58 protein-coding genes, 3 tRNA genes and 1 pseudogene (2 of these 62 cut by a window edge) are annotated in these 56,297 nt (G+C 40.4%); 35 read left to right on the forward strand and 27 right to left on the reverse strand.

Translation table 11 applies throughout. The annotated features are described in order from the left end of the window. The 5 genes and pseudogenes from ACK4HU_RS03590 to ACK4HU_RS03610 form a co-directional block, all read right to left on the reverse strand. A pseudogene (locus ACK4HU_RS03590) lies at positions 1–3 on the reverse strand (DUF6340 family protein); its annotated part reaches 282 nt to the left of the window's first position; the annotation flags it as partial. 303 nt (positions 4–306) lie between these two features. Continuing rightward, positions 307–1,011 carry a gluconate 2-dehydrogenase subunit 3 family protein gene (locus ACK4HU_RS03595; RefSeq protein ID WP_409803481.1) on the reverse strand — a complete coding sequence of 235 codons (705 nt, stop codon included), beginning with the start codon at positions 1,009–1,011 and terminating at the stop codon, positions 307–309. A 3-nt stretch (positions 1,012–1,014) separates the two neighbouring features. Further along, entirely contained in the window at positions 1,015–2,757 is a 1,743-nt protein-coding gene (locus tag ACK4HU_RS03600; protein WP_409803482.1) for a GMC family oxidoreductase, read from the reverse strand. A gap of 370 nt (positions 2,758–3,127) precedes the next feature. Then, on the reverse strand, positions 3,128–3,307 hold the full coding sequence (locus ACK4HU_RS03605; protein ID WP_409803483.1) for a hypothetical protein: 180 nt from the start codon (positions 3,305–3,307) through the stop codon (positions 3,128–3,130). A gap of 7 nt (positions 3,308–3,314) precedes the next feature. Next, positions 3,315–4,001, reverse strand: a complete 687-nt coding sequence (locus ACK4HU_RS03610) for an arylesterase (RefSeq protein WP_409803484.1) — start codon at positions 3,999–4,001, stop codon at positions 3,315–3,317. A 245-nt stretch (positions 4,002–4,246) separates the two neighbouring features. Between ACK4HU_RS03610 and ACK4HU_RS03615 the strand changes: the two genes are divergently transcribed. The 5 genes from ACK4HU_RS03615 to ACK4HU_RS03635 all read left to right on the forward strand — a co-directional run bounded on the left by ACK4HU_RS03615 (position 4,247) and on the right by ACK4HU_RS03635 (position 10,778). Beyond that, positions 4,247–4,924 (forward strand): ABC transporter ATP-binding protein, encoded by a 678-nt coding sequence (locus tag ACK4HU_RS03615; protein ID WP_409803485.1) that lies wholly within the window; start codon positions 4,247–4,249, stop codon positions 4,922–4,924. Then, positions 4,917–7,439 (forward strand): ABC transporter permease, encoded by a 2,523-nt coding sequence (locus tag ACK4HU_RS03620; protein ID WP_409803486.1) that lies wholly within the window; start codon positions 4,917–4,919, stop codon positions 7,437–7,439. Before ACK4HU_RS03615 ends, ACK4HU_RS03620 begins: the two co-directional genes overlap by 8 nt. Before the next feature lie 339 nt (positions 7,440–7,778). Beyond that, positions 7,779–8,660: an inositol oxygenase family protein gene (locus tag ACK4HU_RS03625; RefSeq protein WP_409803487.1), complete on the forward strand. Its 882-nt coding sequence runs from the start codon at positions 7,779–7,781 to the stop codon at positions 8,658–8,660. A gap of 69 nt (positions 8,661–8,729) precedes the next feature. Continuing rightward, positions 8,730–10,298 carry a solute:sodium symporter family transporter gene (locus ACK4HU_RS03630; RefSeq protein WP_409803488.1) on the forward strand — a complete coding sequence of 523 codons (1,569 nt, stop codon included), beginning with the start codon at positions 8,730–8,732 and terminating at the stop codon, positions 10,296–10,298. A 24-nt stretch (positions 10,299–10,322) separates the two neighbouring features. Further along, on the forward strand, positions 10,323–10,778 hold the full coding sequence (locus tag ACK4HU_RS03635; RefSeq protein ID WP_409803489.1) for a hypothetical protein: 456 nt from the start codon (positions 10,323–10,325) through the stop codon (positions 10,776–10,778). A gap of 28 nt (positions 10,779–10,806) precedes the next feature. Here the strand turns inward: ACK4HU_RS03635 and ACK4HU_RS03640 are convergent, their stop codons facing one another. Further along, entirely contained in the window at positions 10,807–11,325 is a 519-nt protein-coding gene (locus ACK4HU_RS03640) for a DUF4143 domain-containing protein (RefSeq protein ID WP_409803490.1), read from the reverse strand. Between the two features lie 26 nt (positions 11,326–11,351). Here ACK4HU_RS03640 and ACK4HU_RS03645 point away from each other — a divergent pair, with 26 nt between their 5' ends. Together ACK4HU_RS03645 and ACK4HU_RS03650 are read left to right on the forward strand one after the other, a co-directional pair. Next, positions 11,352–11,552: a hypothetical protein gene (locus ACK4HU_RS03645; RefSeq protein WP_409803491.1), complete on the forward strand. Its 201-nt coding sequence runs from the start codon at positions 11,352–11,354 to the stop codon at positions 11,550–11,552. A gap of 4 nt (positions 11,553–11,556) precedes the next feature. Then, positions 11,557–11,943, forward strand: a complete 387-nt coding sequence (locus ACK4HU_RS03650) for a transcriptional regulator (protein WP_409803492.1) — start codon at positions 11,557–11,559, stop codon at positions 11,941–11,943. An 89-nt stretch (positions 11,944–12,032) separates the two neighbouring features. On the opposite strand, the gene ACK4HU_RS03655 is transcribed toward ACK4HU_RS03650, so the two are convergent. The 7 genes from ACK4HU_RS03655 to ACK4HU_RS03685 all read right to left on the reverse strand — a co-directional run bounded on the left by ACK4HU_RS03655 (position 12,033) and on the right by ACK4HU_RS03685 (position 14,465). Beyond that, a tRNA-Leu gene (locus ACK4HU_RS03655) sits at positions 12,033–12,138 on the reverse strand. Between the two features lie 105 nt (positions 12,139–12,243). After that, positions 12,244–12,486: a GIY-YIG nuclease family protein gene (locus ACK4HU_RS03660; RefSeq protein WP_409803493.1), complete on the reverse strand. Its 243-nt coding sequence runs from the start codon at positions 12,484–12,486 to the stop codon at positions 12,244–12,246. A 154-nt stretch (positions 12,487–12,640) separates the two neighbouring features. Further along, positions 12,641–12,746: transfer RNA gene (locus tag ACK4HU_RS03665), tRNA-Leu, on the reverse strand. A gap of 105 nt (positions 12,747–12,851) precedes the next feature. After that, positions 12,852–13,094 carry a GIY-YIG nuclease family protein gene (locus tag ACK4HU_RS03670; protein WP_409803493.1) on the reverse strand — a complete coding sequence of 81 codons (243 nt, stop codon included), beginning with the start codon at positions 13,092–13,094 and terminating at the stop codon, positions 12,852–12,854. A 44-nt stretch (positions 13,095–13,138) separates the two neighbouring features. Beyond that, positions 13,139–13,222: transfer RNA gene (locus ACK4HU_RS03675), tRNA-Leu, on the reverse strand. 173 nt (positions 13,223–13,395) lie between these two features. Then, entirely contained in the window at positions 13,396–13,695 is a 300-nt protein-coding gene (locus tag ACK4HU_RS03680) for a putative quinol monooxygenase (RefSeq protein ID WP_409803494.1), read from the reverse strand. Beyond that, positions 13,695–14,465 (reverse strand): S-adenosyl-l-methionine hydroxide adenosyltransferase family protein, encoded by a 771-nt coding sequence (locus ACK4HU_RS03685; protein ID WP_409803495.1) that lies wholly within the window; start codon positions 14,463–14,465, stop codon positions 13,695–13,697. The genes ACK4HU_RS03680 and ACK4HU_RS03685 overlap by 1 nt, the downstream gene beginning before the upstream one ends. A gap of 105 nt (positions 14,466–14,570) precedes the next feature. On the opposite strand from ACK4HU_RS03685, the gene ACK4HU_RS03690 reads away from it, so the two are divergent. From ACK4HU_RS03690 to ACK4HU_RS03765, 16 genes are all read left to right on the forward strand, one after another. Beyond that, positions 14,571–15,560 (forward strand): PhoH family protein, encoded by a 990-nt coding sequence (locus ACK4HU_RS03690; protein WP_409803496.1) that lies wholly within the window; start codon positions 14,571–14,573, stop codon positions 15,558–15,560. Beyond that, complete coding sequence (locus tag ACK4HU_RS03695) at positions 15,532–15,963, forward strand: GNAT family N-acetyltransferase (protein ID WP_409803620.1); 432 nt, start codon at positions 15,532–15,534, stop codon at positions 15,961–15,963. Before ACK4HU_RS03690 ends, ACK4HU_RS03695 begins: the two co-directional genes overlap by 29 nt. Before the next feature lie 37 nt (positions 15,964–16,000). Then, complete coding sequence (locus tag ACK4HU_RS03700) at positions 16,001–16,573, forward strand: DUF3575 domain-containing protein (protein WP_409803497.1); 573 nt, start codon at positions 16,001–16,003, stop codon at positions 16,571–16,573. Between the two features lie 291 nt (positions 16,574–16,864). Beyond that, on the forward strand, positions 16,865–18,796 hold the full coding sequence (locus ACK4HU_RS03705; RefSeq protein WP_409803498.1) for a ComEC/Rec2 family competence protein: 1,932 nt from the start codon (positions 16,865–16,867) through the stop codon (positions 18,794–18,796). Positions 18,797–18,857: 61 nt separating this feature from the next. Continuing rightward, complete coding sequence (locus ACK4HU_RS03710; RefSeq protein ID WP_409803499.1) at positions 18,858–19,634, forward strand: enoyl-CoA hydratase/isomerase family protein; 777 nt, start codon at positions 18,858–18,860, stop codon at positions 19,632–19,634. Then, the gene (locus ACK4HU_RS03715) at positions 19,635–21,557 is read left to right on the forward strand and encodes an ATP-dependent DNA helicase RecQ (protein WP_409803500.1); all 1,923 of its coding nucleotides are present in this window, start codon (positions 19,635–19,637) and stop codon (positions 21,555–21,557) included. Then, entirely contained in the window at positions 21,550–22,143 is a 594-nt protein-coding gene (locus tag ACK4HU_RS03720) for a hypothetical protein (protein ID WP_409803501.1), read from the forward strand. Before ACK4HU_RS03715 ends, ACK4HU_RS03720 begins: the two co-directional genes overlap by 8 nt. Before the next feature lies 1 nt (position 22,144). Beyond that, positions 22,145–22,696: an NUDIX hydrolase gene (locus ACK4HU_RS03725; RefSeq protein WP_409803502.1), complete on the forward strand. Its 552-nt coding sequence runs from the start codon at positions 22,145–22,147 to the stop codon at positions 22,694–22,696. After that, complete coding sequence (locus tag ACK4HU_RS03730) at positions 22,696–23,130, forward strand: acyl-CoA thioesterase (protein ID WP_409803503.1); 435 nt, start codon at positions 22,696–22,698, stop codon at positions 23,128–23,130. The genes ACK4HU_RS03725 and ACK4HU_RS03730 overlap by 1 nt, the downstream gene beginning before the upstream one ends. Before the next feature lie 38 nt (positions 23,131–23,168). Further along, a complete protein-coding gene (locus ACK4HU_RS03735; protein WP_409803504.1) occupies positions 23,169–23,873 on the forward strand; it encodes a tetratricopeptide repeat protein in 705 nt (234 codons plus the stop codon). Continuing rightward, the gene (locus ACK4HU_RS03740; RefSeq protein WP_409803505.1) at positions 23,874–24,836 is read left to right on the forward strand and encodes an L-threonylcarbamoyladenylate synthase; all 963 of its coding nucleotides are present in this window, start codon (positions 23,874–23,876) and stop codon (positions 24,834–24,836) included. It begins immediately after the preceding gene. A gap of 400 nt (positions 24,837–25,236) precedes the next feature. Next, a complete protein-coding gene (locus ACK4HU_RS03745; protein ID WP_409803506.1) occupies positions 25,237–26,259 on the forward strand; it encodes a hypothetical protein in 1,023 nt (340 codons plus the stop codon). A gap of 150 nt (positions 26,260–26,409) precedes the next feature. Beyond that, the gene (locus ACK4HU_RS03750) at positions 26,410–26,577 is read left to right on the forward strand and encodes a Sua5 family C-terminal domain-containing protein (RefSeq protein WP_409803621.1); all 168 of its coding nucleotides are present in this window, start codon (positions 26,410–26,412) and stop codon (positions 26,575–26,577) included. A gap of 280 nt (positions 26,578–26,857) precedes the next feature. Beyond that, on the forward strand, positions 26,858–27,136 hold the full coding sequence (locus ACK4HU_RS03755; RefSeq protein ID WP_409803507.1) for a hypothetical protein: 279 nt from the start codon (positions 26,858–26,860) through the stop codon (positions 27,134–27,136). Between the two features lie 541 nt (positions 27,137–27,677). Continuing rightward, positions 27,678–28,793, forward strand: coding sequence for a 6-bladed beta-propeller (locus ACK4HU_RS03760; RefSeq protein ID WP_409803508.1), 1,116 nt, complete (start codon positions 27,678–27,680; stop codon positions 28,791–28,793). Then, a complete protein-coding gene (locus ACK4HU_RS03765) occupies positions 28,790–29,293 on the forward strand; it encodes a hypothetical protein (RefSeq protein ID WP_409803509.1) in 504 nt (167 codons plus the stop codon). Before ACK4HU_RS03760 ends, ACK4HU_RS03765 begins: the two co-directional genes overlap by 4 nt. 78 nt (positions 29,294–29,371) lie before the next feature. Here ACK4HU_RS03765 and ACK4HU_RS03770 read toward each other — a convergent pair whose 3' ends face one another. The 3 genes from ACK4HU_RS03770 to ACK4HU_RS03780 are packed head-to-tail and all read right to left on the reverse strand — an operon-like array spanning position 29,372 to position 31,852. Further along, the gene (locus ACK4HU_RS03770) at positions 29,372–29,695 is read right to left on the reverse strand and encodes a hypothetical protein (RefSeq protein ID WP_409803510.1); all 324 of its coding nucleotides are present in this window, start codon (positions 29,693–29,695) and stop codon (positions 29,372–29,374) included. Positions 29,696–29,745: 50 nt separating this feature from the next. Further along, positions 29,746–30,954: a hypothetical protein gene (locus ACK4HU_RS03775; protein WP_409803511.1), complete on the reverse strand. Its 1,209-nt coding sequence runs from the start codon at positions 30,952–30,954 to the stop codon at positions 29,746–29,748. Next, positions 30,935–31,852 (reverse strand): lysylphosphatidylglycerol synthase transmembrane domain-containing protein, encoded by a 918-nt coding sequence (locus ACK4HU_RS03780; protein WP_409803512.1) that lies wholly within the window; start codon positions 31,850–31,852, stop codon positions 30,935–30,937. Before ACK4HU_RS03780 ends, ACK4HU_RS03775 begins: the two co-directional genes overlap by 20 nt. 20 nt (positions 31,853–31,872) lie before the next feature. Between ACK4HU_RS03780 and ACK4HU_RS03785 the strand changes: the two genes are divergently transcribed. Both ACK4HU_RS03785 and ACK4HU_RS03790 read left to right on the forward strand, forming a co-directional pair. Beyond that, positions 31,873–32,724, forward strand: a complete 852-nt coding sequence (locus tag ACK4HU_RS03785; RefSeq protein WP_409803513.1) for a hypothetical protein — start codon at positions 31,873–31,875, stop codon at positions 32,722–32,724. 206 nt (positions 32,725–32,930) lie between these two features. Beyond that, complete coding sequence (locus tag ACK4HU_RS03790; protein WP_409803514.1) at positions 32,931–34,130, forward strand: phosphoglycerate kinase; 1,200 nt, start codon at positions 32,931–32,933, stop codon at positions 34,128–34,130. A 143-nt stretch (positions 34,131–34,273) separates the two neighbouring features. Here the strand turns inward: ACK4HU_RS03790 and ACK4HU_RS03795 are convergent, their stop codons facing one another. Continuing rightward, positions 34,274–34,600 carry a hypothetical protein gene (locus ACK4HU_RS03795; RefSeq protein WP_409803515.1) on the reverse strand — a complete coding sequence of 109 codons (327 nt, stop codon included), beginning with the start codon at positions 34,598–34,600 and terminating at the stop codon, positions 34,274–34,276. 141 nt (positions 34,601–34,741) lie between these two features. Continuing rightward, positions 34,742–35,590, reverse strand: a complete 849-nt coding sequence (locus tag ACK4HU_RS03800) for an endonuclease/exonuclease/phosphatase family protein (RefSeq protein WP_409803516.1) — start codon at positions 35,588–35,590, stop codon at positions 34,742–34,744. Positions 35,591–35,744: 154 nt separating this feature from the next. Here ACK4HU_RS03800 and ACK4HU_RS03805 point away from each other — a divergent pair, with 154 nt between their 5' ends. After that, a complete protein-coding gene (locus ACK4HU_RS03805) occupies positions 35,745–36,638 on the forward strand; it encodes a flavin reductase family protein (protein WP_409803517.1) in 894 nt (297 codons plus the stop codon). A 287-nt stretch (positions 36,639–36,925) separates the two neighbouring features. Here ACK4HU_RS03805 and sppA read toward each other — a convergent pair whose 3' ends face one another. After that, a complete protein-coding gene (gene sppA / locus ACK4HU_RS03810) occupies positions 36,926–38,692 on the reverse strand; it encodes a signal peptide peptidase SppA (protein WP_409803518.1) in 1,767 nt (588 codons plus the stop codon). A gap of 67 nt (positions 38,693–38,759) precedes the next feature. On the opposite strand from sppA, the gene folK reads away from it, so the two are divergent. Continuing rightward, positions 38,760–39,245: a 2-amino-4-hydroxy-6-hydroxymethyldihydropteridine diphosphokinase gene (folK, locus tag ACK4HU_RS03815; RefSeq protein WP_409803519.1), complete on the forward strand. Its 486-nt coding sequence runs from the start codon at positions 38,760–38,762 to the stop codon at positions 39,243–39,245. Between the two features lie 214 nt (positions 39,246–39,459). On the opposite strand, the gene fabD is transcribed toward folK, so the two are convergent. The 4 genes from fabD to ACK4HU_RS03835 are packed head-to-tail and all read right to left on the reverse strand — an operon-like array spanning position 39,460 to position 44,451. After that, complete coding sequence (gene fabD / locus ACK4HU_RS03820) at positions 39,460–40,335, reverse strand: ACP S-malonyltransferase (protein ID WP_409803520.1); 876 nt, start codon at positions 40,333–40,335, stop codon at positions 39,460–39,462. A gap of 54 nt (positions 40,336–40,389) precedes the next feature. After that, entirely contained in the window at positions 40,390–41,334 is a 945-nt protein-coding gene (locus ACK4HU_RS03825) for a LysR family transcriptional regulator (protein WP_409803521.1), read from the reverse strand. After that, complete coding sequence (locus ACK4HU_RS03830; protein WP_409803522.1) at positions 41,276–41,668, reverse strand: thiol-disulfide oxidoreductase DCC family protein; 393 nt, start codon at positions 41,666–41,668, stop codon at positions 41,276–41,278. The genes ACK4HU_RS03825 and ACK4HU_RS03830 overlap by 59 nt, the downstream gene beginning before the upstream one ends. 5 nt (positions 41,669–41,673) lie before the next feature. Beyond that, complete coding sequence (locus ACK4HU_RS03835) at positions 41,674–44,451, reverse strand: gliding motility-associated C-terminal domain-containing protein (RefSeq protein WP_409803523.1); 2,778 nt, start codon at positions 44,449–44,451, stop codon at positions 41,674–41,676. A 316-nt stretch (positions 44,452–44,767) separates the two neighbouring features. Between ACK4HU_RS03835 and ACK4HU_RS03840 the strand changes: the two genes are divergently transcribed. The 7 genes from ACK4HU_RS03840 to ACK4HU_RS03870 all read left to right on the forward strand — a co-directional run bounded on the left by ACK4HU_RS03840 (position 44,768) and on the right by ACK4HU_RS03870 (position 51,995). Continuing rightward, entirely contained in the window at positions 44,768–45,451 is a 684-nt protein-coding gene (locus ACK4HU_RS03840; protein ID WP_409803524.1) for a succinate dehydrogenase cytochrome b subunit, read from the forward strand. Positions 45,452–45,495: 44 nt separating this feature from the next. After that, positions 45,496–47,430: a fumarate reductase/succinate dehydrogenase flavoprotein subunit gene (locus ACK4HU_RS03845; RefSeq protein ID WP_409803525.1), complete on the forward strand. Its 1,935-nt coding sequence runs from the start codon at positions 45,496–45,498 to the stop codon at positions 47,428–47,430. 25 nt (positions 47,431–47,455) lie between these two features. After that, on the forward strand, positions 47,456–48,205 hold the full coding sequence (locus tag ACK4HU_RS03850) for a succinate dehydrogenase/fumarate reductase iron-sulfur subunit (protein WP_409803526.1): 750 nt from the start codon (positions 47,456–47,458) through the stop codon (positions 48,203–48,205). Positions 48,206–48,392: 187 nt separating this feature from the next. Next, positions 48,393–49,823, forward strand: coding sequence for a sodium:solute symporter (locus ACK4HU_RS03855; protein WP_409803527.1), 1,431 nt, complete (start codon positions 48,393–48,395; stop codon positions 49,821–49,823). After that, entirely contained in the window at positions 49,820–50,263 is a 444-nt protein-coding gene (locus ACK4HU_RS03860) for a GNAT family N-acetyltransferase (protein ID WP_409803528.1), read from the forward strand. The genes ACK4HU_RS03855 and ACK4HU_RS03860 overlap by 4 nt, the downstream gene beginning before the upstream one ends. Position 50,264: 1 nt before the next feature. Next, positions 50,265–51,335, forward strand: a complete 1,071-nt coding sequence (locus tag ACK4HU_RS03865; protein ID WP_409803529.1) for an alanine racemase — start codon at positions 50,265–50,267, stop codon at positions 51,333–51,335. Between the two features lie 81 nt (positions 51,336–51,416). Next, positions 51,417–51,995, forward strand: coding sequence for a porin family protein (locus ACK4HU_RS03870; protein ID WP_409803530.1), 579 nt, complete (start codon positions 51,417–51,419; stop codon positions 51,993–51,995). A 46-nt stretch (positions 51,996–52,041) separates the two neighbouring features. Here ACK4HU_RS03870 and ACK4HU_RS03875 read toward each other — a convergent pair whose 3' ends face one another. The 3 genes from ACK4HU_RS03875 to ACK4HU_RS03885 all read right to left on the reverse strand — a co-directional run bounded on the left by ACK4HU_RS03875 (position 52,042) and on the right by ACK4HU_RS03885 (position 55,112). After that, positions 52,042–53,160: an SO2930 family diheme c-type cytochrome gene (locus tag ACK4HU_RS03875; RefSeq protein ID WP_409803531.1), complete on the reverse strand. Its 1,119-nt coding sequence runs from the start codon at positions 53,158–53,160 to the stop codon at positions 52,042–52,044. 10 nt (positions 53,161–53,170) lie between these two features. Then, a complete protein-coding gene (locus tag ACK4HU_RS03880) occupies positions 53,171–54,469 on the reverse strand; it encodes a parallel beta-helix domain-containing protein (protein WP_409803532.1) in 1,299 nt (432 codons plus the stop codon). A gap of 79 nt (positions 54,470–54,548) precedes the next feature. Then, positions 54,549–55,112: a Crp/Fnr family transcriptional regulator gene (locus ACK4HU_RS03885; protein WP_409803533.1), complete on the reverse strand. Its 564-nt coding sequence runs from the start codon at positions 55,110–55,112 to the stop codon at positions 54,549–54,551. Between the two features lie 80 nt (positions 55,113–55,192). On the opposite strand from ACK4HU_RS03885, the gene ACK4HU_RS03890 reads away from it, so the two are divergent. Further along, a complete protein-coding gene (locus tag ACK4HU_RS03890) occupies positions 55,193–55,750 on the forward strand; it encodes a porin family protein (RefSeq protein ID WP_409803534.1) in 558 nt (185 codons plus the stop codon). 220 nt (positions 55,751–55,970) lie between these two features. On the opposite strand, the gene ruvC is transcribed toward ACK4HU_RS03890, so the two are convergent. Beyond that, on the reverse strand, positions 55,971–56,297 hold the 3' portion of the coding sequence (gene ruvC / locus ACK4HU_RS03895; protein ID WP_409803535.1) for a crossover junction endodeoxyribonuclease RuvC. Its footprint extends 249 nt past the window's final position; the window shows 327 of its 576 coding nt (coding positions 250–576); the start codon falls outside the window, past its right edge — the gene reads right to left on this strand; the stop codon is at positions 55,971–55,973.

Consider the following 56,297-nt stretch of genomic DNA (forward strand, 5'->3'; position numbering starts at 1 on the left):
TTGAGCTACAGCAGGGTCTGTTTTTTATTTTGGGAAAAATCCACGGTTTCAAAGCCGTGGATTTTCAAATTCAAATTTTGGGAATATTTATTTGCGCCTTCTTATCACTGTCGTTTTTTAATAAAATGACCTCGACTTCGCTCGGCCACCGAATATTAGATTGTGATATGGAATGGAGGGCAATGCGGCGCAGCCGCATTGCCCTCCATTCCCCTATTAACGAGACCAACGGGCACCGAGCGAAGTCGAGGTGTATCCAAAATGAAAACCTACTACTGGTATAATTGCGGGCATCCACATTTAGAATTACCCGATTAAGTTGCCTTCGTCATCCCAAACAGCTACGGTTCCTCGATCCTCAGGTTTGAGGTAGAGGTTTTGGTATTGCGCTGGATTAGATAGTCCGTGTTTGTCCAAAACATTCTGTGGGACACCGTCCCATACATTTGCTTGGTTGCCTTTGTAACCCATGTATTTCCAGCCGGCTTCGGTAGAGAAATATCCAGAGCAGGTGAGGTTTCTGAGCATGTTAAACCAGCGAACTCCGCCAAGATATTCGGGTTTGGCCTTTTCTGGCCAAGCCACTTCATCCACGATAGCCATTACCTGATCTTTGGAAAGTTCATTGAATACTTTTCCGAATTTTTCATCCGCTTCGAAGTCCAGCCACATCAAGCCACCTCGCATTGGAGTTTGAGAGTTAGGCTGATCACGCATCATAAAGTCAATGAAGTCAGGTACTTTCAGTTCTGTTGCCGAGGGAGATTCGGAATCTGCCGGCATGATGATGTCGACCAAAGTGTCCAACTTTTTCCGTTCCTCGTCCGTGAAAAAAGTCCCTTCCATCAATTTGGCATCGCGAAGGTTTTCTTCCTCGGTTCTTCCACCTGGAGTTCCTCCGGCAAAAACCTTTCCTTGAACGCTTTTATCCACCGGATCACAGCCGGTCATCATTAGTCCAGCTCCTAGTGAGCCTGTAAAGAGGAGTTTGAGATTTTCCCGTCTGTTCATGGCTTAGATGTTTTTTTGTTTCAACTGCTCAACGATGTAATCAGAAGTTCTCCAAGAGAGTGCAAGTATCGTCCAAGTTGGATTTTTATCTGCTTGAGATACAAAAGGCGCAGCATCCACCAAAAAGAGGTTTTTGCAATCATGCACTTGGCAATTGGAATTCACGACGGAAGATTTTGGGTCATTACCCATCCTTGCTGTCCCTACTTCATGGATAATTCTTCCAGGAGCCGCAAGCCCATACAGAGTGTCAGCTCCTGGTTTTTCTCCCAAAAGTGTCGCACCTGCTCCGGTCAAAATTTCCTCAAAGGTGTCCTGCATGTGTTTGGCCTGCTTGATTTCCTGATCGGTCCAATTGTAATGGAATCGGAGTACAGGAATCCCGAATTTGTCAACCACATTAGGATCGATTTCGCAGTAGTTGTCATACATCGGCACACTTTCTCCTCTGCCTGACATCCCAAATGTGGATCCGTAGATCTTTCTTATGTCTTTTTTTAGCCCTTCGCCATAGCCTCCGTTGGGACTTGGATTTCCGAATTCATCTTTGATGTATTTTCTCATGGCGTCCATTCCCCCACCTGCACCGTAGGAAGGCTGACCCATTCCACCCCAATATTCAAGGTGATATCCTCGGGCAAAATCCAGTTTCTTATTATCCAGCCACCATGGCGTGTACATGTGCATTCCGCCAACTCCATCCTCATTGTATCGTTCCCGATCGATCATATCGGGCATGATACCGGATCGGCTGGCACCGGTAGAATCATGGAGGTATCTACCCAAGACACCTGAATCTGCCCCGATCCCGTTCGGATGAGATTTGGATTTGGAGTTCATCATGATACGGGTAGTCTCACAAGAGGATGCTCCCAGTACCACTACTCTGGACTTCAACTTGTATTCTTTCATGTCCACTTTGCTGACGAAAGAAACGCCTGTGGCCTTTCCTGTGTCATCGGTAGTCACTTTTCGTACCATGGAGTGGGTGTAGAGGTCTACTTTTCCTTTTTTCATGGCTGGATGAACAAGGCAAGTGCCTGCTGAAAAGTCTGCATAAACTTGACAGGCCCGATTACACTGCGCACAGAAGAAGCAAACCCCTCGCTCATTATTGATTGGGCGGGTCAGCATCGACAATCGTGATGGAATCATCGGAATTGCAGCTTTATCTGCTCCTTTTTTGATGAAAAGCTCGTGAAGTCTAGGTTTCGGAGGAGGTAGGAAAAATCCATCCGGTTCATTGTAGATGCCTTCTTTGGAGCCAAATACCCCGATGAGTTTATCCACCTTATCATAGTAAGGCTTCACGTCATCATAGCCGATTGGCCAATCGTGACCGAGGCCGTCGATACTGGCACGTTTGAAATCATTTGGTCCAAACCGGAGTGAAATCCTTCCCCAGTGGTTGGTACGACCGCCGACCATTCTGGATCGGAACCAGTCAAACTGAGTTCCATTCTTTCGGGTGTAAGGTTCACCATCAATATCCCAACCGCCGATAGCCTGATCGAAGTCGCCAAAAGGACGAATCTTGGTTCCGGCACCTCTCCTGACAGATTCCCATGGTGGTCTGAGTTGCGTTCTGTCCTCTTCTTTGGCTGGGTCAAAATCTCCTCCAGCTTCTACAACTGCTACTGAAAGTCCAGCTTCGGAAAGGATTTTGGAAGCCATGCCTCCACCTGCACCGGAACCCACAATGATCACGTCGTAGGCTTCAGCGGATTGTTTGATTTGAAAACTCATTCTCAAAAATTTTTAATGAAGTCGAAAATATAGCTTAAAAAATTCTGGAAGGGAATAGCTTTAATTGGTTTTTTGAGAATTTACAAATACGGGCGAATGCTTATTTGACATTCACCTAACTATTAGAACTTTTTTAACCGCAAAGACTGCGCAAAGGAAGAGAGAATGACAGTATAAATCTCTTAGAGAACTTCAGGGGTGATTATGTGAATCTTCAATCTTGCACGCAAAGATATAAGTTGAAGGTTTGTGGATGGTTTGAGGCGAATTCCCCCTTGAAAAGGGGGTTAGGGGGATTTTAATTCACTATATCAATAACCTAGGTGCAACATTCCAAACAGTCATAATTCATATTTTTTTGATGATTGTACTAAAATGAATTATCAATTCCCCATTCATTCCTTAAGCGTTTTTGCACTTCTAGAGGATCTATATCTGCCTGTAATTTACCAGCAAGGTGTTCAATGCTCTTGACTTTTTTGCGCATAATCTGTTGGATTTCCTTATTCATCTCCGACTTAGTCATTCCTTTTTTCAAGATAGTTGTCATATGAAAATCAGTTGATTAGCGATTCTATAAAAGGCCAAATCGTCTCAAAGACAATTTTATGACCTTCCTCAGTTGGGTGAATTCCGTCAGGAAGATTGAGTTCGGGGATGCCTCCGACATTTTCCAGTAAGAAAGGAATTAAGGTCACGTTTTTCTCCGCAGCTACTTCAGGATAAATGGATTTAAACACCTCGGTGTACTCTTGTCCCATGTTTGGCGGAATCTGCATTCCGGCAAGAATGATTTTGGTCTCAGGATATTTAGCTCGGACTTTATCGATGATTCCGCTTAGGTTCTTTTTGCTTTCCGAGGGTAAAATCCCTCTCAAACCATCATTCCCTCCAAGCTCCAAAATAAAAATTTCTGGCTCCTCTTCGAGAAACCAATCCAAACGGCTCAATCCACCCGCTGTAGTCTCTCCACTTAGTCCACCATTTATTACTCGATAATCTAATCCCAAGCTATCGATTCGGTCTTGAGTCAAACCCGCAAAAGCATCTTCCTGATCAATTCCATAGCCTGCAGTAAGGCTGTTTCCAAAAAACAGGATTGTTTTTCGGGATGTTTCTGTTGACGCGGGGTTGGTTTTCACTATCTCTGCTTGCTTTTTATCTGTGGACGAACCGCAGGAAATAAGTGCTGAAATAGAGAAAAGGCTAAGTATGATTAAAAAGGAAAATCTGAAGAGCGACATTTTAATGTTTTTTGGTAATAATGGATTTCTGAGGAAAAGGTTCGGCTTTGGACCACTTTCATTTCTCTCTGACGTAAAAATAGCTTTTTCTGCGTTGGTCGAGCAATTCTGCCCGTTGGTCGACTGTCTAAGAAATAGACGAACGTTTTTTCTTTTCTTTACCTTACTAACCTGTGTCAAAACTTGATTGTTAAAAAAGTTCCATTCAAGTCGTTTGACCTTTCAAACTAACTCAACGCTTTTTCATGAGCATTTTATCAATTAAGAATCTAAGTAAAACTTATCAAAGCGGAAGTCGAAAGCTGACCGTTTTGGACGAAGTGAATTTTGACATTCAAGCAGGGGAGACCCTCGCTATCGTAGGCCCTTCAGGAAGCGGAAAAACCACACTTCTCGGACTTTGCGCAGGATTGGATTCTGGATCTACCGGGAGTGTTGTCCTCAATGGCCAAGCCTTAGAAAACATGAATGAAGATCAGCGTGCATCTGTCAGAAATAAAGATGTGGGGTTCATTTTCCAAAACTTCCAATTGCTTCCGACTTTGACAGCTTTGGAAAATGTGATGGTTCCTCTTGAGTTAAAAAAGCGAAAGGATGCCCGTCAAAAAGCACAGGAACTGCTCAATAAAGTAGGTTTGGGAGATCGTGCGACACACTATCCAACTCAGCTTTCCGGTGGAGAGCAGCAGAGAGTTTCCATCGCTCGAGCTTTTGCCAATGAGCCAAAAATACTATTCGCAGATGAGCCGACTGGTAATCTAGACACAGAGACAGGAGAAATGATTGAAAAACTCATTTTTGATCTGAATAAAGAACAGGGAACCACGCTGGTACTCGTCACACACGATTTGGAATTAGCTGCCAAAACTCAGCGCATCATTCATATCAAGGGCGGTAAAATACAGGAGGACGTTCATGCCTGATTTTAGATGGATTTTAATAATGGCGCTCCGGGATTTCCGGAAGAACCTTTCTCGCCTACTGCTATTTGTTTCCTCCATTGTAGTTGGAATCGCTGCTTTGGTGGCGATCAGCAGCTTTGGTGAAAATCTCACCAAAGACATCGATAATCAGGCTCAGGAGCTTCTGGGTGCTGATTTGGTTTTGAAAAATAACCAGTCAATCGGTGACCAAAAGATAGATTCTCTTGCCATCGAAATGGCCTCCGAGATCAATTTTGCCTCGATGGTTGCTTTTCCGAGTTCGGGAGACAGCCGATTGACTCAGGTCAGAGCCTTGGAAGGTAATTTTCCTTTCTATGGAAAGTTGGAAACGATTCCAGTGGACGGGGAGTCCGAATTTAGAAGTGGGGGTAAAAAAGCCTTGGTTGAAAAGACGCTGATGGCGCAGTTTAATGCTGAAGTGGGAGATTCAATCAAAGTTGGAGCGGTTACTTTTTTAATTGTCGGTGAACTTCAAAAAGTCCCAGGTCAAACGGGAATCACAGCTACTGTTGCGCCTGCGGTGTACATTCCAATGGCATTTTTGGAAGAGACTGGCTTAGTGCAATACGGAAGCCGAGTTGAGTACAACAGCTACCTGCAATTTGCAGCAGGCACAGATGTAGAAGAACTCATCAAGCCTTATAAAGATCAGTGGGAACTTGATCGCGTGGATGCGGATACTGTGGAGGACCGTAAGCGATCTACGGGGCGATCTTTCGCTAATCTTTCCAACTTTCTAAGTCTAGTTGCATTTATCGCCTTGCTATTGGGTTGCGTTGGTGTCGCCTCTGCAGTCAATGTTTTTGTCAAGGAAAAATTAGCATCAGTTGCAGTATTGAGATGTCTTGGGGTTTCCTCCCGTGATGTTTTGCTGATTTATTTGGTTGAAATCGTATTCATGGGCCTCGTCGGGGCGGTGATTGGATCGGCATTAGGGACATTACTCCAATTTGTATTGCCTGCGGTATTCTCCGACTTTTTACCTGTTGAAGTCAATGTAGGAATTTCCTGGATTTCGGTAGGTTTTGGAATTGTCACCGGCCTATTTGTTTCTATCCTTTTTGCGCTTCTGCCTTTATTGAAAGTGAGAAATGTGTCGCCTATGGCTACGCTAAGACCTGAAACTGCAGATTCAACTTTAATGAAAGATCCGCTGCGTTGGCTGGTGATTTTAGGAATTTTGTTGTTTATCTGGGGTTTTAGCTTTTTCCTATTGAAGGATTGGAAACTTGCTTTTGGATTTACTGGATTCGTGTTGGTATCATTTGGTGCACTATGGGGTGTAGGTCAATTTATCATGTGGGCGGTGCGAAAGTTCTTACCGATTTCGCTTGAATACACGCTTCGACAATCCTTGGCAAACCTTTATCGACCAAATAATCAGACGATTTCTCTGATTGCTACAATTGGTTTGGGTACAGCAATGATTGCCACACTCTTTTTTCTTCAAAATCAACTACTGAAAGAGGCCAAATTTGCAGATAAAGAGGATCAGCCGAATATGCTGATGTTTGATATTCAGACGGCTCAACTTGAGGATGTCAGAAGCAAAGTAACAGGAAGAAATCTCCCCATTATGCAGGAGGTTGCGATTGTGACGATGCAACTCAACACGATTAATGGAATAGATAAAAAGGCGAATGAAGAGCTGGAGGATGAAAAGAGGTACTCGAGGTGGTTATATAATAGAGAGTTTCGAGTTACTTATCGAGATACCTTGATAGCTTCAGAGACTGTCAAAGCAGGGGAATTAATTCCCTTGGGAGCTAGAGGAGACAGTATTTTTGTTTCCATGGAAAAAGGATTTGGAGAAGGCAATGGCTTTAAAATTGGTGATCAAGTCGAGTTTAATGTTCAAGGAAGACCAATTAAAACTTACATCGGAAGTTTCCGGGAAGTAAAGTTCAATCAGGTTTCGACCAATTTTCTGGTCTTGTTTCCAAATGGAGTTCTCGAGCAAGCTCCAAAATTCCACGTGTTGATTACCAAAACCAAAAACGACCGGGAAGCAGCTGATGTGCAGTCAGAGATCGTAAGGGCTTTCCCGAATATTTCTATTATCAATCTCGGGACGATCGTCGAAACCTTGGAGGAGATTCTGGGTAAAATCAGTTTTGTAATCCAGTTTATGGCCTTTTTCTCCATAGCAACTGGGATTTTGGTGCTGATCAGTTCGCTGATTATCAGTAAATATCAGCGAATGCGGGAGAGTATTTTGCTTCGAACCTTGGGGGCGAGTTCTGCCATTGTAACCAAAATCAATACGCTGGAATACTTCTTCCTTGGGAGTTTAGCTTCGCTTTCAGGAATCTTACTCTCATTTATGGCGACATTCTTATTGGGTAAGTTTGTCTTTCAAATGAACTTCAGTGTCGCTTGGAAAGAAGGCTTGGTTTTGTATCTGGCGATCACTGGACTGACGATTGTTTTGGGATGGCTGAATGGCAGAAAAATCATCAATCAACCACCGATGGAGATCCTCAGGGGAACTTGAGAAGTCTGAAATCTTAAGTATGAAATCTAAAATGGGCTCTTGAGGGAGTCCATTTTTTTGACTTAAAAAAGGCTGGCTTTAAACATTAAGGAATTAAGAAAATTAAGTTTTGGGACAAATCCATCTTTAAATACTAAAACCTTATGTTACAAATAGAAACTATCAGCACAGGACTTGATTTTCTAAATGCTCTCAATTTCCTTGATGGTTAAAGATGGGATTTCATTTCCCATTGTACAATATTTTGTACGTTTTTGTTCCAAGAGTTTTAATTCGCAGCTAATCAGGAGATGAAGTTTTAGATTTTGTCTCTATATTTCATTTTTAAATTGTAATCCTATGAAAATCAAGCTCTCCGCCTCTGAAATAGCTCCACTTCAATCCATCGAAGATTGGGAGGATGATCTCCTGACTAGATATCCCGAACCTAAGGACAAGCAAGCCAAAGCGAAAGATGATTATCGAAATTACCACGATTCGGAGCGGGTGGATACGGTCCGAGAATTTTACAGGCTCAATCATACCTATCAGACTTATGATTTTGTGGTCGAAAAGGAAAGGGAATTTTTGAAGTTTGAGAAAAAGGAAATGCCCTTTTGGGATGCGGTGGACTACTTAAATACGCTCATCGATGATTCTGATCCTGATACTAATTTGGATCAGTTACAGCATTTACTTCAGACTTCCGAAGCCATCCGGGCTGATGGTCATCCGGATTGGTTTGTGTTGACAGGGTTTATTCATGATTTGGGCAAGGTACTTTGTTTGTTTGGCGAACCTCAATGGGCTGTGGTGGGCGATACATTTCCGGTAGGTTGTCAGCATTCAGACAGGATCGTTTATCCGGAGTATTTTGATCGAAATCCAGATTCAAAAGACGACCGATTCAATTCAAAATATGGAGTCTATTCCCAACACTGCGGTTTGAATCAGGTGAAAATGTCTTGGGGACATGATGAATATCTGTATCAGATGGTCAAGGATTACATGCCCGAACCCGCACTCTACATGATTCGATACCATTCATTTTATGCACAGCATCGGGAAAATGCCTACAATCATTTGCTCAATGATCACGATCGGGAGATGTTCAAATGGGTGGATAAATTCAATCCTTATGATCTATATTCTAAAGTGCCGGTGCCACCTGATTCTAAAGCTTTGAGACCTTATTATGAGGACTTGGTGGCAAAATATCTTCCAACCACGCTAAAATTTTAAATATCAAAATGGTTGAGAGGGGATGTATCAGTCCCCTTCTTTTTTGTTCAATCACCCAAAATAACCTTCATGCTGACTGTCATTTCCTTTGTAGGATTCACGCTGTTTGTTGCTTTTTTTTCTTGGTACAAATTGAGAAAAGAGAATCTCCGCTCGAAGGATGGATACTTTTTGGGAGGCAGAAGTCTTACAGGTGGAGTGATCGCAGGGTCGATGATTTTGACAAACATTTCCACAGAGCATCTCATAGGAATGAATGGATCTGCGTACAAAAACGGCATGATCATCATTGCTTGGGAAGTGACTTCAGCTATCGCTTTGGTGATCGCTGCCTTGTACTTTTTGCCGATTTATCTCAGAATGGGTTTGGCGACTATTCCTCAATATCTGGCCGTCCGCTACGATGATACAACCAAAACCGTTGTTTCATTGCTTTTGATGCTATCCTTTGTATTTACCCTTTTGCCAATCGTGCTTTATACTGGTGCGATAAATCTGGAAAGCATTTTCAACGTCTCTGAAGTATTGCAAATTAGCAAGTCCGAAGGAATCTGGATCTCAGTAGTCACGATTGGAGTGATCGGCTCAATTTATGCGATTTTGGGAGGACTGAAAGCAGTTGCTTATTCAGACTCGATCAATGCAGTCGGATTGGTAATAGGCGGTTTAATGGTTCCGGTTTTTGCACTTTGGGATATTGGCGGAGGGAATGTTGTGGCGGGAATGGCCAAAGTTTATGAAGCAGTCCCAGAAAAATTTAATGTGATCGGTTCATCCGATTCTGTTTTGCCATTCAGCACACTTTTCACCGGTTTGATGATCAATCAGCTGTACTTCTGGGGGATGAATCAGACGATCATTCAGCGGGCTTTGGGAGCTAAAAATATGGCTGAAGCACAGAAAGGATTGCTTTTCACGGGAATTTTCAAGATTCTGATTCCACTGATTATTGTGCTACCAGGAGTTATCGCTTTTTATTATTATGGGGAGCAATACTTTGGAGATCAAGATGTGATTTATCCAGTTTTGGTCAAAAAAGTACTTCCATTAAGTTTAATTGGATTTTTTGCGGCTGTGGTTTTAGGCGCAGTATTGAGCACTTTCAATTCAGTCTTGAATTCAGCTGCGACGATTTTTAGTTTGGATATCTTTAAAAAAATCATTCAGCCGAGTGCTTCAGATTCCAAACTGGTCAAAGTCGGTAAGCTCACTTCTTTGATCCTTGCAATTGTTTCGATTCTGATTGCACCCATGGTGGCCAATGCCCCTGATGGACTCTATCAACTGATGCAGCAACTGAATGGGATATTTTTCATACCGATAGCCTCAGTTCTGATTGCAGGGTTTTTTATACCAAAAATCTCTGCGGCGGGAGCAAAAGCAGGCTTGGCAGTAGGCTTTTCATTTTATATTCTGACGACATTTTTGCTGGAAGTGGATATCCATTTCATTCACATTTGGGGAATAGAGTTTTTGCTCAATCTTGGTGTGATGTATCTGGTCAGTCTAAAATTCCCTCCTAAAACGGTGGCTGCTATTCCCCAAGGCCCGCTCAATCTTCAGGAATGGATATATGCAAAGCCGCTTTCGATTGTGCTCTGTGTGGTGACGGTGATGATTTATTATTTTTTAAATTGATCTTTTCACCAAAACTTCAAAACGATGCATCCCTACACCAAGCATCTTTTAGATGATATTCAAAAGGCCTTTAGGCCAAAGGATTTTTTCAAAGGCAAAAAGAAGGAATTCTCAGGTGATGAATTGGAGGATCATTTCGCCGATATCGAAAGATGGCTAAATCAGGATAAAGAGCCCACTTTTGGAAACTATTGTGGCCTAAAATCCGAAAATTTCCCTCCGGTTGATTTCTATTCTTTGAAAGAGCTGAAAGCATTGGTTAAACTTTTCGAACAAATGATGTTTTCATGGAATCTCAGTATGGATGTCCCGAAAAATTTACCTCTGGACAGAAAATATAAACTTATGATTGCTACCCTAGACGAACCTACTTTAATTGTAGAGGATGGTTTTGTCGGTTTTGACTATTGTACAGGTAATCCAGAAGGTTGTGAACTTGAGGAATATTGTCCCTGCCTGAAATACTGGGAAGAAAAGTAAGACTCATTAATTAAGCATCTTTTGACAGCTATTCTGTACTTGCTACCATCTTCAGAAATTCCGCCAATCCTATCACCTCAACTTCCCCTTTCATCGGAAAACGATCCTTTCCTGAGTAAACCACAATTTTTTTCGTTGCTCCAATATCCTCACAGGCACTGTGAAATCCGGCAGAGAGCGAAGGAGCGATTGATCTTTTCACCTCAATTGCCCAAACTTCCTGATTGTTCTTTTCTAATACCAAATCAATTTCTGCCTGATTGCTGGATCTATAATAGCTTGCCGTCCATGAAGAAGAAAGACTGTTTAAGATATTTTCAACTACAAAACCTTCCCAACTCGCTCCCACCACCGGGTGTCCTAGCAAATGATCAAATGTGTGGATATTCATCAAATTGTGAAGCAATCCAGAATCTCTCAAGTAGATTTTCGGAGTTTTAACCAGCCGTTTTTTCGTGTTTCCCGACCAAGGCTGGACTTGCCTCACCATAAAGAAATCCTGAAGAAGTAGGCTGTGATTCAGAGGGAATCCTTTTTTTAAATTCATTAGAAGTAAACCTGTAGGTTGATAAAATGAAAGTTGTCTGTATCTTTTTAAGACTCTATGCGGTTCGATTTAGAGATGAATTTGTGATTACAGGTGGGGCTATTAAGCTCACTCGATTTATGAAGGATCGGCTGCATACTAAGCTCGAAATTATTCGTTTGGAGGCGGCTGTTGAGTTTTTGAGGCAAAAAGATATTGAAGGAAAGATAGTTTATTTAGAAAGATAGAGCCATGACTGACACGGAAAAATCAATCAAAGACATCAGTGTTCAATCCACTGAAAACTGGATGGAGGAGGTGGCTTGGAGGAAAGCCAATAAATTTTGGATTAGAAAATCTTCTGACATTGCATTTCGAATTTTGGATGCCTTAGATGAATTAGGTTGGAATAAAGCAAGGCTGGCTAAGGAAATGGGAGTTTCACCTCAGCAGGTGAGCAAGTATGTCAAGGGGGAGGAGAACTTCAAGTTGGAAACGCTTTGCAAACTTGAAAAAGTGCTTGGGATCGAGTTAATCCGGGTGATGCAGGCTGATGAAGAGGTGATTTTGAAAAGTGAAGTATCAATGGTTCACGAGCCGTCAAAACCAAACTATAAAAAAGGGAAAGATCAAGTCTGAATATTTCCAAAGTTTTAAAATTTGGAAAAGTTAGAAATCAGGACTCATATCATAAAAAAGCCCCTTCTTTTTGAGAAGGAGCTTCAAAGTACCCAGAGCCGGAGTCGAACCGGCACGAGTGTAACCTCATTGGTGTTTGAGACCAACGCGCCTGCCTGCCGGCAAAGGCAGGTCTACCAATTCCGCCATCTGGGCATTTCAATATTTCAATCGGAGGTTTTAATAAACATAGCATTTGCTTGCAGTCAGATGAAACGGATTCCAAATTCTTATTGAAACGCAATTAACTGGCCACCTAGATTATTTGATTTTCTTCAAGAACTCCTTTCCTGACCCACTTTTTAGATATTTTTCTCTTGTCCTGGCATCTTCTCGACTTCCAACTTTTTCAAAATAAATTAATTGAAATGGAGCATAGGGTTTTGTAGATCTGCCTTTTCCATGATTATGTTCTTGAATTCGCCTTTCAAGATTGTCGGTTAGACCTACATAAATGTAATTTCTATGAAGACTTTTTATGGCGTAAACGAAAAATTCTTTCATGATTAAAACTATAAAAAAAAGGCCCACATTTCTGTGAGCCTTTGTACCCAGAGCCGGAGTTCCCGATATCCGCTACGCTTCATCGGGATAAACTTCTCCTCCGGCACAAAATGGAATAAAAAAAGCCCCTTCTTTTTGAGAAGGAGCTTCAAAGTACCCAGAGCCGGAGTCGAACCGGCACGAGTGTAACCTCATTGGTGTTTGAGACCAACGCGCCTGCCTGCCGGCAAAGGCAGGTCTACCAATTCCGCCATCTGGGCATTTCAATATTTCAATCGGAGGTTTTAATAAACATAGCATTTGCTTGCAGTCAGATGAAACGGATTCCAAATTCTTATTGAAACGCAATTAACTGGCCACCTAGATTATTTGATTTTCTTCAAGAACTCCTTTCCTGACCCACTTTTTAGATATTTTTCTCTTGTCCTGGCATCTTCTCGACTTCCAACTTTTTCAAAATAAATTAATTGAAATGGAGCATAGGGTTTTGTAGATCTGCCTTTTCCATGATTATGTTCTTGAATTCGCCTTTCAAGATTGTCGGTTAGACCTACATAAATGTAATTTCTATGAAGACTTTTTATGGCGTAAACGAAAAATTCTTTCATGATTAAAACTATAAAAAAAAGGCCCACATTTCTGTGAGCCTTTGTACCCAGAGCCGGAGTCGAACCGGCACGAGTGTAACCTCATTGGTGTTTGAGACCAACGCGTCTACCAATTCCGCCATCTGGGCATTACAATATTTCAAAATCCAAGTCATTAGTGTTTGAGACCAACGCGCCTGCCTGCCGGCAAAGGCAGGTCTACCATCCCGATAGCAATCGGGACGCCATCTGGGCATTACATTACTCCCGATCCTTGCTGAACGGGCTGCAAATATGAAAACAAAAATGATTTCCTACAAACTCATTTCCCGACTTCCTGTAATTTTTTTGAACTGAATGCCTGTGGTTTTTCGGAGAAAAGCGCCTTGGTAAAGCTCCAGACTGATTTAAACAGCTCAGAATCACGGTACTGATTTAGCGCTTCTTCGCTTTCCCAATGGCTATGTGTCAGGAAAATATTTTCAGAATTATGATCCTGCCATAATTCCAGATGCTGGCAACCCGGAAAATTTCGAATGGAATGCTTATTGGCTTCAAAGTTTTCCAGAAAAGCAGGAACCGCTTCCGGTCTAAATGTCATCCGTACAATTCGTATCAGCATCAGGATCCAAAGTGAATGTACACCACACTGTCTTGCTTTAAGCCAAGCAAATTTCCTCCATGTCCGTGATTGATCCCGATTTCCAAATAGTCCAAGCTATTGAAAAAAGCATAAGGATCTCCAGCTTCCACCTGATCGTATCCACTTTGCAAGCGATCAACTGATTCACGGCCAAATTGTATCGTGAATTTCCCCGGATTCAGCTTTTCAAAAACATCTCTGCGGATATTGGTCAGCAGATTCCCGTAGCAATCAATTCGAATCACATGTCCAAGGATATGTTCTCGGGTCGCTTTTGCCTGTCGGGACATCAGCTTTCGAAAATTAGTTAAGGGTCCACCGAAATCATGGATTGCTGCACCGCTTGCCACTTTCGCAGCAATAGGAGCTAAAATATCTCTTGTGGGGAAAGTCGAATCCTTCAGATGTATATCAGCAAACTGAACCAAAATCCCCGGATCTTGATCGGCCAAAAGGCTAAGAATTCCATTATTTGGCCCTATGAAAATATGCTCCTCCAGTTTGACTCCGATAAATCCATGAGTCATAGCCCCCGTTGTATTGATGCCTACCAAATGGACGGTTCCTTTAGGGAATTCCCGAAAAGTGGAGCGTAGCACAAAGGCGGCATGTTCAATGTCGTAAGGGGCTATACTATGGGAAATATCAATGATATTCAACTGTGGGTTTATTGAAAGCATTTTGGCCTTCACGGCCGGAACGTAGTAGTCTTTATCCCCAAAGTCAGAGAGGAATGTCACCAAAGCCATACAAGCAAGTCTATTAAAATTGTGTAATTTTGTTTGAGAGGGAGCGAACAAAAATAGAAATTTTATTCTTTAGCCTTCAAGGTAAACCTAAATCAGTAAACAAGATTGGTAGAAAAAGTCATCACTTTAGAAAATGTCCCATTAGCTGAATTTTTGGGCACAGGGAACGAAAATATCCGACAGATTGCTCAGGCTTTCCCTCAAAGCAAAATTGTGTCCCGAGGCAATGAAATCCGGATTCAAGGTGGCGCACCGGAGATATTGCGAATCAATGATCTGATCAACCTCCTTTTAGAGCACTTTGATCGATTTGGTCATCTTTCTCCTGAAAATGTCAAAGATTACCTCGATATCGAAGGGGTTCCTTTTGCGGAAGCCAATCGGGATCAGGTAATTGTTTTTGGAAATAAAGGACTGGTGATCAAACCCAAATCTCCAAACCAGCGAAAACTGGTCGATGCGGCGATGACCAATGACTTGGTTTTTGCACTTGGTCCAGCAGGCACGGGCAAAACCTACATAGCCGTGGCTTTGGCCGTGCGCGCACTGAAAAATCGTGAAGTAAAGCGAATCATCATTACTCGTCCTGCTGTAGAAGCAGGCGAAAATCTGGGATTTCTTCCCGGCGATCTTCAGGAAAAGCTTGACCCATATTTGAGACCGATCTATGATGCGCTTCAGGATATGGTGCCACCCGAAAAGCTGAAATATTATCAGGAAACACGAGTAATCGAAATAGCCCCTTTGGCCTACATGAGAGGTCGGACATTGCATGATGCTTTCGTGCTTTTGGATGAAGCTCAGAATACCACGAGTGAGCAGATCAAGATGTTTTTGACACGAATGGGGCCTAATTCCAAAGTGATCATCACAGGTGATCAAACGCAAGTTGATTTGCCAGTGAGGCAAAAATCAGGTTTAGCCGAAGCTCTTAGAATTCTGAAAGATGTCAAAGGTATCGGTGTTGTAAGTTTAAGTGGAAAAGATGTAATCCGACATAAACTCGTGAAAGCAATCATTGAAGCCTACGAGGTCAATCAGGAATTGGAAGAACAAAGACGCCATGATGCCAATAGCCGTAAAAATAACGGATGAAAGTTCGCTTCGGCAGGCCTTTCAAATCCGTAGACAAGTTTTTGTTATTGAACAAAAAGTGCCGGCCTCAGAGGAGTACGATGAATTTGAAGAATCGGCTACCCATTTTCTGGCCAAATTAGACGGGATACCTGTCGGAACGGCGAGATGGAGATTTACTAAAAACGGCGTGAAATTGGAGCGTTTTGCCGTTTTGGCAGAAGCTCGTGGAAAAGGAGTCGGACAGGCTTTGGTAGCTGCAGTTTTAGAAGACCTGAATTCTTCTCCGGAAACTAAAGACAAAACCAGGTATCTTCATTCTCAGCTTACTGCAGTACCACTTTATTCAAAATTCGGTTTTGAGAAAGTGGGAGATATGTTCGAAGAATGTAATATCCAGCACTACAAGATGGAATTGGCCTAATCATTGTCTAAATAAATTAAACCAACTTATAAGTTTTATGAAAAAACATATCCTAACACTCTTATTTGTAGGAATTATATCAATTTCCGGATTTTCTCAACAAATAATTTCATCGGCTGGTAATTCCAATCCTTACCTAAGAAATTTTGAAAATGAAGTGAAATTCAATTTTCTAAATCTAATCCTTCTGAGCTCTTTCGAGGTTGGGTATGAGCGTTTTCTTAGCGAGAATCATTCCCTTGATGTTCAACTCCACCTTAATGACAGATTCGGTTATAATTTGGAGACTAACGGAAAAAAATTTAAGACTAACTCGATTCAGGCAGCGATGAATTTCTACTTTGGAAATAATCCCAACGGAAGATTTCATGTTTACCCACTACTGAAATTCAGATTTGGTGATTATGAAGAGCCTATTATGGGAGGGGTTAGTTCTACAGATATGACCGCATTTATTTTAGGCGCTGGTGCTGGCTACAAATGGGAGGTTTCGGAGCATTTCGCTTTTGGCCCTTATGCCAGTGTAGCACGAAATTTTAGTGATCAGGTATCCAGTAAGTTCACTGGCATTGAGCTAAATGCAGGATTCAGTCTTGGTTATCGATTCTAAATAAGCCGGTTAACAAAAAATCAGAGCCTTTCGAGGCTCTTTTTTTTGCTCATTTTTTTTAACTTAAGATTAAATTTTTAAAGACATTAAATGCCCATGATCCCGTATGTACGGGATCACACAGGGGAATGATTATCCGGGGCATTCCATATGGCCGCAGAAAAAAAACTATAAACACATGAAATCGAGCATGACTCTGAGCGACATACAGAGGAATGATTATAATCGATGTGAGATTCCACCTGCCTGCCGGCAGGCAGGTGTGGCCTTTGAAAATCAAATTATAAACACATGAAATTTTCTGACTTTCCATTTTTGAGATATCTGCCATTTTTGATTGGTGGTGTATTGTTTTCCCAGATCGAAATTTCAACCTTGATTTTGGCTTCCACCCTGGGACTATCTTGGATTATTTATTTGGGATTTATAATTCAAAGAGATAGATCAAATCCGATAATTCCAGCATTTCTGGGTTATTTCATGCTTTTCATTCTTGGGTTTTTACTTTCAGAAATTCAGCAAAATAGAAAAGCAGATTTGCTGGATGAAGAGCTCGGAATTTCCCTTTCCTATTTGGCTCGAGTCATCAAGCATGATGTGGAAAAGCCCAATTCTTTCGAAAATCAACTGGAGGTCATCGCTTTTTCGGATAGCCTAGGCTGGAAAGAGTCAAAGGGAAAAGTCCTAATCTATCACAAAAGCAAAAAACCACTTCTTCCCGGGCAAAACATTCTGGTGGAAAAATCACCCGAGAAAATCCCGCCACCAATTTTCCCGAATGAGTTTGATTATAGCAGGTTTTTGGCGAGAAAGGATATCCATTTCCGACAGTTTATTGGAGATAAGTTTACCATTATTGATTCCTCTGAAGTCAATTCTTCCAAGTATGGTCTGGCAAATTTTAGGAAAAAATTGGTAGGAATAATTGAAGACAAAGTTCCCAATCCAGAATCGCGGCAGATTGCTGCTGCTTTGCTTTTGGGGCAAAAGGAAAATCTCGACAAGGAAATCAAAAACGCTTACGCAGAAACCGGGACCATGCATATTTTGGCTGTTTCCGGACTTCATGTCGGGATCATTTATGCGATTTTGCTTTTTCCTCTGAAAGGAATTAAGCTAAAGTCAGGTCAAAAGAGCATTTATTTGTTCGTTGTGATTTTGTTGATTTGGACTTATGCGATTCTGACTGGATTTTCGCCTTCTGTGGTTCGGGCTGCGACTATGTTTTCCCTTTTCACGGCAGGTCAAATGCGAAAGCGGAAACCCTCCTCTTTCAATATTTTGGCATTCTCGGCTATGATTATGATCACAATGGATCCAGGAGTGATTTTCGAAGTTGGATTCCAATTGTCTTATGCTGCCGTTGCGGGAATATTATTGGTTCAGCCGTTAATCGTTCGCTTTTGGCTTCCCCCAAATCGGGTCTTAGAGTATGCTTGGCAACTAACGACTGTGAGTATCGCCGCTCAGTTGGCTACTTTTCCACTTTCGGTTTACTATTTCCATATTTTCCCAACCTATTTTTTAATTGCGAATTTGTTCATCATTCCGCTAGCTTTTTTGGTGATGTCCGTTGGGATTATATTCCTTATTTTCAGTTGGATTCCGATGCTGAGTGATGGATTGGGTGGGATCGTCAGCTGGATGATTTGGCTTCAAAACTGGATAACGCATACCATCCAGCTTTTTCCGGGAGGAAATTTGGAGCGGTTGACGATTACACTTACCGGAATGCTCCTAGTTTGGGTTATTTTGATTTGCTGGGCAAATTGGGAGTTTGGTAATCGGAAAAAGTTGGTGTATTTGATGGCTTGTCTCTTCTTGGTCTGGTCGGGAGATCGCTTTCTCAGAAAATTGAATCTTCCTGAGCAAGAATTGCTGGTCTTTTCTGGTGAAAAAGGATTTTTGCTTGACTTCAAAATTGGAAACAGATTTTATTCCTGGAATGAAGATTTTCCAACGGAGCAAATCAGCTTTTCTGTCGATCCAAATCGTATTGCAGTACACCGTCCTCACATCATTGAGACGATCTTCGCTACTAAAAACGATTCACTTCAATTTTTTCCAATTTGGAATTTTTCATTGAATCCTAAATCAAGAACCTTTTTTTGGAGTGATCAAAAGCCAAAACGAATAGAGAAAATTTCCTCTTCTCAGCCAAACGAACTGATTTCTACAGATTCACTTAATACAACAATCGGCGCTTTTCGGGTAGTTTTCTGAATGGCAATTTGGTCGGGGCGTTTTATGCCTGTAATTTATCCTTTCAAAGCCCAAATCAAACATGCAGAAACCCATTCAAACAAAAATTGAAAACCGAATTGGATTTATTACACTCAATCGACCCGAAAAGCGCAATGCTTTAAGTCCTGAATTGATCGAGGAATTAGTAAATGCATTTACTGCTTTTGAACACGACCCTGCCGTGAAAGTGGTGGTGTTGAAAGCGGAAGGGAAAGCCTTTTGCGCAGGTGCAGACTTGGATTACATTCAGCAGATGCAGCACTTTTCCTATGAAGAAAATCTCGAGGACAGCAATCGGTTGAAAACCCTTTTTACTCAAATTTATGAATTTCCAAAAGTGGTGATTGCCCAAGTTCAGGGACATGCCTTGGCCGGAGGATGTGGTTTGGTGACGGTTTGTGACTTTGCTTTTGCCGCGTTTGAGGTACTTTTTGGATATACTGAAGTGAAAATCGGATTCATACCGGCCTTGGTTTCTGTCTTTCTTACAGAGCAGATCGGTCAAGCGAAAACTTCGGTTTTATTGCTTTCAGGGGAATTGATTTCTTCCTCGAAATCATCGGAATTGGGTTTAATCACTGAAGTAGTAGAACTGGAATTTTTGGAAAAGCGAACGCTTGAATTTGCTGAAAAGCTGGTTTCTGATAATTCGACTTTTTCCATGCAGGAAACCAAGCGACTCCTTCGTAGTTTGGGGAAAGCAGAGCGACATCAAGCGTTGGATTTAGCAGCTGAAGCTAATGCAAAAGCCCGTGGACATGGAGATTGTGTGAAAGGAATCTCTGCTTTTTTGGCTAAAACCAAACCCAGCTGGTAAGTGGCACCCAACCTCCATCTCATTTTAAGAAATGTTTTTGGGCTGGAAGATTTTCGTCCAGTGCAAAAGCAAGTCATCGATTCGGTGATGGAGGGAAAGGACACGCTTGCACTTTTGCCGACAGGCGGTGGAAAAAGTCTTTGTTATCAGATTCCCGGATTGGCCAAAGAGGGGATTTGTCTGGTCGTTTCTCCACTGATTGCCTTGATGAAAGATCAGGTGGATAACTTGAAAGCAAAAGGAATTAAGGCTTCAGCGATCTATTCCGGTATGAGTTATCGGGAAATAGACACCACTCTGGATAACTGCATCTATGGAGATTTCAAGTTTCTCTATGTATCACCCGAGCGATTGAAGCAAGAACTGTTTATCGAGCGATTTAGGCAGATGAATATCAATCTGATCGCTGTAGATGAAGCGCATTGTATTTCGCAATGGGGATATGATTTCCGACCTCCATACCTTGAAATCGCGGCTATCCGAGTTTTTCACCCGAAAGTCAACGTCCTTGCTTTGACGGCTTCGGCCACGCCTCAAGTTTGTACTGATATTATAGAAAAGCTCGAAATGAAATCTCATCGGGAGTTTCATCAAAGTTTTTCCCGGAAAAATCTCAGCTATAGTGTGAGGACGGTGGAAAATAAGCTGGAAAAAGGAATTGAAATTCTAAAACGAATTCCCGGAACTGCAATTTGGTACGTGAGAAATCGGCAAGGCACCCATCAAATTGCAAAGGCGCTGACACAATTAGGAATCTCGGCCGGAGCCTATCATGCAGGAATGTCCAACACGGATCGTGCAGACCGTCAAGAAGCCTGGAAATCAAATAAGATTCGCGTGATGGTCAGTACCAATGCCTTTGGGATGGGCATAGACAAGCCGGATGTAAGAGTCGTAATTCACAGCGACTTGCCTGAGAATCTGGAAAACTACTATCAGGAAGCTGGGCGAGCAGGTCGGGACGGAAAGAAAGCTTTTGCTGTCCTATTGGCAAATGAACAGGATTTCGAACAAATAATAAACAGATCGGTATTGGTTTATCCGCCGATAGAATTTTTAAAACGGGTATATCAGTGTTTGGCCAATTACTTTCAGTTGGCGGTCGGAAGTAACATGCTTAGCAGCTTTGATTTTGACCTCTCTGATTTTTGTCAGACGTATGAATTGGCCGTTTTGGACACTTTTTATGCAATCAAAGTATTGACGGAGGAAGGCTTTGTAGAGGTCAATGAAAGTTTTTATGTGCCTTCGAGAGTTCATTTTCGAGTAGATCCCAAGCGATTGTATGAAATCCAAATCGCTTACGCCAAGCTCGATCCGGTCATTAAGATGCTTCTCAGAACTTATGGAGGAAATCTTTTCTCCGAATACATAAAAATCCAAGAAAGTAAGCTTGCCAAATCCTTGGAAATGCGGGAGTATGATGTGATCAGGTTGCTTCAAGAAATTCAGAAGCTGGAGGTGATGGACTACGATCAGCGAAAGGATAAGCCGCAACTTACTTTTCTCACTCCAAGATATGATGCAGGAAAGCTTCCCTTCAATCACCAACGGATTAAGGCTAGGAAAGAATTGACTTTGGAAAAGGCCAAGAGTATGGTCGGATACGCCCAACAGGTACGTATATGTCGTACGCAGTTTATTCAGGAATACTTTGGAGAAAAAACAGATTCTGTGTGTGGAATCTGTGATACATGCATTGAAATGAAGAAAAGTAAAGCTCCGGAGACTCAAGAAGACCGGATGAAGCTTAAAATTCTTGAAACTTTAGCGGAATTTGGTGAGTTATCCGAACAGGCTTTGCTTGAGAAAATTCAAAAGCCTGCATCAGAGCCTAATCTCAAACTGATTCGTCAATTGGTCGATCAAAGTCATATTCAACGATCTTCCGATGATATCCTTTCTTTAAAACCCTATGAGTAATTTCCTAGATGACCTTTTCAAAAAAGTATTTAAGCCTTCAGAGAAGACTCCGATGAAGGTGAAGGAAAATTTCTCAATCAAAGAAATAGATCAATCCGACCTGGATTCCTGGATCGAATCTGAGGAATCGAAGAATTTATTCGCATTGGTTTACAAAAATTATCACTTCAAGCGGACAGGTATCAATGATCGGCCGGAAGTTCATATTTTCGATTCACCCTATGCAAATGGCTTTGCAGTGAGTTATGGAAAACCTCTGGACTCAAAATCATTTTCCAGACTTTTCTTGGCTTTTAGCCAAAGGCTTCTAGCTTTGGGTTATGAGCAAGTTTCACTTGATCGAAAATTTGAAGAAATCAACGATCAAGTAAAGGTGACTGAGAAGTTTTATTTCAAACCCCCACTTCAGCTACCGACCGAAGGAGAGTTGATTTCTCAGCTTTATGGAAACGTTGCTTTGGAAAAAGTAAATGTTGACAATGAACCCAGCTATATCAAATTACTGGCGACGGTATATTCCGATCGTCTTTACCAAGACGCAAAACCATTCGACCAATTGATGGATGGGCTATTTGAAAAACATTAACATGGACAGAATCACCCTAAGAAATCAACTAGAGATTTATCGCACACCGTATGAAGAAGAATCTGAATTTATCGCGGATTTTTCTGAGTTAACTCAAGATGAAGATGCCTATACAAGAGAACGCTTGGAAGGTCATTTTACAGCTTCTGCCTGGATAGTAAACAAAAGGCGAACGCATACGCTTCTGACTCTACATCGCAAACTTGGTCGATGGCTGCAACTTGGAGGGCATGCAGATGGTAATGAAAATCTCATCGAAGTAGCACTCAAAGAAGCTCAAGAAGAAAGCGGACTGAATTCATTACATTTGGTTGATTCAACCATTTTTGACTTGGATAAGCATATCATTCCGGAGAGGCCTCACGTTCAGGAGCACTTTCATTATGATGTTCGCTATCTTTTCGAAGCCGATATTAATGAAAAACTAATCATTAGTAAAGAAAGCATTTCGCTAGCCTGGATCACATTTGACTCGGTGGTAGATATGATTGGCTACAATCCCTCCATCCTTCGAATGCTTGAAAAAACCAGTAAATCAGAAATTCTTCTTTAATGGAATCATTAGACCCGGAAAAACTCAGGTCCCAATTTACTTTTTCTACCCCGATTCAAATCCGATTTTCGGATATTGACGGATACATGCATGTGAATAATGGCATTTATTTCAGCTATTTTGAGCATGCAAGGGCAGTTTTTCTTCATCAGGTTTGCGATTGGAATGTGATGGAAATCGGTACTGTGGTGGGCAGAATTGAGATTGATTATATTAGACCCATACACTTAGAAGATACCGTGGAGGCTTTGGTCAAATGCTCCAGAATAGGCAATTCATCCTTTGATCTTGAGCAATATCTCATCGGAACTGACAGCAAAGGGGAGTCCCGAGTATTTGCAAAATGCAAATGCATCATGGTCTCGGTGGACATGAAGACCATGCGTCCTGTCCCAGTTCCGGAGGAATACCGTGGGAAGTTATCGGTCTCCTGAACCCAATTTCCCTATCTTTGCCGAAAATTTAAGCTGTGATGAGACTTTGGATTATGGGTTTGCTTTGTGCGAACCTTCTTGCTTGTAGCCCAAGTGAGGAAGAATTGCTAAAATCGGGAATAGAGAAAATGGACGCTCAGGATTGGTCTGAAGCAATTAATAATTTTGATAAGGTTTTGGAAAAAAATCCAACGAATGCCCAAGCACTGAACGCAAAAGGCGTCGCACTTTTTCAGCAAGGGAAAATCAAAGAAGCCATTCCTATTTTCGATTTGGCGATTCAGGCGGATTCAACTAGTTACAAGGCTTGGTTTAACCGTGGAAATGCCAAAATGGAGCAGGAAAATTACAAAGCCGCTCTTGCCGACTTTAATATTGCAAGTGCCCTAGATCCAACGCAAACCGATATATTTTTCAATCGGGGAACAGCACTCTTGAACATGGAGGAATATGAAGATGCGCTCATTGACTTTCAATCTGTGCTTCAAGTCAATCCAAATCAAGCGGAAGCGCAATTCCGAAAAGCAAAGGCTGAATTGGGAATGAATGATCCGATCCATGGTTTAGAATCTCTTACTAATACTGTCAATCTCGATCCGAAAAATGGCGAAGCGTACTATCTGCTTGGCGTCACACGCATGAGTGCTTTGGGTCAGAAAAATGAAGGCTGTGCAGATTTGAAGATGGCGCTTTCCCTTGGATATGCAGAGGCCCAAACTTGGATCACGGATTTTTGTGAATAAATGGCGGAAATCGGAAAAGATATTGAGAAGGCAAAATTCCTTTTGGTAAACGGGGATTTAGTGGCAATTCCCACTGAAACGGTCTATGGTTTAGCTGGCAATGCCCTGAATCCGGAAGCTGTTGCATTGATTTTCGATACGAAAAATCGTCCTGCTTTTGATCCCTTGATTTTGCATACTTCTTCGATTGAGCGAGTGGAGGATTTTGTTTCCTATTTTCCGACAAGGCTCAGAATTCTGGCAGAAAGCTTTTGGCCAGGTCCATTGACTTTGCTTTTGCCGCGAAAACCCATAGTTCCCGATTTGGTGACTTCAGGCTTGGATCGGGTTGCGGTTCGAGTGCCCAATCATCCATTGACTTTGACTTTGCTGGAATCACTTGATTTCCCATTGGCTGCACCAAGTGCAAATCCTTTTGGCTATATCAGCCCGACTAAACCGGAACATGTGGATGCTCAGTTGGGAGGAAAAATTCACTATATCCTTGACGGTGGAGCTTGTGAAGTTGGTTTGGAGAGCACGATCGTAGGTTTGGAGGAAGACGAAATCGTGATTTATCGATTGGGCGGATTGGAGATTGCTGAAATCGAAAAACTTGTCGGTCCTGTCAAAATTAAAGATCACAGCAGTAGCAATCCTCAGGCACCAGGACTTTTGGAAAGTCATTATGCACCGAGGAAGCCATTCATTCTGGGAGATTTAAAATTACTTATTAAAGAGAATCTTGAGAAAAAGACAGACTTTTCAGTACTAAGTTTTTCGGATTTTTTCGCTGGTGTTTCTTTCAACAACCATATTGCGCTTAGCCCGAAGCGAAATCTACACGAAGCTGCAAAGAACCTTTTTTCCGCAATGAGAAAATTAGATGAAGGAAGCGCATCCGTAATTTTGGCGGAATTACTGCCTGAGGAAGGACTTGGAAGAGCGATAAACGATCGATTGAGAAGGGCTGCTGTGAAATAGTTGGCATGGCCATTTTATTTTATTGTATCAAGCAGATCGGCCTTAATTTTAAAATCAGCGCATGAAAACTTACATTATTTGGGATACATATCCTGATGAGAATAATTATTTCAATGTTTTTTTATATTTTGTTTTGACACATGGATTTTTTTTAACTTCATTGTAAGTCTTTGACGGAAAGCAGGTAAGAGCATTCTTCCAGCGGTTTTTAGGAGAAGGATGAAAATTGATTGGTTTTACAGAAATAGGATGTCAAATTATTTAGTTGATCATAAATTTTAGTAGCTAACCGAAAGATATGTCTTCAAACCATTCTATTAAGTTAACCATTTTTACCTTAATAATTTTTCTGTCTTTTATATACAGCTGTAAAGAAACTTCATCAGATAAGCCTAATTACATGGCTTTTGATCACGTAGAATACGTGAATGATTTTCCTGCAACATTTATAATCAAGGACAGGATAATCCCAGATATCAATGTTATCGGGATACGGAATTTTGTAATATATGACAGTCTAATGGTTTTAAGTACCAGCAATCCTGAAGGTATTTGGTCATTCATTTCGCTACCTGATCTAAAATCTCATGGGTCTTTTCTTAAAAGAGGAGAGGGGCCCTTGGAATTTATGCAGGGTCCAAGTGCCGCAGATAAAACCAAGATTGTTAGGGAGAAAGATCAATTTGTGGCCTATATTTATGATTTTCAAAAAGGAAAACTTAAGAAACTAGATATTGGGCAAACTATCGCCACGGGTGAAATGCTCCTTACCTTAATGGAAGTTCCTTTGCCACCTTTTTTATCCAATTTCATTATGGTGGATAGCTGCACGTTTTTTATAAAGGAAATTGAAAATAGGGATAAACAGCAAAATCGGTATTTAATTGTATCGGGTGAAAAAACTGAATTGCCAATTTTGGGGAAACTCAATCAGGCCACACTAAGCGAAGGAGGAGATTTTAATATTTTGGCTACCAATACAAAATATAGCGATGTTAATAAAAGATTTGTGGAGGCGCCAACTGGATTGAATTACATCAACCTCTATTCGCTTGATAGCTCAATAGCTAAAACAATCTGTTTTGGAGATAAATTAACGGACATAGCAGAGGTTGAAAATGAAAGGCCGCAATGGAACCGGAAAATTGTTTTTTTGAACATTAAAGCCTTCGACAGTTTTTTCGCAGTAATACATGTCAATGAAAGCTTCAAGGAATATGAAGTTAAGAGAAAAAGACTTCCATCGATTTTTCTGTTTGATTGGGAGGGAAAGCCTTTGGCGGAACTAAAAATGCATAACCATTTCACTCATTTTGACTTTGACTTTATTAATCAGGAACTCTATACTTTTGATTCTCATTCGGATGAATTTTTCAAGTTTGATGTTCGGGACATGCTAGCCACTTTGAATAGATATAATTGAGCGAATCAAACCAGCAACTTTTGGAAAGTTATCATCTACAAAGAAAGCCATACATCTTGGTTAAATCGAAAGTAATAGTAATTGAAAATTTGGATAAAATTTAAATTTTCCAGGACTTAGTTTTTCCCTGAGATTACTTCTGACAAACAGATTGCCCTAAGTTCAGAGCGAAATCTTCACGAAGCGGCAAAGAATCTTTTTTCCTCCATGCGAATGCTTGATGAAGGAAGTTCAACTTTAATATTGGCGGAGTTACTTCCTGAGGAAGGGCTTGGAAGGGCGATCAATGATCGGCTGAGAAGGGCATCGGCAAAATAGAAGGCAAGGCATCTATTTTTTGAATTCTGAAGTGCGGTATAAATTCTAAAAGCATACCATGAAAAATATTCATTACCTAGAATACTTAATATGATAAAAATAATTAATTCAATTTTTTTTTTGATTTTTTTTTGATGTTTCAGGATAAGTTTTTTACTTCATTGAGTGTTTGATTTAAAGCTTAAAAGACCATTTTTCAAGCGTTTTTAGGGGAAAAAATGGTTAGTTTTTCCGAAACAGAATTACATATTATTTTAGTTAACCATAAATTTCAAAAACCATGTTTAAAAAACTGATGAATGTTCGGATGAGAAGCGGAATCGCTTCTGTTGCAGTATTGGTCTGCCTTGCTTGGGCGGGAATTGATTTTAATGCTTCTGGGGAATCTGAATTTGTAGAAGTAAAAGTAGCTTTGGAAAATGCGATTGCGGGATCTGAAAGTCAAAAATGTTATCAAAGAATGACTAGGTGCAACAATCATCTCACAGTTTATCACTGTGACAAACAGCAAACAGGATATTATTGCTCAACTTATGAGATCGGATGCCTTTTTTGTTAAGAGAAAATAAATGAGCCAAAGGAGAAATCCTTCGGTTCATTTTTTATTATTATATAAATATAGTGGAATTCTACCAGAAACCGATTTTATATTGCAGTGTGCGACTACTAAATGTAAGACAGCTTTAAATGGAGTTATTTGGTCAACACATTGGTTCTGACTATAGATATTCTGACACTATTTTAAGATGAAGGGATCTTATCTACAGTGATGCTATCCATTAGACTGCTGACATTACTATTTATAAAAAGTTTGGAGATTTTGCGAATGTACCTTTTACTGAACTATCAACTAAATAATAAGGTAATTTCATTCTGCTATGAGACCATATCGCTTCTATATCATAGAAAGCACACGAAAGAATGAAATGATACTAAAGAAACTATAGAACTTTAATGATAAGGTTTGCTACAAATTCAGCCGAAAATACTTTAGAAAAAGACTCATTGATTGAATTAAGTTTTCTGCATTTCAACTTTGCAGGAATAGTGGCAAATTGCCGTTTTTTTTTAAAATGTGTATTAATAATAAAGTTTCAATTATGACTATTAGACTTTCAGTTGTATTTATGGGAGTTTCAATACTTATCTTCGGCTGTACAAATCTTACGGAGAAGTCAGATGATAAGTTGCCAGAGATACCTTTGAGTAAACCGCAAGAAATTCAAATGGAAAATTTAATTATTCGAGACTTTATCCCATTAGAAACTACATCATTCAATTTGATGAGTACGGACCTTCGAATAAAATTTGATGATTCTAATTTTTATGTTTTTGATGAATCAGTAAGAGATGCTATAAATAAATTTGGTAGAGATGGTAGTTTTAAAGGATCCTTAGCTACTGTTGGCGAAGGTCCCAATCAAATATTGGCATTAAATGATTTTTATGTAGATTCTAATGGTCATTTGGTGGTATTATCGACAATTGGAGATCAATCTACTCTAATTAAAATAAAAGAAAATGAGCCCGAAGTTTTATTTAATATTAATTATATTGCAAGTTCATTTACAAAATTATCTAGTGGAGATTTTTTGTTATATGGCAGTTACAATTTTCCTTTAACCAAACATAGAATGGTGCATGTGAATAATAATGGAGAGATAGTTAATAGTTTTCTTGAAAATAAATATAAAAACAAAATGCTTCCTATGACAGAGAGGAATTTTTTTGAATCTGGAGACGATCTTTTTATTATCGAAATTTTTAATCACAGAGTTTACAGATATGTTGAGAAACTAGAAGGGTTTATAGATATTAATTTTGAAGAGTTCAGTCTCCCATCTAATTTTTGGGAAAGGGATATTATGGAAAGTTTTCCTGATTTACTCGAAAAAAAGTTTGCCAGCTTGATGGGAGTGTTTAGTGATAAAGGTTTAATGCTAATTAATATTGACATTCAAGGAGAATATGAAAGTATGAGAAAATTGATTTTGATTGATTCCGATAAGAAGAATAATTACATTTTCACATCGGATATTAATATTAATAATTTTTTTCATAATCCAATTGGAGTAGAAAATAAGAAAATATATTTTTACACCTACCAGTCTTCAATTAAATCATTGAATAAAAATTATTTTTCAATCGATTTAGCAAATAAAATTCCAGACAAGGAATTTGATTATCCAGTAATTATTGAAGTTGAATTCTTATGAGAAATTTAGTAGTTTGGTTTTTTATAGGTCCAATCGGATTCGGATTTAGTTCTTGCGAAAAATCTAAGAATGATAGATTTGTTTTTAATCAAACGGAACTAATTAACAAGGCAGATGGAAATATACCTCCTTGCCTTGAATGTTTAAATAAAATCGTGATTTTTCATGATTTTTCAAACTCAGGATTTTTTGCTTTTTCATCTCGATTTATTGATTGGAATTCATTTAAACAAGACTTTCCAAAAGTTGGGGTGATAACCTATTTATCAGGTCAAGATAAAATTGAAGCTATAAATGGTATGAAGGAAGTGAATTTTCCCTATGAAGTTTACTTTGATTCAACTTTTACTTTTTACGAAACTAATATTATATTACAACAATTTCCATTTGAGGGAAAACATCATCAAGTTTATTTTGTTAAAGGCGACCAAATATTGGACTATGGTAATTTCGGAATGGTAGATGTTTTTTTTAAGGATTTGTATAAATTTTTTTACTAATCTTAATTTTTAATTTTTCACTTTATTAATCAATTACATCCATATATTTTATTTAAATAATGAATTTTATTCATTTGTTTATTTAAATATTTTAATTAATGAATAGTTTTTTATTGTAATATCTATAATTATGCTGTCATTACTATTGACAGGTCTTTGAGCGATTTCTAATTTTTTTAGTTGTCTTGGATAAAACAATAAAATTATATAGTCTGCCTCTTCTATTCTATCTACAAATTTAAGTCTCCCTGCTTCTTCCTTTCGAAAGTTCATAATATTTATTTTTCCAATAAAATCCTCACTGTAAATTTTTAATGTATCTTCTTTTTCCTGCTCTAAAAGAAGGGTAAGCGCTTTTTTGTATGACACTCCATAATAGTCTCGTTCGAAATTCTTTTCCACATCTCCAGCCAGTATATTGAAGTAAACACTTTGATGTGGATGATATTTGATTAAAAAAAAACTATTTCAATAGTATTAATTGATATCAAAAGAATAAATAAATATTTCAACGAATTAAACCCAGTTCTACTTAAAAGATAGGCCCACAGTCCTTTTAACCCTATAATGCCTATCCATACCATCGCAGGATAAATAAAGTACAAATGTCGCCAACCGTTGTACAGCACAGAATTAAAGAGTACGACCGATAGTATTGGGGCAAAGAAAAACATAAAGTTTGCCAGATCAGTACGGTTTTCTTGGTTATTAAAAAAAGCGGCCTTTTTTTGTATTAACTCTTTAAGTGTTGAGCTTAAGCCGGCAAGGAAAAAGACGGTTATTGAAATCGGCGTAGAAACTAAAATCCAAATAGGGATATAATGCCAGGGAATTGAAGAAGAATGAATCATTTCTCCCATATACAACATGCTTCCAGACCACCGGAATTTCTTCATGCTTTGGAAGGAGTATAGGAAGCTATCAATAGGATTCTCCCACAAGACAGGCCAAAGGGAAAAAGTAAACATCATAACCAAAATTATGAAGGTTGATATTGTTAGAATGGGCTCTTGCCACTTTCTGTCTTGCCTTTGAAATAGGAATTCCACTAAAATCCAAACTATTGTAACAACAGGAATCAATAAACCCACAATCCTACTTCCGATAGCCAGGGAGGAAATAAGTGCATGGACTATTGTACTTTTGGGATTTCGATTGTTTGCAAATTTTATTGAAGTATAAATGCTGATCATAAACCAGCTTAGTAGAGGAATATCTTTGGGATTGGTAAATGAATCCCCAAATATCCTTGGGCTCAGAATGACCATCAGAATTCCTACAAATGCCAATCCGTCATTCTTAAACCTAATTGAAAGTGCTTTATAAAAATACAATAGACCCAACCAGAATAAGCTAAAGACCATAACGTGCCTTAATCTGAAGACATCTCGGCTGTTATCAATACCTAGAATTTGTTCAAGACTATAGGCCATCAATTGGAAAAACATCCCATAGTCTCGATGGTCATAGGTGCTTAAGTTTTCATTAGTCACCTTTGGTATGGACGGGAATAAGTTTAAGGTCTCATTTACATATTCGAAGGCAACCATGCCGTGTTTCCGCTGAATGGGTTCATCCATCGTAATCCCATAATCAGGTACAATCAAAAGACCTAAGATCAGATAAGCGAAAAAGAAAACCTTAATCCAAGGGTTCATCATTTGGTAGTAGTTCAGGAATAAAAAGATTTTTTTTCTCTTTGTCTGGAAATACGATGAAGATTAAACCCAGAAAGGATGAGCTTGCTAATGTGGAGAAAAAAAGGAGGGTAAATGAGATAGCTTGGCTTTCGTCGATGGCTATATATTGATGAGCATATAAAAATACCAATTCTCTTGCTCCAATTCCGCCGATCGAGAAAGGGAGAACAGCGACAACAGAAGAAACCATGAAAAGCACAAGATAATCCAGATAATGAGATTCAACCCCAATCGCTAGTAAGATAAAGTATGCACATAGTAACTGTCCAAGTTGAACCCAAAAAGAAAGATGGGTTGTACTCCAGAATTTAGAATAAAATGATTTAAATAAAAGTCGGGTAAATAGGTAATAAGAAGGCAATGTTAAAAGTAGTCCAATTATTGCAAAAGGAATAAGATAGTTAAACTGCTGTAGTTCCTGGTTAACTAGGACAAGGAAAAAACTGAGAAATACCAGCAAGGCGAGACCACTGACTCGATCCAAAAGAGTGGCCATAGATAACTTCTTCAGACTTCCTTTCCCCTCTTGTTTTAAAAGGTATACCTTGTAGGCATCACCTCCGATACTTCCTGGGAGGAACAGGTTGTAAAACATACTGAGATAATAAAGTGAGAGATTATATTTCTCTGTTAAATTTACCTCGACGGCTTTGTAAAACTGGTTTAATCGAAAAGCGGAAATGATTTTGGAACTGTTAAATGCGAGTAAAGCCAATGAGAGATAAAATGGATTCGCTGAAAGTGCGATTTCAACAATTTGATTTAGTTCAACTTTTTTGAAAACGAAAAACAATGCAATTGAGGACAGACCAAATTTCAGCAACCATTTGCTTAAGTTCTTAAATTTAATGTTCTTCATAGCTTATGAGGCTTTAAAAAATGTCATTTTTCAAACCGTACTACTATCTGATTTTAATCTTGGTCTTGGGCGCAGGTTGCCGCCAGCAGGAAATTCAATATACTGATTTCTATGGAAATATTCAGGATTTAGAATATGTTGAAAGTAAAAAAATTAGGTTGTTTTATCCAGTTAAAAAATTCAATAGAAGCGAACTGAAAAAGTTGCTACATACTTATGACACCGCATATCTTGTTGCTGCCCGGATAGGTGGTCAACACCCTGGTTTGGATTCTGTTTATGGAGAAAAACTGCCGATAGCTGTAGTTCCCACAACCTGTGGTTCGGGCTGTGGTAAACTTGGAATGAAAGGGATAGAATTTACTGAGGAAAAATTTAAAAATGTTGTTCAATTATTTCTGAATTCCGATAAACATGATCATATATTTTTTTACGAATTGGGCAGAAATTTTTGGTTTTTTGAAAGCTCACTTACATTAAAAGATCATCCCGAAAATACTCACATACGAACTGGGTTTGCAATTTTTCTAAGAAATGTTCTTATCCATGAGTTGAAAATTGAAGTTGGCAACATTAATGGCGTACTCTATTCGCTTTATATGCGGGAAATTTCTGAAGCATGGGAAGAATTCACAAAGAACAATGGACCAAATCCGCTACATGCTCTACTTGTGAATCAAGATACCATGGAAAGACAAAAGCCTATTTTTTGGAGTATGTATTGGTGGAGTCTATATGAATTGGAGGGTTTTTCATCGAAATTTCTCGAAGTCTATTTTCAAGAGGTGAAAAGGCAAATAGCCCCGGATTCCGTTGAGGATCTTATTTTTAATTTTACTGATTCTTATGAAAAAGCAAAAATTAGGTATTGAAAACACTGCTTTTAAAAAAGTGAGGCGAATTCCTCAATTTTTAAATTTTCCAATTTTGCGATTTTTCAATCCCCACAATCGATTACGAAATTTCAAATCAAAGATTTAGCAAATTGATCACAAGGAATGGCCAAGTTTTGCCCGAATTTGCCTTAAATTCAAACTCTTTTTAAGAGTAATCTTTAATAACCCATTAAACTAATTGTATGAGTTCAACTGTAAAAAATGTCGATAGCCTGAGTTTTGCAGGCAAAAAAGCGCTCATCCGAGTGGATTTCAATGTCCCTTTGAATGAGGATTTTTCTGTTTCAGATGATACCAGAATCCAAGCTGCGGTTCCCAGCATCAAGAAAATCCTGAAGGAAGGCGGTTCTGCCATTTTGATGTCTCATTTAGGTCGACCAAAAGGAGGTCCTGAGGAAAAATATTCATTAAAACACATTATCTCGGCTGTTGAAGCAGCTTTAGGTACTAAGGTTCAGTTTGCATCAGATTGCATTGGTGAGGAAGCTGAAAGTAAGGCTGCTGGCCTGAAAGCAGGAGAAGTTCTTTTGCTGGAAAATCTTCGCTTCTACAAAGAAGAAGAGAAAGGTGATATGGATTTTGCAAAGAAATTGGCAAAGCTTGGCGACATCTATGTGAATGATGCTTTTGGTACAGCTCACCGAGCGCATGCTTCCACAGCGGTAATTGCTGAGTTTTTCAAAGATAAAGTAGCTGGATACCTGATGGAATCCGAATTGACCAATGCGGATAAGGTGTTGGGCAATCCAGAACGACCTTATACAGCCATTATGGGTGGAGCCAAAATCGCGGATAAGATTATGATTATTGAGCGACTTTTGGGAAAAGTGGACAATCTCATCATCGGTGGTGGTATGTCTTATACATTCTCCAAAGCCCAAGGAGGATCAATCGGAAACTCTCTTTTGGAAGAAGATAAGATGGATTTTGTACTTGAATTGATGGAAAAGGCGAAGGCGAAAGGAGTGAATCTCGTGCTTCCTGTGGATACAGTTATTGCTGATGATTTCTCCAATACTGCAAAGCAAGGAATGGCTAATAAAGGTGAGATTCCTGATGGTTGGATGGGTTTGGATATCGGGCCAAAAACTCGTGAGCTTTTCGGTAAAGTGATTTTGGAATCCAAAACTATCCTTTGGAATGGTCCAATGGGAGTTTTTGAAATGGAATCCTTTGATAAAGGAACCAAGGCAATCGCTGAGTACGTGGCTGAAGCAACCAGAAATGGGGCTTTCTCTCTGATCGGTGGCGGTGATTCGGCTGCAGCCGTAAACAAATTTGGCTACACGGATCAGGTTTCATACGTTTCTACAGGCGGTGGTGCCTTGCTAGAGCACATGGAAGGCAAAGTACTTCCTGGTGTTGCTGCTTTGGCGGGGTAATTTATTGACTCAGACCTGCCAGGTTTTTGAAACCTGGCAGGTTTAAAAAAATAGGAAAGGCCAGCTTGCGAGCTGGCCTTTTTTGATAGTAGTGAAATATTCGATTTCCTAACGGATTATAAGAAAGCCGTCAAGTCAGTTGTTTAGAAGCCACTTTGTGCTTTTCTTCCCAAACGGATTCCAGCAGCCTTTAAATCTGAAGGTTTTAATTTGCCTAATTTTAAGTCAATTAGCTCAATTTGAAGATCTATTTTTTCCAAGAAGTTAATCATTTTGATTTTGTCCTCTTTGGAATTTAGCGTGCCTATAGATGTCACATCGCCAATCAGTTGTTTCAATGTATTTAATGTTTGTTGCTTTTTAATTAAATCTTTTTCGTGCGAAGGTTTATCAATCATGAATATAATTGATTTAAAAAGGGGCAATGAAAGCTCTTCAAATTCCGTTAATGAAATTTTGTTTTCTGCCATTATTTGTTCTTCCAATATCATATCAACGCTCTTCAAGGGTTATTTCAAGGTAATCATTTTTACTTTCAATGGGTCGTGATATTGACAAATTTGAGCAGAGGGAAATATGGTAAACTAGTCAATAAGTTTCAAAATGGCTACTCAAAACTTAATCTCCACCATCACAGGAAAGTGATCCGATGGATATTTCTTACCATAGTTGTCTGTCAAAATTCCATGTCGGATTACCTGTATTTTTCCCTGAACAAAAATATGATCAATGATTCCATCAGGCATTCTGTCCCAGTTAAAGGCGTTAAATGTGCCATTTGGGCCGTAAGCAGGAATTTTTGAAATCAAGCGTGAATCTTTCCAGCTTGGATCAGCAGTGACGGTGGAATAAGCTGGATTTTCCGGAGTGACATTGAAGTCGCCCATCAGGATCACCGGAAGGTTTTTAGTATTGATTTCGTTGACTTTGGCGACTACCAGTTTGCTGCTTTCTTCCCGTGCTTGCTGTCCTATGTGGTCGTAGTGCACATTGAAGACATAGAATTTTTTACCCTTGTTATCCTTGAATCTTCCCCATGAGCAAATTCGGTTTAATGCCGCATCCCAGCCTTTGCTTGGAGTGTCTGGAGTTGGGGAAAGCCAAAAAGTGCCTGAGTCCTCAAGTTTAAACTGTTTCGGATCAAATAGGATGGCGGTGTATTCGCCTTTTTCAGCTCCGTCATCTCTGCCCACACCAAGGTATTCATAGCCAAGTCCTTCACTCATTTGCTTGATTTGGTGAGCAAGTCCTTCTTGAGTGCCGAATAGGCCGATTTTGTGAAACTGAATTAAGCTGACCACTTGTGGAAGCCTGTCTTTCCAGAGGTTTCCTGCATCATTAGGATTGTCATAGCGGACATTGAATGTTGCGAATTGGTGGGTTTGAGCCATGAGATTTTCATTTAATACAATAATCATCACAAAGGCTAAAAACAGGGTTGAAATTGTCTTTTTGTACATGAATGAGGAACTATTTCGTGGAAAATGGCTTAACTCTCTAAAGTTGCATGCTATTTTACTCAAATGAAATTGAGCTTAAAGAAAATGTAAGACATTGGAGTGAATATTAATATTGGAGACAGGCTAGCTGACAATTACAGAACAATTACATAAAATGAAGACCTTTTATCCTAAAGACCTTAAAACTGCTGAAGTTCAAAATTTGCTTCAAGGTGCAGTGACACCTCGACCGATAGCTTTTGCAAGCACGATAGACAAGGCAGGAAATGTGAACCTAAGCCCTTTCAGTTTTTTCAACATGTTCAGTGCCAATCCGCCGATTTTGGTTTTCTCTCCCTCTCGGCGAGTGCGAGACAATACTACCAAACATACCTTGGATAATGTTCTCGAAGTGCCGGAAGTCGTGATTCACATCGTCGGTTTTGGTCGAGTGGAGCAGATGTCGCTAGCCAGTACTGAATACCCGAAAGGCATCAATGAATTTGAAAAAGCGGGATTGACGGCAGTAAAGTCAGATTTGGTGGCTCCGCCTCGGGTGAAGGAAGCTGCAGTGGCGCTGGAGTGCAAAGTCAACGAGGTGAAAGCTTTGGGCACAGGCGGAGGTGCCGGAAATTTAGTGATCTGCGAGGTCATTGCAATTCATATTAATGAGTCGATTTTTGATGAAAAAGGCGCAATCGATCCATTCAAGTTAAGTCCTGTGGCTAGATTGGGTGGCAGTTGGTATTCGAGGATTACACCTGAATCACTCTTTCAGATCCCGAAGCCACTTTCAAACCTAGGGATTGGAGTTGACCAAATACCGGAAGTGATTCGAACGAGTCCAATTTTGACCGGGAACAATCTCGGAAGGCTGGGGAATGTGATGGAGTTACCGTCCGAAGAAGAGGTGAGGAGTTTCTCGGATTCTGAAGAAATTCAGGAAATGCGTATCCGATTTAAAAATGATCCGGAGTCGTGGTTGGATCATCTTCACCTGCGTGCCAAGGAGGAATTGGAGGCTGGGAATGTGGATTTGGCTTGGAAGATTTTGCTTCAGTATCAATAAAAAAACGCTCCAAGATTTTTTTCTTGGAGCGTTCGATTTTTAGACCGGATTTTTCAATTAATCAATCGTTTTTTACCAGAATATGCGGATATCCAAATTTGAATTATACTTATTTTGCATTTAGTGAACTTTGCCAGTAGTATTTGAACAGACTTAAAATTACCTGAAAAGACCAAATGTTATGATTCATCGGACATCTGACACCCGACCTGCCTTTGCCGGTAGGCAGGCATCCGGCCCAATTGAGTTATTAAATTTGCTTACTGGCAGTATTGCGTATAATCAGATTACTTAATCACTAAATCCTGCGGCATTCTGACCTGAATTCCGTGATAGTTTTGTAGGTTTTTAACCTTTTCGATCAGGTAATAATTTTCACCCAGTTGAGCCTGGAGAATTCTAGCCTCAACCTTGTCACCAAATGTGCTCATCAATTCCTCAAACCAAGGCTTTTTAGTAGGATAGTAAACCACCCGGTAGTCATCGCCTGCATCGATTTTGCCTGCTGCAATTTCTATTGCTGTGTCAAGTCCACCCAGTACGTCAACCAAACCTCTTTCTTTTGCTTGAGTTCCTGTCCAAACACGACCGGAAGCTACTTTTTTCACAGAGTCTACATGCATTCCTCTGCCTTCTGCAACACGGGAAATGAAGGTTTCATAACCATCTTCGATACTCGACTGAATGATTGTTCTTTCGACTTGAGTTAAATCTCTGGTCGGATTCATAAAGTCAGAGAGTTGTCCAGTGGAAACCACATCTGTAGTGATGCCTAGTTTGTTATTCAATAATTCTTTGACATTGAACCAAAGTCCAAAAATTCCGATAGAACCAGTGATGGTATTTGGCTGAGCGACGATGGTATCAGCAGGAGCAGAGATGTAATATCCGCCTGATGCTGCTACCTCGCCCATAGAGACGATAAGCGGCTTGGCTTTTTTCGCTTCGGTCATTTCCCTCCAGATTACATCTGAGGCTACGATTGAACCTCCGGGAGAATTCACTCGTAGGACGATGGCTTTGATGTTTTCGTCCTTTCTGGCCTTACGGATTTCTTTCGCAAATTTTTCTGAACTGATAACCCCATCAGCACTTCCTCCTACAATTTCTCCCTCAGCGATAATTACCGCAATGCGGTTTTTCGAGGTGACATTTTTGGATTTTGCCACAGAAGCAAGATTTGTCGCATTGATGGTGGAGATTTCATCATCTTCCTCAAGGCCTAATTTTTCGCGAAGCTTGGCATGTACTTCGTCTTCGTAGACTAGGGCATGGGCGAGTTTATAAGTTACAGCATCCTGAGCTTTTCGAACCAACATTTCATAATTGATTCTTTTAAGACTGTCCAAAGGGATTCCGCGGGAATCTGCAATTTGAGCAACTGCCAGATTATTGATGTCATCTAGGAAGTATTGGGTTTGAAGCCTGTTTTCCTCACTCATTTTAGTGAGAATAAATGGCTCAACTGCGCTTTTGAATTCTCCTACTCGGAAAACCTCAGGCTTGATACCGACTTTATCAAACAATCCCGTGATAAACACTGATTCTGATGAAAAACCATTGAAGTCAATTGCGCCCAAAGGATTCAGGTAGATTTCGTCTGCCACGGAAGCCAAATAATAACCTCCTTCGCTGTAAGCTTCATCATAGGTGACAATGAATTTGCCTGATTCTTTGAAGTCGATCAGTGCCTCCCTCAATTCGAGTAAACCTGCTTGACCCGCCATAATTAAACCCGTATTCAAGTAGATTCCCTTGACGTTATCATTGGTTTTGGCTTCCGAGATTGCTTTTTTCAGATTGATAAGTCCTGCACTCATATCCCTACCAAAAGGATTTGCAAATGACCCAAAATTAAAATCATCTTCAGAGGTTCTTTCTACCAGAAATCTACCGTTGAGATTCAAATGAAGTACTGTGTTTTCTTTGACCTTCACTTCCTTGTCGGAGGATGCAGCGATCATTCCGATGATTCCAAAGAATACAAGCGTACTGAGGATGGTAAAAATGAAGAGGCCTACGATTACGGCCAATACATTGCCTAGAAATTTCATATGATTATAATTTGATTCCGAAATTTGACCTTTTTAACTGACCTTTACAATCGAAAAGTGACAAGCGATGCAAACTGAGGTTGTACTAAGTCTAGGAGGAAACAAAGGTGACAGAGAAAAGTTACTTTTTCGGGCGATTGAAGGTTTAAATGACCATTTCCAATTGCTTAAGGTTTCCAAAATCTATGAAACTTCTGCTTGGGGTGGAGTGGCTAAAGGTGACTTTTTGAATCAAATTGCAATAATCTCCACGGAATCTGGACCGGAAGATGTGCTTGAAATAATTCGGGAAATTGAATTGGATCTTGGGCGTACTCGAGAAGAGCCCTGGGGCGACCGGACCATGGATATTGATATTTTATATTTTGGAGAAAGTGTGATCTATACCGAGCTCCTGATAATTCCCCATCCATTTATCGATGAGCGAAAGTTTGTGCTTGTTCCAATGGCTGAACTTATTCCTGATAAAGTTCACCCGATTACTGGAAAGAATTCCCTTGAAATGCTTGCCAAATGTGAAGATCAGAGTGAGGTGGAGGTTTGGGTGAGGTAGGTTTTTTAAGCTAAGGACAGACGCTTTCTACCACTTAATGAATTGTTTATTTTATTTAGATGGAAGACTGAAGACAGGAGACCACGCCGCGGCGCGTAGGCGAAGTTGGACTCAACTTAGATTTTGAATTTTATTTGTTAGTGGATAGGGGGATACCCTACATATTATTTAAGAAAGAAAAAATTCCGCTCCAGTGAACGGGATTTTTTCTTTCTTAAATACTTGAAACCTCAGCTGCTGGATGGATCTTTTTCACCAAACCCTGAAGGACTTTTCCAGGGCCGCATTCTACGAATTGTGTTGCGCCATCCTTGACCATATTTTGAACGGATTGCGTCCATTTTACTGGAGCTGTGAGTTGCATGATAAGGTTTTGTTTGATCACCTCGACATTAGAGACCGCTGTGGTGCTGACGTTTTGATAAACTGGACAGATAGGGGAGGAGAATTGAGTTTCTTCAATTGCCTTTTGCAGTTTTTCACGTGCAGGCTCCATTAAGGGCGAGTGGAAAGCACCACCTACGGGTAAAGGTAAAGCACGCTTTGCTCCAGCCTCTTTCATTTTTTCACAGGCAATTTCGATTCCTTTGTTGGAACCTGAAATCACCAATTGACCTGGACAGTTGTAATTAGCCGGAACAACGATTTCTTCGGTGATTTCCCTGCAGATTTCTTCTACTTTTTCGTCAGGCAATCCCAGAATGGCTGCCATGGTGGAAGGATTAATTTCGCAAGCTTCTTGCATGGCAAGCGCACGCTGGTAAACGAGTCTTAAGCCGTCTTCAAAAGCAAGTGTTCCATTAGCAACTAAGGCTGAAAATTCACCCAAAGAATGCCCTGCTACCATATCGGGAGCAAAATCCGGAGTTGTTTTGGCAAGTATAACCGAGTGAAGGAAAATAGCAGGTTGGGTGACTTTGGTTTGCTTCAGCTCTTCGTCAGTTCCATCAAACATGATGTCAGTAATTCTGAATCCTAAAATTTCATTGGCTTTTTCGAAAAGGGCTTTAGCTTCAGAATTTTCTTCATAAAGTGATTTACCCATTCCTGGGAATTGGGCTCCTTGGCCCGGAAAAACAAATGCTGTCATTATTTTTTGGTTGGATGCTGCAAATATAATCCTTTTTGATTCGGGACATCTTGATCAAATGCCAAGGCTTTCTATGGATGGAAAATGGTCTTTAAAGATTTTGGTTTTGTTTTCCCCCAGCCATCGGATGAAGGCCTTCACGGCTGGAGCATGTTTTTTTTGCTTTAGCCATACCAGTTTCCAATCCGCTTTCAACGGAAATCCCGGATAGGAAATAATCGCAAGTCTCTTGTCGATAAGTTCTTGAGTCATGGAAAAATTAGATAAAACCGAAACTCCCAAGCCTGCCATCACGGCTTGCTTCACTGCTTCATTCGAGGCCAATTCCATTTTGCTTTCTATGGGAATTTCCCTGTCCGAGAAAAATTTCTCCATGGTGGTGCGAGTACCTGAGCCCTTTTCTCTCAAAATCATGGGCACCTTTTTCCAGTTACCCATGTCAATTTGCTCTTTATAAAGGTCAATCTTATCGTAGGCGCAAGCTAGATACCAGTTGTTTTCAGCAATACTGATAAACTCTAGATCCAAATCTTCCGGCAATATGGACATCAAAGCTAGATCCGTTGTATTTTCTTGAAAATGAGCAAGGACAGTATACCTGTTAGATACTTCCAAACTGATATCTACATGCGGGTGGATTTGCATAAAGCCTGACATCAGGTAAGGAATGATATATTTCCCTGTGGAGACTGATGAAATTCTGATTTTGCCGCCAAGAAGCCCTTTTAATTCTAGCATTTTAGTTTCAATAGAATTCATTTCCGCAAAAATTCGATCTGTCGTTTCGACGAGTTCCTGACCAAATTCTGTGATATAAATTTTTTTTCCAATGATTTCTGAAAGAGGTACAGAGAATTGTTCCTGTAGGTTTTTAAGCTGGATGGATACTGCAGGCTGCGTCATGTTCATTGCATCAGCGGCTTTGGTGATGCTTTGCCATTCAAATGAATTTTGCTTTTTCTTCTGGCGTAGGTAGTCTGCAAGTGTTTTTTTTTCCAAACCATCGATAACGATTTCTTCCAATCCAATTGTAAATCCCATCTCGGATTCCTGAAGGTAAAAACATAAATCCATGAAAAAGTGGCCAAAGACCGGGCAGTTTTTTGGCGATTTTTAAGGCTGCTGTACTTCTAAAGTAAATTTGATCACCCTCAATCAGCACCAAAGAGTCTAGATATTCCGGATTAACTTTAAACTTAGAAAGTAGGTTTTTGCCTGCATCCTCTTGCAATGCTCCCACCAGAAACTGATTCTTCTTGTCCCTTTTCAGGATAAAATCAATGGAAGCATTGCATAGGTTACAGACTCCGTCAAATAGTATGACAGATTTCATAGGGGTCATCTGATGATTTGGATCGTCCCTTTTAAATCTCGGGTTCTTTGGCTTGGATCAAGCACGTCGAAATTGACCTTCCCTGAATAGAAGTAGGTACTGGCTGGAAGTTCGTTTCCATTTTTGTCGCGACCATCCCAACGGATCAATACATCATTTTCATTTGATTGCAGGCTGTTGTAGCGGAATACTTCCACTCCCCAACGGTTAACAATGAAGATTTCCACATTCGTCACAAATCTTGGACACATGGAGAATGGATTGTCAAATGCGATGAAGGTATCATTATTTCCGTCTCCGTTTGGAGTGAATGCATTTGGCAGGTTGTAAACAGGGCAATTGTCCACACAGACAATATTGCTCGGTTGACTTTCATTACCTGACCGGTCAATGGCTGTTATGTAATAACAACCTCGGTAATTCGGAAGATTGGAAATCGTTGCTGCCAGGCTAATGGCTGAATATTGACCGACAAGGTTGAACAAACTTTCTTCACCATCAGGGGTGAAATATAATTTGTATCCACTCAGCTCATCATCACAATCGCCTGTGAAATTTGGTACCCAGCTGAGCTGATGTTGGAAGGTGTTGCTGTTGCATGGTTGCTCTGAAACATAGGCGGAACATTCCGGGCCTTCGAAAGTCAAAACTGGCGGACATGGAAGTCTATTGTCATCCGGAAGCGCACAGGTGATTTGTGATTTATTTTCCAGTGGGTAGACTAAGCCTTTAACATTGTATGCGCCTTTAGTAATAACATAATAGCAATACTCCAACTCTTTAATTAATGGCTTTCCATTAAAACTTCCATCGTCCAGGTATTTAAATCCATTTTGGACTACATCGACATCGGCGATTTTTACAAAAGTTTCTGAATCGGCAGCGTTAGCGTCTGTCCTATTTCTGTAAACCTCATGTTGGAATTCGCCGATTTGATTGTTCCATGGGACATTAAATGTCCAGTTGAGTTCAATCGCCTCGTTGATGATCGTTGGTTCCAATCGCACAGTGGAGGCTGATGAGGAAGTATCTATTTTGGTATTATTGTCGAGTAGGACAACCCGATAATTGTAAACCAAGTTTTCGGTATTCAGACCCGTATCTGTAAATAGAGTATCCGTTTTTATTCCGAGAGATATCCTGTTGGCATTTCCGGTGAAGCCTTCACTGCGGAGAAGTTCGTAGGAATAAGGCCCAGGAAACTGCACTTTATCTATGTCATAAGGAGGGGTCCACTTGACAAAGATCTCCCCGGTAGTAGTAGCTGTTTCTTCAATACTCACATTAGTGATGATAGGAACGTCCACATCGATTGTAATACAAATCTCTTCAGACACGATACTTTCTCCCGCTCTTGGTTGTGGAAATGCAGCTACCAGACGATAGCAATAGGTGTTTCCGGGCGCAAGTCCTTCACCACCATTGAGATCATTGAAGGTGAAAGTCTGCATATTGGTAGTCCCGATCAGTTCATAGCCTGCTCGAATTCCTGTTTCACAACTATCAGGCATGTATGGATCGGAATTAATTCTTCTCCAAATTTGCATTTCCTGGGCAGAGTTTGCGCAGACATATGGATCCCAGTTCAATTGTGCATTTCGCCCAGGCAATTGCTCAATGGCATCCCAAACAGGAGGTGGGCCGACTATTTTTATCCTCCATGTTTTGATGTCGACTAGTTTGGGTCCAGAACGAGGTTGATCTGTGATCCTAATACGAACTTCATATTCTCTTGCTCTGACGTGGTTGCAGACAGTTTGCCAGTTAAAATTCACGATACCAGGTTGTGGTTGGAATTGGCTTATAGGGCTGTAGGTTGCCGGAGAGGAGGTGATTTCAATTGGTTCTCCGAAAATTTCAATTTTAACGGGATCCCCGTCAGGATCAGAACCTTGAATTATCTCCTGTATGAGTGTACCAGCTTCTACGCAAAGGTCTGGTGGGAGTAGGAGTTCAGGCCTTCGATTATTCGAGTTTTCGATAATAATCTGCATGTCTCTAACGACATACCCAATTTGAATAAATACTCCATTGATTTTTCGCCACTCAATAATTCGAAAAGCCACATTGAATTGCCCTGCCGTACCGGGAGCATCCCAAATCAAATCCCCAAAAACAGGATCAATTCTTAAGAAAGCAGGAGTTGTTCCATCTTCTTGACTTCGGCTGAACTCCGGACTTGCTGGGCTTCTGTAATTGTTTACGGGTCTTTCAAATTGCTGCTTGGGTATATCCATTGCGTAAGAAAGGCTATCCCCATCTGGATCATAAGCTCCTGGATTGTGTATGTATCGAACGTTTACAGCACCATTATCTACAGGTGGTATGGTCAATACCGGAGAATTATTTACTCCAAAAAATGGATCAATATTGATTTCAGTTTCCACATAGAAAGGTGTGTCAACTGAATTATCCATATTGAGTGTTAAGTCATTTCGATTGAATTCCTGAAAACGAATCTTGTATTTCCCTGGCCCCTGAAAAGTGTGCCTTATGACAAAGGTGTTTTTTTCAATTTGGTCTCCAAGATTTAGGACAACGCCAAAGCTAGCCTGTGTATCAAGCTGCTCTTCCCTTCCATCTCCAAAATTTATCCTCCCAGGTCCGAATTTTACGTTTGAGCGGGTATCGGTATATCCCACAACCGTAATTTGATAGGTGAGGGTCTGAACCGAGATCCGTTCCGCAATGATTTCTCCAGCCCTGATGTGGGTAGCGAAAGCCGTAGAAACGCCTGTGATCAGGTAAATAAAAAAAATCCCAAGGGAGAAATTGAGCTTCATGTTTGGTTGACTTTGGTAATACTTTACTTCAAAACGTAAAAGGAATTACAAATGTTAATTCTTTTCAGATCTCTTTAGGTGATTAAACCTCTGCGAAATAAATGGAAGTAAACAGAATTTCCCCGAAAATTCAAACAATTAAAATAAACCGGCTGTTTTATGATCGATTTAAGAGAATCGATAGTTGAAAAAAACTATTTAGAACCTTTTAAAATAAGGGAATGGATATCGGTTACATTGTTTGCTACCTGATACCATGTAAATTTGGGGGATAAAATAATCAAAGACTTTCGTTCTAAACTAATCACAAATTTGTATGAGTTGGGTTACAAAAACCTTGAGCAGCACACTAGGCAGAAAATTACTAATGGCCCTGACCGGATTGTTTCTAATATTATTTTTGGTGGTTCACCTTGCTGGGAACCTTCAGCTATTGCTACCGGATAATGGAAAATCCTTCAATCTTTATGCAGAAAGCATGGCAACCAATCCACTTATCAGGATAGTATCAATTGGCAATTTTGCATTTATTATTCTTCATGTCATTTACTCTATTTTGCTCACCCAGCTCAATAAGAAATCAAGACCTATCGGATATGTAGAGAGTGCCGCTTCGACAAATAGCACCTGGTCATCCAGAAACATGGGAATTCTAGGCACAATCATATTGCTATTCTTATTAGTACACCTAAAGGGTTTCTATTACGAAATCAAATTCGGAGAAATGCCAATGGTGGACATTGCCGGAGTTACCTATAAAAATGTCTTTGCGATAGTCGCAGCGGCTTATTCCAATGTGTTGTATGTGGCCTTTTATGTGCTTTGCATGGGTTTTCTGGCCTTTCACCTATCTCATGGGTTTGCCAGTGCTTTCCAAACACTTGGTCTCAATCACGTGAAATATTCCCCATTAATTCAAAAAGTTGGAATTGGTTTTTCAATTCTTGTTCCGGTGCTTTTCGCACTGATTCCGATAGTGATGTATATCCAGTCGCTTTGATTGGATTTGAAAATGAATGTAGCAGCTAATTAAATCTGACATAGATGATACTAGATTCCAAAATACCTGCTGGTCCAATAGCAGAAAAATGGACTAAGCACAAGTTTACAAGCAAGCTGGTAAACCCGGCGAATAAGAGAAAGTACGAAATTATTGTAGTGGGTACAGGATTGGCAGGAGCTTCGGCAGCTGCCTCCTTAGCGGAGTTGGGATACGTTGTCAAAGCGTTTACTTTTCATGATAGCCCTAGAAGAGCGCACTCTATCGCAGCTCAGGGTGGAATTAACGCCGCTAAAAATTACCAAAACGACGGTGACTCAGTATTCAGACTTTTCTATGATACGGTCAAAGGTGGTGACTATCGAGCTCGTGAGGCTAATGTCTACCGACTTGCGGAAGTATCCGTAAAAATTATTGATCAATGCGTAGCGCAAGGGGTCCCTTTTGCACGTGAATATGGCGGATTACTTTCCAACCGATCTTTTGGTGGAGCTCAGGTTTCCAGAACTTTTTATGCACGAGGACAAACCGGGCAGCAATTGCTTCTTGGAGCATATTCTGCATTGAGCAGACAGGTTGCTAATGGTAAAGTTAAGCTTTATCCACGATCCGAAATGATGGATATGGTTATGGTCGATGGCCATGTCCGAGGAATAGTGACTCGTAATTTGATCACCGGAGCAGTTGAGACGCATTCTGCACATGCAGTATTGCTCTGTACAGGTGGATATGGTAACGTCTTTTTCCTTTCAACAAATGCAATGGGTTCCAATGTAACAGCAGCTTGGAGAGCTCACAAGCGTGGTGCTTACTTTGCGAACCCTTGCTTTACTCAAATTCACCCGACCTGTATTCCGGTCTCAGGAGATCATCAGTCCAAATTGACATTGATGTCTGAGTCCCTTAGAAATGATGGACGAGTATGGGTTCCTGCTACTGTAGAAACCGCAGAAAAACTTAGAAAAGGTCAAATCAAAGTAAATGAGATCAAAGAGGAAGACAGGGATTATTTCTTGGAGCGAAAATATCCTTCATTCGGTAACCTTGTTCCTCGGGATGTTGCTTCCCGAAATGCGAAAGAAGTTTGCGATGCAGGAAAAGGAGTAAATGAAACAGGTGAGGCAGTTTTCCTTGATTTCCGTGATGCAATCAACCGAGACGGAAAAGCCACCATCGAATCAAAATACGGCAACCTGTTCGATATGTATATGCAAATCACAGGGGAGAATCCTTATGAAGTTCCGATGATGATTTACCCTGCGGTTCACTACACAATGGGTGGATTATGGGTAGACTACAATTTGATGACTACTGTCCCTGGTCTTTATGCATTGGGAGAAGCCAACTTCTCAGATCACGGAGCAAATAGACTTGGTGCTTCAGCATTGATGCAGGGATTGGCTGATGGGTATTTTGTAATTCCATATACTATTGGTGATTACTTGGCCTCAACTCCTCCAAAGCCAGTCGATACCAATCATCCTGAATTTGCTAAAGTAACTGCCGAAGTACAGGCAAGAATTAACCAATTATTGTCGATTAAAGGCACGAAGACAGTTGATTACTTCCACAAAAAGCTAGGTAAGATTATGTGGAATAAATGTGGAATGGCAAGAACTGCAGAAGGTTTGAGTGAGGCCAAAGCCGAAATCAAGCAATTGAAAAAAGACTTCTGGTCTGATGTCAAAGTTCTTGGTACAAATGAAGAGCTAAATCAATCCTTGGAAAAGGCACATCGAGTGGCTGATTTCATTGAATTGGGTGAACTAATGATTGACGATGCGCTTAATCGAGACGAATCGTGTGGTGGACACTTTAGAGAAGAATTCCAAACGCCGGAAGGTGAAGCGCTTCGAGATGATGAAAACTTCGCTTACGTAGCCGCATGGAAATATACGGGTGAAAATCAAGAAGAGGAACTCTATAAGGAGCCTTTGGAATTCGAAAACGTGAAGCTCACTCAACGTTCCTATAAATAATCTTAAGACAAAAATTCATAGCTATATGCAATTGACTTTAAAAATCTGGAGACAGAAAAACGCAACTGACAAAGGCGGCTTTGCTACCTATAAGGTAGATCATGTTTCCAAAGACATGTCTTTTCTTGAAATGTTGGACGTGTTGAATGAAAATTTGACTGAAAAGGGAGAAGATCCGGTTCATTTTGACCATGACTGTCGAGAAGGAATCTGCGGAACTTGTTCCTTATATATTAATGGTAAACCTCATGGACCGCTGCAGACTACTACTTGTCAGCTTCATATGAGATCTTTCTCTGATGGACAGACGATCACTATCGAGCCGTGGAGAGCCAAGGCCTTTCCGGTGGTAAAAGACTTAGTGGTCAATCGATCCGCATTTGACAGAATCATTCAAGCTGGAGGATATATATCTGTAGGAACAGGTGGAGTACCTGATGCCAATGAGATACCAATCCCAAAAACCATTGCGGATCTGGCAATGGATGCGGCCCAGTGTATTGCATGTGGAGCCTGTGTAGCAGCTTGCAAAAATGCCTCAGCCATGCTATTTACCTCGGCCAAAGTTTCGCAGCTTGCCTTACTTCCACAAGGACAGGTAGAACGCAAAACCCGAGCTGAAAAGATGGTTGCTCAGATGGACGCTGAAGGATTTGGAGCTTGTACAAATACAGGTGCTTGCGAAGCTGAGTGTCCAAAGGGTATTTCTATTTCTAATATTGCAAGAATGAATAGAGAGTATTTTGCTGCTGTAGTAAGCAGCGATAACGTATAATTTTAAGATAATCCAGTGTAAAGCCAGACCAAAAGTCTGGCTTTTTTATTTTAATTATTCTAAGACTAAATTGAATTATTATATCTTTTTTAATCTAAAAACCCAATAAAATTGGGCATAAGCTTCATTTTTCTTACCTTTGAAAGGTTATATTTTAAATTCAATTTGAGGCAAATCCAAAAAAGTAATGCATTTCATAGATCTGGGGATCTTCATCGCCTACATGCTAGCCATGCTGGGAGTGGGATATTATTTCATGCGAAAAAACTCCAGTCAGGAAGATTACTATGTTGGAGGCCGATCGATAGGTAGCTGGCACATTGGCTTATCTGTAGTAGCAACCGATGTAGGTGGAGGTTTTTCCATTGGACTTGGTGGATTGGGATTTGCAATGGGAATTGCAGGTTCATGGATGCTTTTTACCGGTTTGATAGGTGCTTGGCTTGCAGCCGTGATTTTGATTCCAAGGGTAAAATCTGACGCTGCATTTTCCCGCTTTTTCACTTTTCCGCAGATCATTGGCCATCTGTTCGACTCCAGCGCGGCTAAAGTCGCTGCCGTTATTTGTTTTTTGGGTTACCTCGGTTTCACCTCTTCCCAGCTGCTAGCAGGCGCTAAACTTGCCTCCGGAACCTTTGAGGGAATTAACTTGCAGACTGCATTGCTGATTATGGGAGTTATCGCTGTTGTTTACACCGTTATGGGAGGTCTCAAGGCGGTGATTTATACGGACACGATTCAGTGGATCATTTTGATGATGGGTTTGATGTTGATTGGTGTTCCCATGGCCTATTCTTTTGTAGGGGGCTGGGAAGGAATCACGCAAACATTACCACCGGAATTCTTTTCATTTACCAATCTCACATGGCAGGATTTGGTCAATTGGGGGATCACGATCATCCCGATTTGGTTTGTTGGAATGACGCTCTATCAGCGGATATTTGCCGCTAGAGATGTGAAATCAGCCAGGAAGGCATGGTTTATCGCAGGACTTTTTGAGTGGCCAATTATGGCTTTTTTGGGTGTTTCACTCGGTTTGCTTTCTCGGGTAGCTGTAGAGCAGGGAGTTCTGGAAGGGTTTACCGCTTCAATGGATCCGGAAATGGGGCTTCCAGTATTGCTCAGTCAGATATTGCCGGCGGGGATTTTGGGGCTGATGATGTCTGCCTATTTTTCAGCCGTGCTTTCCACGGCGGATTCATGTTTGATGGCTGCTTCGGGTAATCTTTCTACTGACCTGATCGGTAAATTTCTAAAGAATAAAACTCATCGACAGGAGGTGAGAATCAGTCAAGCTTTGACCCTGCTAATTGGAGTTTTGGCAGTTTTTTTGGCTTGGCAAATGACAGAAGTGCTCAGTTTGATGCTATATTCCTATGCTTTTATGGTATCGGGATTACTTGTCCCGGTGATTGCCGGGCTTTTCTTCAACCAAAGAAATCCAAAAGCGGCTGTATCCTCAATGATTTCCGGTGGAACATTGACAGCCTTGCTTACCATTTTAGAGACCCCTTTGCCATTTGGCTTAGATCCCAATTTCTTCGGGATTTTGATTTCTCTGATCGTCTTTTGGCTAGTGAATACCTTTATTAAAACAATAAAAACACCTCAAATATGAACTCTATTGAAACACTCACACCGCTAGATAATGCGACATTTCTACAGAAGAATGAGATCGCAGATTTTCTTTTTGAGCATCTGGGAGCATACGGAGACCCGAAGTCGGATATTATGAAATGTCTGGATTATGCACTTGATGCAGGAAAGCAGGCAGGAGGTTTTGTGATTTTGGCGAGAGAAAATAGAAAGATTGTCGGGGCATTGGTTATGAATAAAACCGGAATGTCTGGCTATATCCCAGAAAATATTTTGGTCTATATCGCAGTCGATGCCAATCAAAGAGGTAAAGGAATCGGTGGGCAAATCATGGATACGGCTATCAAAATGGCAAATGGAGCAGTCGCCCTTCATGTCGAGGCTGATAATCCTGCCCGTAAACTTTACGAGCGACTGGGCTTTACCAATAAATATCTGGAAATGAGACTTAACCGAAAGTAGGATGGCCAACCTGACATTAAATCTAGATAAGCTTAAGGTTAACTTTCTCTTTTTGAAGCAGCTGTTTGAAGTCAAGGAAGTGAGTTGGGGGGTGGTTTCCAAGCTACTTTGCGGGAATAAACTATTTCTTCAAGAGTTGATTAATCTGGGTATTGAAGAAATTCACGACAGCCGCATTTCTAATTTGGCAATGGTCAAGCGATTGAATCGAAGTGTTCAGACGGTATACATCAAACCCGTATCAAAAAAGAATGTGGGACAAATGGTGGAGTTTGCGGATGTCAGCCTGAACAGTGAATTGGAAACGATAAAGATGATCAGTCAAGAGGCTGTAAAGCAGGAAAAACTTCACAAAATCATCATCATGGTGGAAACAGGAGACCTTCGGGAAGGGGTTTTGGGTGAAAATTTGGTTGACTTTTATGAGCGAGTTTTTGAACTCCCAAATATCGAAGTGATCGGTCTTGGGACTAATTTGAATTGTCTGAATGGCGTGATGCCAAGTACCGATAAGTTGATTCAGCTATCACTGTACAAGCAAATTATCGAATTAAAATTTGGAAAAAAGATACCATGGGTATCTGCCGGTACTTCGGTCACTATTCCTTTGATGCTTGCCCACCAACTTCCCAAAGGAATCAACCACTTCCGAGTAGGGGAGACCTTGTTTTTTGGGGTTGATCTGGTCGAGGAAAAAGTCATTGAAGGAATGTACGGTGATGTATTTGAATTGGAGGCAGAGATCATCGAGCTTCAGGAAAAACCCCTACTTCCTATCGGTGTTTTGGGGATGAATCCTCAAGGGGAATTTGCCGAAATTGATGAATCACTCTACGGAAAGACCTCATTTCGGGCAATTTTGGATATAGGACTCCTTGATGTGGATCCCAAATATTTGATCACTTCTGACCCCGAAATTGAAATTCTGGGAGCAAGTTCGGATATGTTAATCCTGAATTTAGGACCTAATGAAAAAGGACTCAAAGTAGGTGAAACACTGACTTTTAAGCTGAAATATATGGGTGCTCTTGCTCTGATGAACTCCAATTATATCGAAAAATCTGTTGTGTGATAAGGAGGGTAGCTCCGAATAAAATCGGTCTTTGGCATCGTTTTGGGCCTTTGATGTATTGAATCAAAATTTTATTGACCTATGAAAAAGACACTTTTAATATTATCCTTGGTTGTTTTGACAGGAATAAGTGCGAATGCTCAATCTGGCTTTGGAATAAGAGGTGGAGCTAATTTCTTCAATTTTGGAGGAAAGGATGTTTCGGAAAATGATTACACCAATCGGGCTGGATTTCATGCCGGAATCTACGCAAGTCTCCTCGGTGGAGGACCAATCAGCATTGAACCAGGAGTATATTATTCTATCAAAGGAACTCAAAATGATGATGCTGCCAATACTAGAGCAGTTCTGAATTACGTTGATGTCCCTCTTTTGCTCAGATTGAAATTCGGTGAAGGATTCAATGTTTTTGGAGGACCTCAGATATCATTCTTGACCAACTCAAAATTTGAAGGTGATTTCGGTGGGTCCACCGTATCAATCAACACAAATAATATCAAAGACACCGATGCTGGACTGGTATTTGGATTAGGCTATAATCTTCCCAAAGGAATAAATATTCAAGGGTCATACGATTATGGTTTTACTCCCATATTCAAGAATAGTAATGCAGACGTATATAATAGGGGCTTTAAAGTCTCTTTAGGCTATACTTTTTAATCAGAGCGTTGGTTTGAAGGGGCTGCGAAAGCAGCCCTTTCTTATTTTAACGCAGTTCCGAAATCCACGCTTTTATTAGTTCAAGACCTTGATGGTCAATCGTGGTACGGCCCAACTCGGGCATAGCGACCCCAACTTGAGTAGAGTTCATCCGATGAATTAAAATTGATTCCTCAGGTTTGCCGGGAACAATATCAAATTTGTAACTACCCGCACCACTTCCTGCTGCTACCGGCGTTTTGTTGATCCCCAGTTTCATAGGATCTTTTTGATCATAGGTGAGAAAAAGGCCGGAAGTACTAGCGGGTCCATCTGCGCTATGGCAATGAGAGCAATTGATATCTAGGTAGGCCATTGCCCTATCATCAAGCGCCTGACTTTTGTCCTCGTAATTGACCATTTTAGGATGTTGATCTGCTCCATTGAATCCTTCCAGTTTTCCTAACTGAGCCAAATGATCCAATTGATTTGAATGGTTTTCGCTAGGGTCCAAGTTGTAATTAAGATGCTTGATTTGAATCCCGATCGGAGCCATGACCTCATTTTTATTGTGGCAGCTTTTGCATTGATTTTTATTAGGAATCAGGTAATTTATCACTTGATCTTTACCCTTGGTGTCGATATATCGCACTTCAAATTCACCGCCGACAACCCTCAGGACTGCGTCTGTTTGACTTTCGTTCCAGACATAAGGATAGGCTTGCCAACCTTTTTCTTCATGAATCATTAGACGAGTTTCAATTATTCTGCGATCTCCTTCGGGTTTGCGGTAATCAAACGGATAATAGAAGTTTTTTATCAATACTGAGCCTTTGGGTAATTTCAAATCATCTTCTTCTATTTGTGCTTTTTCCCCTTCTGGAATAAGCAGAAAACGACTTTTAAGCGCATAATCAGTGAAAAGAGAAGAAGCTGGCTTGTAAAAAATAACTCTGGAGGAGGGTTGTAAGTCCTTTATTTCTCCAGTAAAAAATCCATAGGTCGAAAGTCTTCGATAGGGGAAATTGCCGTCTGCAAATTCATCGGCTAATTTTTCTTCTGGCAAAGTCGCCTGTTTAACTATTTGCTCCTGGGATTTATGACAAGAAATCAAAAACACGACAATCAGCATAAAAAGGCTGATACCCAATATCCAACTTCGATACTCTTCCGCTCTAGCTTTCATTCATTCAAAATTAAAGACCTGCCAAACTTGAAATGTCTGTTTTGACTTCCACCTTGCAATTTTGGAAGGGTTGATAATCCTTGAATGAATCTATATTTTCCTCCCCATCAGTAAGAAAAAATCTTGTAAATCTTAGATTTTCCATTCCAGGCTCTTGAATGCAAATCCGCATTGGATTTGAATCTATGGAAGTGCCAAGATTCTCATCCCAAATGCCATCGTAGATGATATCCTGACTTTTGCCAAATCCATGTGCATTGTAGACTAAAATCAGCTTGCCAAGTTCTCTGGAAAAATCAGGGAATTGATACCAGTTTCTTTCGTATTGATTGTCATGGACATAAATATTTGTGGAATAAGGAGACCAATTCGGAGCCTCAGCAGGGAATCCCGTGATCTGATAATTTGCTATTGCCACTCCGGTAGTCTTATTTCGATGAATTCTGTTTCCATAGACCTCGACTTCTTTTGCAGCAAGAAGGACAATTCCCGATCCGGGAGGAATCATAGTCACGGTATTGCCATTTGGACCGTCTCCGATAGGCGTTGCAAAGTTCTCGTGATTGTTGTCAATGACATCATTATCATAGATTTTAGTGCCCTTGCCATCAGATTTTGGAAGTCCTGGTAGGTTGAAAACCAAGATTCCACCTGAATTATTTCTGGCGATGTTTCCAAATACCTCTGCATTGTCGCAATTTTCAATTTCGATGCCTGCTACATTGCCAAAGGCAAGGGAGTTTTTGACAATGATATTTTCTGACTGACCCACATAAATTCCTGCATCTTTGGAATGCGAAGCAATGCATTCGTCAATTACGACATTCTTACATTGGACAGGGTAAATGGCGTATGTTCCATTTTTTGATTTGTCGCCATTCGTCCATGTGACATTTATCCTTCTGAAGGTGATTCCGTCAGTATGCTGGGCTTTGATACCGTCGCCCGGAGCATCTTCTATGCTGAGATCTTCGATGATGATATTATTTCCAACGATTTTCACTCCTTCTCCACCGGATTTGAGATTGCGGAAGGAGATGACCGTTTGGTCCATTCCGGCTCCTTTTATTCTGACAGCTGATTTGTTGTCCAGGATTAATTGAGTCTTCAATTCATAAAAGCCTGCAGGGATTTCAATGGTGCTCGAATCCTCCGCCATGATGAACGCTTCAACGATTTTGTCCACCTCTGCTGGAGAAATACGCACTAATTTAGAGGTGTCAAAGGATTGTTCGTTGGTGCTTGATCCACAGGAAAAGATCAAAATGGGAATGGACAACCCGGCTAGGTAAGTCAGAAAATTCCTCATAGTGGTTTGGGTTTAGAGTAAAATTACTTATAAATCTAACCCATAATTGAAAAACATTCTATTGAGAAAAGTCAATAAATCAAATTTTCGCTCTGATTCGACTGAGAGTTTCAATACTCATGTCAAGATAAGAGGCGATCTGTCCCACAGATGCTCTTTGGATAATTTTTGGACGGTATTCCATTAAGTCCAAATAGCGATCTCTGGCTGATTTGAATTTCGTAAATATCAACTGTTCTTCCAAAGTGACATAATACTGCTCGAGGATAAGTCTGTAGGTTCGCTCCAGATCGTGATGTTTTTCAAAAAGCTTCAGCAGGGATTCGTATTTGATTCGAGCTACCTTCGTCTTTTCCATCACTTCAATATTTTCATAAGATGGTTTTCTTGAAACAAAAGAATGCATGGCAGTCAAAAACTCCCCTTCCAAAGAAAATGAAACCGTAATATCTTTATTTTCACGAGTGTAGAAGCTCCTTGCAGAGCCTTCTATTATAAAGTACAGATGGTTGCAAACCTTTCCTTCCTGCTCCAGTATTCCGCCTTTTTCAAGTACCAAGTAATCTAATTCCTTTTCGAATGCACTTTTTGCTGCATTACTTATTTCTGGAAATTGATCAAACATGTCGAAGGTCTTTCTCATTTGGTGGTTAAAAAAGTTGAGGTTTATGAAAGAATAGATAATCTTGCATTTGGAAACTGTAAATTAAAAATATTTGAATCATGAGAAAAGTTTTGTTGTCTTTCTTTCTGTTTGGCATTATTGCAACAGCGCAGGCACAAGTTGGAATTAGGGCGGGATTTAGCTCCGCAAATTTTTCAAACACCAATTTTGAAGCGAAATCAGGCTTTCATCTTGGAGGTTATTTCACATTTGATGCAGGGCTTGTCTCTGTCGAACCAGGAATTCAGTATTCTCAAAAAGGATACAAAGGGACAGAAGCTTCAAGTGGAAAATCAATCGATGAGCAATTGGGTTACATCGACATCCCCGTATTGTTTCGTGTGAATTTGATTCCGGCTATAAATATTTTTGCTGGTCCCCAAGCTTCCTTATTGTTATCAAGTGTTTACAAAATCGGCGAAGATACGTTTGACAGCTCAGAAGCTACAAAAGGTTATGACCTTGGAGGAGTCATCGGCGCTCAAGTAAAGCTTCTACAGGGTCTTAACTTGCAAGCCAATTATGATTTTGGTCTTGCTTCTCTAAATTATTACAATTCTGATGTCAAGAACCAAGTTTTCAAAGTCTCCCTAGGGTACACTTTTGGGGGAAATTAGGAATATTGTGGAAATCCGCTTTTCTGCTAGTAGGTGAATTTTCCATAGATAAGGGACTGGATGCTTCGACTCCGCTCAGCACAGGCGACCGAAGACCGAAGAGGGCCTGAATATTAGTATTTAAGCCAATTTCTGGTATTTGTTTTGATATTCTGGCAAATTACTGTACCTACATCAAGAATAATCACTAATTCTAACTCCTAGCCTTTCTGGCTGGGAGTTATTTTTTTATGCGACTGGGGTTTTCTTCGATGAAGGATTTCCAACCTTCATTCCTCCCTCTCGTCTGTACTCTACCTTCGTGAAAATGATGGCAAAGTGCGACCGCCAGAGCATCTGTTGCATCCAGCATTTTTGGTAATTCGGTCAGGCTGAATAAGGTTTGAAGCATCGCTGCTACTTGTTCCTTGGATGCATTACCATTACCTGTGACGGATTGTTTGACCTTTTTTGGAGAATATTCGGTGATGGGGATTTCCCGTGCCAAAGCTGCCGCCATCGCTACACCTTGTGCACGGCCGAGTTTCAGCATGGATTGTACATTGGC

The sequence above is a fragment of the Algoriphagus sp. genome, from assembly GCF_046296635.1.
Lineage (GTDB): Bacteria > Bacteroidota > Bacteroidia > Cytophagales > Cyclobacteriaceae > Algoriphagus.

What these genes read in the sequence shown, in the direction of transcription:
- ACK4HU_RS03595 (WP_409803481.1), bottom strand. Translation starts at nt 1,011, where the DNA reads ATGAACAGACGGGAAAATCTCAAACTCCTCTTTACAGGCTCACTAGGA.
- ACK4HU_RS03600 (WP_409803482.1), bottom strand. Translation starts at nt 2,757, where the DNA reads ATGAGTTTTCAAATCAAACAATCCGCTGAAGCCTACGACGTGATCATT.
- ACK4HU_RS03605 (WP_409803483.1), bottom strand. Translation starts at nt 3,307, where the DNA reads ATGACAACTATCTTGAAAAAAGGAATGACTAAGTCGGAGATGAATAAG.
- ACK4HU_RS03610 (WP_409803484.1), bottom strand. Translation starts at nt 4,001, where the DNA reads ATGTCGCTCTTCAGATTTTCCTTTTTAATCATACTTAGCCTTTTCTCT.
- ACK4HU_RS03615 (WP_409803485.1), top strand. Translation starts at nt 4,247, where the DNA reads ATGAGCATTTTATCAATTAAGAATCTAAGTAAAACTTATCAAAGCGGA.
- ACK4HU_RS03620 (WP_409803486.1), top strand. Translation starts at nt 4,917, where the DNA reads ATGCCTGATTTTAGATGGATTTTAATAATGGCGCTCCGGGATTTCCGG.
- ACK4HU_RS03625 (WP_409803487.1), top strand. Translation starts at nt 7,779, where the DNA reads ATGAAAATCAAGCTCTCCGCCTCTGAAATAGCTCCACTTCAATCCATC.
- ACK4HU_RS03630 (WP_409803488.1), top strand. Translation starts at nt 8,730, where the DNA reads ATGCTGACTGTCATTTCCTTTGTAGGATTCACGCTGTTTGTTGCTTTT.
- ACK4HU_RS03635 (WP_409803489.1), top strand. Translation starts at nt 10,323, where the DNA reads ATGCATCCCTACACCAAGCATCTTTTAGATGATATTCAAAAGGCCTTT.
- ACK4HU_RS03640 (WP_409803490.1), bottom strand. Translation starts at nt 11,325, where the DNA reads ATGAATTTAAAAAAAGGATTCCCTCTGAATCACAGCCTACTTCTTCAG.
- ACK4HU_RS03645 (WP_409803491.1), top strand. Translation starts at nt 11,352, where the DNA reads ATGAAAGTTGTCTGTATCTTTTTAAGACTCTATGCGGTTCGATTTAGA.
- ACK4HU_RS03650 (WP_409803492.1), top strand. Translation starts at nt 11,557, where the DNA reads ATGACTGACACGGAAAAATCAATCAAAGACATCAGTGTTCAATCCACT.
- ACK4HU_RS03660 (WP_409803493.1), bottom strand. Translation starts at nt 12,486, where the DNA reads ATGAAAGAATTTTTCGTTTACGCCATAAAAAGTCTTCATAGAAATTAC.
- ACK4HU_RS03670 (WP_409803493.1), bottom strand. Translation starts at nt 13,094, where the DNA reads ATGAAAGAATTTTTCGTTTACGCCATAAAAAGTCTTCATAGAAATTAC.
- ACK4HU_RS03680 (WP_409803494.1), bottom strand. Translation starts at nt 13,695, where the DNA reads ATGCTGATACGAATTGTACGGATGACATTTAGACCGGAAGCGGTTCCT.
- ACK4HU_RS03685 (WP_409803495.1), bottom strand. Translation starts at nt 14,465, where the DNA reads ATGGCTTTGGTGACATTCCTCTCTGACTTTGGGGATAAAGACTACTAC.
- ACK4HU_RS03695 (WP_409803620.1), top strand. Translation starts at nt 15,532, where the DNA reads ATGCCAATAGCCGTAAAAATAACGGATGAAAGTTCGCTTCGGCAGGCC.
- ACK4HU_RS03700 (WP_409803497.1), top strand. Translation starts at nt 16,001, where the DNA reads ATGAAAAAACATATCCTAACACTCTTATTTGTAGGAATTATATCAATT.
- ACK4HU_RS03705 (WP_409803498.1), top strand. Translation starts at nt 16,865, where the DNA reads ATGAAATTTTCTGACTTTCCATTTTTGAGATATCTGCCATTTTTGATT.
- ACK4HU_RS03710 (WP_409803499.1), top strand. Translation starts at nt 18,858, where the DNA reads ATGCAGAAACCCATTCAAACAAAAATTGAAAACCGAATTGGATTTATT.
- ACK4HU_RS03720 (WP_409803501.1), top strand. Translation starts at nt 21,550, where the DNA reads ATGAGTAATTTCCTAGATGACCTTTTCAAAAAAGTATTTAAGCCTTCA.
- ACK4HU_RS03725 (WP_409803502.1), top strand. Translation starts at nt 22,145, where the DNA reads ATGGACAGAATCACCCTAAGAAATCAACTAGAGATTTATCGCACACCG.
- ACK4HU_RS03730 (WP_409803503.1), top strand. Translation starts at nt 22,696, where the DNA reads ATGGAATCATTAGACCCGGAAAAACTCAGGTCCCAATTTACTTTTTCT.
- ACK4HU_RS03735 (WP_409803504.1), top strand. Translation starts at nt 23,169, where the DNA reads ATGAGACTTTGGATTATGGGTTTGCTTTGTGCGAACCTTCTTGCTTGT.
- ACK4HU_RS03740 (WP_409803505.1), top strand. Translation starts at nt 23,874, where the DNA reads ATGGCGGAAATCGGAAAAGATATTGAGAAGGCAAAATTCCTTTTGGTA.
- ACK4HU_RS03745 (WP_409803506.1), top strand. Translation starts at nt 25,237, where the DNA reads ATGGCTTTTGATCACGTAGAATACGTGAATGATTTTCCTGCAACATTT.
- ACK4HU_RS03755 (WP_409803507.1), top strand. Translation starts at nt 26,858, where the DNA reads ATGTTTAAAAAACTGATGAATGTTCGGATGAGAAGCGGAATCGCTTCT.
- ACK4HU_RS03760 (WP_409803508.1), top strand. Translation starts at nt 27,678, where the DNA reads ATGACTATTAGACTTTCAGTTGTATTTATGGGAGTTTCAATACTTATC.
- ACK4HU_RS03765 (WP_409803509.1), top strand. Translation starts at nt 28,790, where the DNA reads ATGAGAAATTTAGTAGTTTGGTTTTTTATAGGTCCAATCGGATTCGGA.
- ACK4HU_RS03775 (WP_409803511.1), bottom strand. Translation starts at nt 30,954, where the DNA reads ATGATGAACCCTTGGATTAAGGTTTTCTTTTTCGCTTATCTGATCTTA.
- ACK4HU_RS03780 (WP_409803512.1), bottom strand. Translation starts at nt 31,852, where the DNA reads ATGAAGAACATTAAATTTAAGAACTTAAGCAAATGGTTGCTGAAATTT.
- ACK4HU_RS03785 (WP_409803513.1), top strand. Translation starts at nt 31,873, where the DNA reads ATGTCATTTTTCAAACCGTACTACTATCTGATTTTAATCTTGGTCTTG.
- ACK4HU_RS03790 (WP_409803514.1), top strand. Translation starts at nt 32,931, where the DNA reads ATGAGTTCAACTGTAAAAAATGTCGATAGCCTGAGTTTTGCAGGCAAA.
- ACK4HU_RS03795 (WP_409803515.1), bottom strand. Translation starts at nt 34,600, where the DNA reads ATGGCAGAAAACAAAATTTCATTAACGGAATTTGAAGAGCTTTCATTG.
- ACK4HU_RS03800 (WP_409803516.1), bottom strand. Translation starts at nt 35,590, where the DNA reads ATGTACAAAAAGACAATTTCAACCCTGTTTTTAGCCTTTGTGATGATT.
- ACK4HU_RS03805 (WP_409803517.1), top strand. Translation starts at nt 35,745, where the DNA reads ATGAAGACCTTTTATCCTAAAGACCTTAAAACTGCTGAAGTTCAAAAT.
- sppA (WP_409803518.1), bottom strand. Translation starts at nt 38,692, where the DNA reads ATGAAATTTCTAGGCAATGTATTGGCCGTAATCGTAGGCCTCTTCATT.
- folK (WP_409803519.1), top strand. Translation starts at nt 38,760, where the DNA reads ATGCAAACTGAGGTTGTACTAAGTCTAGGAGGAAACAAAGGTGACAGA.
- fabD (WP_409803520.1), bottom strand. Translation starts at nt 40,335, where the DNA reads ATGACAGCATTTGTTTTTCCGGGCCAAGGAGCCCAATTCCCAGGAATG.
- ACK4HU_RS03830 (WP_409803522.1), bottom strand. Translation starts at nt 41,668, where the DNA reads ATGAAATCTGTCATACTATTTGACGGAGTCTGTAACCTATGCAATGCT.
- ACK4HU_RS03835 (WP_409803523.1), bottom strand. Translation starts at nt 44,451, where the DNA reads ATGAAGCTCAATTTCTCCCTTGGGATTTTTTTTATTTACCTGATCACA.
- ACK4HU_RS03840 (WP_409803524.1), top strand. Translation starts at nt 44,768, where the DNA reads ATGAGTTGGGTTACAAAAACCTTGAGCAGCACACTAGGCAGAAAATTA.
- ACK4HU_RS03845 (WP_409803525.1), top strand. Translation starts at nt 45,496, where the DNA reads ATGATACTAGATTCCAAAATACCTGCTGGTCCAATAGCAGAAAAATGG.
- ACK4HU_RS03850 (WP_409803526.1), top strand. Translation starts at nt 47,456, where the DNA reads ATGCAATTGACTTTAAAAATCTGGAGACAGAAAAACGCAACTGACAAA.
- ACK4HU_RS03855 (WP_409803527.1), top strand. Translation starts at nt 48,393, where the DNA reads ATGCATTTCATAGATCTGGGGATCTTCATCGCCTACATGCTAGCCATG.
- ACK4HU_RS03860 (WP_409803528.1), top strand. Translation starts at nt 49,820, where the DNA reads ATGAACTCTATTGAAACACTCACACCGCTAGATAATGCGACATTTCTA.
- ACK4HU_RS03865 (WP_409803529.1), top strand. Translation starts at nt 50,265, where the DNA reads ATGGCCAACCTGACATTAAATCTAGATAAGCTTAAGGTTAACTTTCTC.
- ACK4HU_RS03870 (WP_409803530.1), top strand. Translation starts at nt 51,417, where the DNA reads ATGAAAAAGACACTTTTAATATTATCCTTGGTTGTTTTGACAGGAATA.
- ACK4HU_RS03875 (WP_409803531.1), bottom strand. Translation starts at nt 53,160, where the DNA reads ATGAAAGCTAGAGCGGAAGAGTATCGAAGTTGGATATTGGGTATCAGC.
- ACK4HU_RS03880 (WP_409803532.1), bottom strand. Translation starts at nt 54,469, where the DNA reads ATGAGGAATTTTCTGACTTACCTAGCCGGGTTGTCCATTCCCATTTTG.
- ACK4HU_RS03885 (WP_409803533.1), bottom strand. Translation starts at nt 55,112, where the DNA reads ATGAGAAAGACCTTCGACATGTTTGATCAATTTCCAGAAATAAGTAAT.
- ACK4HU_RS03890 (WP_409803534.1), top strand. Translation starts at nt 55,193, where the DNA reads ATGAGAAAAGTTTTGTTGTCTTTCTTTCTGTTTGGCATTATTGCAACA.